This is a genomic window from Microseira sp. BLCC-F43 (assembly GCF_041929235.1).
Taxonomy (GTDB): Bacteria; Cyanobacteriota; Cyanobacteriia; order Cyanobacteriales; family Aerosakkonemataceae; genus Microseira.
Genome location: NZ_JBHFNP010000205.1, coordinates 1 through 57,671 on the forward strand (window position 1 = coordinate 1; position 57,671 = coordinate 57,671).

Genomic DNA, 57,671 nt, shown 5'->3' on the forward strand with positions numbered 1-57,671 from the left:
AAGAGGGATGGACTTGGATTTCTAGGTTACTTTCCTCACCATCATGTTTATCAAGTTGTCAAGGTTCTTGCCTTGCTAGCCATCCTCCGATATTCGGTTTCGGCTAAACGAATCGCACATTCATCTCCCACCAATCAAACCTATCTGCCAACATCCAGTTATAGGCGTGACGTAACATATTAAGCCACCGCTTCATACGTCCGGCTTGAATGTAAGTTGGTAGTAGTTTGAACTGGTAAGCTAGTTTCATGGAATAATTATAGCAAATATATAGATATAAGCTATATGCAGCAGATTAACTTTAGGATTGCAGATAGAGAAAAAGCTCACCTAGAGCGGTACTGTGAGCTTACGGAAAGAACGATTAGTGATGTGCTTCGCCAATACATTAGGAGTTTGTCTGTCGATGGGGTGTTGAACCCCATCGACAGACCCGCCATTCCTGAGGTAGGCGATGCTGGAACCACTTCCAGCATTTAAGCCTACCGTCTCAACACAGACCCTCCGGGTTCAGTGTGAGGCTCCTGGCGGAATTAGCTGAAAATATACAACATTGTGGGGACACGGCAGGGAAAAACTCTCAGCAATGGGATCAAACTTATTGATGCCGTGTCCCTACGCGGCGTTGATGGGTTGAACCAGAGCAATGGAATTAACCAGGGCGCGATGTGAGAAAATGAAATATTCCACCCCGCGATCGCTCTCAAAATAACAGCGCTTTCTGGTTCGGGGGTGCAGTCTCGGAGGCAGTTTTTCATCAATGCAACAGCAGCAATATCGCATTACCCTTTTACCTGGCGATGGCATTGGCCCGGAAATTATCACCGTCGCGGTAGATGTGTTAAAAGCGGTCGGTCAGCAACTTAATTTAAACTTTGATTTTCAGGAAGCCCCCATCGGCGGCGCAGCGATCGATAAAACCGGCAACCCCCTCCCCGACGAAACTCTGGCAATCTGCCGCGACAGCGATGCGGTATTGCTAGCAGCTATCGGCGGCTACAAGTGGGATACTTTACCTTCCAACCAACGCCCGGAACGAGGTTTGTTAGGACTGCGGGCGGGATTGGGACTATTTGCCAACCTGCGACCCGCTAAAATATTACCCCAATTAATCAACGCCTCCTCTTTAAAGCGAGAAGTGGTCGAAGGCGTGGATATTATGGTGGTGCGAGAACTCACGGGGGGGATTTATTTCGGACAACCCAAGGGCATATTTGCTACCGAAACTGGGGAAAAGCGGGGCGTCAATACAATGGCGTACACCGAATCGGAAATCGATCGCATTGGGCGGGTAGCGTTTGAAACGGCGCAGAAGCGCAAAGGTCAGCTATGTTCGGTGGATAAGGCGAACGTGCTGGAAGTGTCGCAGTTGTGGCGCGATCGCATCACCCAACTCGCACCAGAATACCCCAACGTCCAGCTATCCCACATGTACGTAGACAACTGCGCCATGCAATTGCTACGCTGGCCCAAACAATTCGATACCATCGTCACCGGCAACCTGTTCGGCGATATTCTCTCCGACGCCGCCGCCATGCTCACCGGCAGCATCGGCATGTTACCTTCAGCTAGTCTAGGCAGTTCCGGCCCAGGCGTCTTTGAACCCGTCCACGGTTCCGCCCCAGATATCGCTGGACTTGATAAAGCCAACCCCATCGCCCAAGTACTCAGCGCCGCCATGATGCTGCGTTACGGCTTAAATCAACCCCAAGCCGCCGATAAAATTGAAACCGCCGTCCTGCAAGTATTAGACCAAGGGTATCGCACCGGCGATATCATGTCCGAAGGGATGACCTTAGTAGGTTGCCGCGCTATGGGAGATGTTCTGCTCAAAGCGCTGGAAAATTCCCAATCGTGAGCTATCCTAACGGGAGGTCTGGCTGGCTCTATGACTCCCGCTGCAACGAACTAAGCCCTTGGTACATGGACTCACTTTGTAAATTTTGGCAGGTCAATCCCTGCACGCGAGATACTCCATTTGGGAAAACCCCAAGACCGCACTCGCTCAAAATTTACCAGCCTTCGCTTAATTCTACATTTAAATCTGCCATAATGTAGCGCAGGAGGTGATGCAGGTGTTGACATTAACTTACGAGTACAAAATTGAGCCAACAACGCAACAAGTAATAGCCATCGAACATGACTTAAATGTTTGTCGTAAAGTCTGGAATTATGCTAGGCGCGCTCGCAAAGACTGGCTCAATTCTCGCAAATCGGATGTCAACGCTTGCTCTCTAGTTTCTGAGTATATAATCCCTGGTGATGAACCATACCCAAATTATGTAAAACAAGCGAAATCTTTAACCGAGGCAAGGGAAAACAATACTGAACTCAAGTCGGTCAACGCTCAAGTTTTGCAACAGGTTTTGAGAAAACTTGAGACAGGGTTCCTTGATATGAGTCGCAAAAGGATGGGTTTCCCCAGATGCAAAAAATCTGGAAGAATGCGTTATGCGTGTGTTTCCTCAGTTTAAGACCAACCCCGTCAAGGGAGACTTAATCAAGCTGCCAGAACTGGGTTGGGTCAAGATGCGCTTGTCTCGTCCAATTCCTGACGGATTCAAGCTTAAGCAGGTTCATATACTCAAGAAAGCCTCTGGGTACTTTGCCATGCTGTCATTGCAGTGTGATGTGCAAGTACCTGATGCAACGCCTCATGGTCATCCTGTTGGAATTGACTTGGGGTTAGAAAAGTTTTTAGCAACATCTGATGGAGAGTTAATCGCTAGACCTCGATTCTTTAATGAGTTACACCGTAAGCTGAAATTGCTACAACGTAGACTGAAGCATAAGAAGAAAGGGTCTAAAAACTGGCGAAAACTAAACTTAAAGATTGCCAGGGGTAACCAACGGATTCATGACAATCAGAAGGATTTTAACGTTAAGTTAGCGCATCACATAGTCCAAAATGCTGGAAGGGTTTTTGTGGAAGACTTAAACCTAAAAACATGGGCAAAAGGGATGTTTTCAAAACACAGGTTAGATGCTAGATTTGGTCAGTTCATCAACATCTTGCAATCGGTGTGTTGGAAACAGCAAGTTTACTTGGCAAAAGTAAATGCTGATTACACATCTCAGCAGTCTCCTCAGTGTGGATATACGACTGATAGAGATGTTGCTGCTGCACAGATTGTCATGATTCGAGGTGTAGGCGCTGCAGGTCTTGCAGTGCCAGAAATTGCCTGGGGAGAAGTACTGCCGGGGGTCATTGACCTAGGTAAGTGTCCGAGAGCTAGGAAACCTAGGAAGCAATTCTTAGGAATCCCTACCCTCAACGAAGTAGGGTAGGGAGGATGTCAATTTGAAGAGCAGCCATTAAAGGAGGCTCGCGATGATTAAATTAGCTCAACAAGCAAAGGATGAATCAGTGGTGCAAGCTTCAGACACATCCGCAGAAAATTGGGAAGACAACAGCGAGTTCTCCTCCTTAAGACAACTCGCTTTACTCCAAGCAGCTCAACAAATTTACCGCTCCTACTACGAGAGCAATGCCAGAATGGTAAAGCGTCCCGTTGGAGTGGTAATTAATCAAGTTACCTACCGAGGAAAGCTGATTTTTTCTCAAAAGCCCATCCTATTATTCCAAGAAATTTTTATCCCATTGAACGAGATTGAATCAGAAATATATTAGGGAAATTTCAGATTGCAGATTTGAGATTTCAGATTGTAGTTGTAGGGAACAGGATTAATGTTGTTAAAATATCCGCTCTCTAGGTGGCCGTGTCCCTACAGCAAAAATATCCTTGGTTGTAGGGAACAGGATTAATGTGATTAAAATATCCGAGATATCTAGGTGGCGGTGCCCCTACAGCTTTTGCCATCTTGTGTATTGAATCAAATCTGCAATCTGCAATTGTTCAATCTGCAATCTTTAACTATGGATATCCTCACAGCGCTACCAGCAATCCTGTTTGTCTTTATACTGGGGGCATCGGTTGGCAGCTTCCTCAACGTTGTCGCCTACCGCGTACCAGCAGGGTTATCGCTACTATTTCCCCCGTCGCGCTGTCCCCAATGCCTTAACCAATTAAAAGCCTATGACAACGTGCCGATTTTCGGTTGGCTGCACTTAAAAGGACGCTGTCGCTATTGCAAGTCTTCCATCTCGGTGCGCTATCCCATCGTGGAAGCAGCCACCAGCATCCTATTTTTGCTCGTTTTCTGGCAATTTGGTTATGCCCCGCAAACTTTAGGTTATTGGGCATTTTTGAGTTGGTTGCTGGCATTATCCCTAATTGACCTCGATACCATGACGCTGCCAAATTCGCTTACCGAATCGGGATTGGTTTTGGGTTTGGTGTTTCAAGGGGTTGTCGGTTTTCTAGCAAATAACAGTACCGCCGGTGTAGCAAATCAACTCATGGCAGGGGTTGTGGGTGCGGTGTTGGGAATTTGGCTGTTTGACGCGATTATTTTGGCAGGTTCGATGGTTTATGGGCAAACCGCGATGGGTGGCGGCGATGCCAAATTAGCCGCGATGATGGGTGCTTGGTTGGGTTGGAAGTATTTGTTGCTGGCGGGGTTTCTTGCTTGTGCGGTGGGGGCGTTGGTGGGTTCTGTTGCGATCGCTCTCGGTTTGCTCAGTCGCCGTCAACCCATGCCCTTTGGTCCATTTCTGGCACTTGGTGCAGGTGTAACCGTCTTCTTAGGCGAGGCAATTCTATCCACCTACCTCAAATTATTCTTCCCCCTCGCGTAATCCCTTCCTAGTAGCGCTTGATCCCCAAACAGACCATCCTAGGTTGGGTACATCTAGCCTTGGGTGCTTGATTCCTGCTGGGAAATTTTCGGAGGACTTAGGCGCTTGCTTCCCGGTTTCTACGAAAAATCCTGGGTTTGGGAACCAGAGATCCACATCTCACCTTTGTTTCTTTTCTCGTCTTGCGTCAGTCCTGTTTCTTATGCGATCGCCTAGATCGTCTCAGGTTTTTCTGGCCTCCTAAAAAAATCTATCTTACGATAGATGACAATTATTTTACTACCTTTTTTATCCTTTAAAATGCGGAATTTACTGAAGGCTTGCTGTAGCGAGAGCAAAAACAAAGACCCGTAAATTTTACCAGAGTAACAAATTAATAATTACATCAATTTTTTGTGGTGACTGCGATCGCAAAATAGCTGATATTAGAATCACAGTCCACAACTATAGATTTAGAGAATAATTTGTATATATATAAATTTAAAAAATAACTATCATGGTGACTCTTCCTGGCTACAAAAATTTAAAATTGATACAAGAAGGTGCCACAACGGTTATTTATCGAGGGCAGAGGGAAGAAGATGAATTTCCAGCGATCGTGAAAATCCTCAAACACGAATATCCCACCCTGGAAGACATTACCCGCTTAAAGCACGAATACGAAATAACTAAAGACCTGGATTTAGCCGGGATAATTAAACCTTATAGTTTAGAAAATTATCAAAACGGTATAGCTTTAATTTTAGAAGATGTTGGCGGGAGATCGCTGCAACAATTTATCTGCGATCATCCAATAGGGATCGGAGATTTTCTCAACATAGCCATTCAGCTAGCATCAAGTCTAGGAGAACTGCATAAGAACAACATAATCCATAAAGATATTAAACCCTCCAATATCATTATCAATCCAAAAACTCTAGAAGTAAAAATTACCGACTTCAGCATCGCATCGCGCCTGGTTAAAGAAATCCCGAAAATTAGCAATCCCAACTTAATAGAAGGCACGCTTGCCTATATGTCGCCAGAGCAAACAGGGAGAATGAATCGCAGCCTAGATTATCGCACCGACTTTTATTCCCTGGGCGTCACCTTTTATGAAATGATCGCAGGAGAATTACCCTTTAAATCTACAGAACCCTTAGAATTAATTCACTGCCATATTGCCAAAACCCCCGCCGCACCTCATGAGATTGTTCCAGAAATTCCCCAGGCAATATCTAAAATAGTCATGAAACTATTAGCGAAAACCGCAGAAGAAAGATATCAAAGCGCCTGGGGATTAAAAGCCGATTTAGAAACTTGCCTAACTCAACTCCAAACCACCGGAAAAATTGAGAATTTCCCCATTGGTCAATTAGACTATGCCAGTCAATTGAATGTACCGCAAAAACTTTATGGCAGGGAACAAGAAGTCACCAGATTAATGGGAGCTTTTGAACGTGTAGCAGGTGGTGAAACTAAGCAATCCCAAACTGAACTATTGCTTGTTTCCGGATACTCCGGTATCGGGAAAACTTCTATTATTAAAGAAATTCATAAACCGATAGTACGTCAGCGCGGCTATTTTATTGCTGGAAAATTTGACCAGTTTAAGCGGAATATTCCCTATGCTTCTATAATTCAAGCATTCCAGTCATTAATGGGGCAATTGTTAACCGAACCAGCAGATAAATTGCAAATTTGGAAAAACAAACTTTTAGACGCTTTAGGACAAAACGGACAAGTCATTATCGATGTAATTCCCCAAGTGGAACTAATCATCGGTAAACAGCCAGAAATTCCCCAACTCCCACCTACCGAAACTCAGAATCGATTTAATCGGGTGTTTAAACAATTCATTCATGTTTTCACCCAAAAAGAACACCCACTGGTAATATTCCTAGATGACTTACAGTGGGCAGATTCAGCTACCTTAAAGTTAATGCAATTGCTGATGACCGACCCCGACAGTCAATATCTGTTATTAATTGGCGCGTATCGGGATAATGAAGTAAGTGCGGGCCATCCTTTAATTGAGACAATAGAAGAAATTCATAAAACTGGGATTGTTGTCAATCATATAGTGCTGCAACCGTTAAATTTAGGCGACGTGACCCAGTTAATTGCAGATACTTTGAAACAAACAAGAGAAAAAGTAAATGAACTGGCAAATTTAATCTTTAATCAAACAGGAGGTAATCCATTTTTCTTAACGCAATTGCTCCAGGAACTCAAGAGCGAAAACTTATTAAAATTTAACTTTACCTCCTTACCAACAGGGCAAAAAAAAGGGGAGTGGCAGTGGAATATAGAAGAAATTCAGGCAATTGGTATCGCAGAGAAAAGTGCAGTAGAACTGGTAGCTTCTCGAATTGCAAAACTCCCGCTAGCTACACAGAAAGTACTCAAACTAGCAGCTTGTGTGGGGAACATATTTACTCTAGATGTGCTTTCAATTGTCAATGAAAAATCCCCCAGAGAGACAGCGATTGAACTCTACTCAGCTTTACGAACGGGGTTAATTCTTCCCTTGAGCGAATCTTACAAAATTCCTTTAGTGTTGGATGTAGAGAAATCCCAAATTTATAGAGTTGCGTATAAGTTTTTACACGATCGCGTGCAGCAAGCAGCGTATTTTTTGATACCAGAGTCTCAGAAACAAGCTACCCATCTAAAAATCGGTCGATTGCTGCTGAAAAACACACCAGCAGAGGAAATAGAAGCCAATATTTTTGATATTGTCAATCAGTTGAATTTGGGAATTGACATTCTGACTCAACAATCGGAAAAAGATGAATTAGCGCGACTAAATTTAATCGCCGGACGCAAGGCAAAAGCAGCGATTGCTTATGAACTAGCTTTTAAATATTTGAATGCAGGTTTAGAACTTTTAAGTGCAAATGCGTGGGATACTAACTACGATTTGACATGGGCATTGTATGTCGAAGCAACAGAGGCAGCCTACCTCAGCGGTGAGTTTGAGCGGATGCAACAAAAAGCTGAAATTGTAGTGCAAAAAGCCAAGAACATACTCGAAAAAACCAAAGTTTATGAATGCAAATTCCTGGCTTGCGTAGCAGAGAAAAAACTGCTGGAAGGTATAGAAATAGCGCTACAAACGCTGAAATTACTGGGAGTGTACTTTCCAGAAGAACCTACAGAAGAAGACATTAATCGGGCATTGGCAGAAACCGCTTCCCTAATTCCTGAAAACGGCATTGAAGACTTAATGAACTTGCCGCAAATGACCGATGCGTACTCCCTGGCAGCTATGCAGATATTGACTAGCATAATTCCTGCGGCTTACCATGCTGCCCCGAAACTATATGTGCTGATTGCGTTGTCACAGGTGAATTTGTCCATCACCCACGGCAATGCCCCCGCTTCTGCTTTTGCTTATTCTAGTTATGGCATGCTCCTTTGCGCGATCGCGAATAACATTGAATTAGGCTATCAATTCGGACAACTAGCGCTAAATTTGTCGTTGCAGTTGGGCGATAAGTCAATCAATGCCAAGCTATTACTGGTTGTTGCAAATTTTATTTTACATTGGAAATCTCATCTCAAAGAAAGCCTATCACTTTTGCAGGCAGCATATCAAAGCGGACTAGAAAGTGGAAATTTAGAAGGTCCGGCTTGGACTCATTATTTTGAATGTCAAGCTTCCTACTTGATAGGTGAGGAACTCACAGGTTTAGAGCGCAAAATAGAGTCATATAGTCATGCCATTCGCCAACTCAAGCAACAAATCCCTTTAAACGATAACGAGAAATTACGGCAGGTAGTTCTGAACTTGATGGGGCGTTGTGTCGATCCCTGCCGTTTAATCGGTGAAGCGTATAACGAGGAGCGATCGCTACCCGAACATCTAGCAGCCAATAATATGCAGGCACTTTACTACTTGCACTTGCACAAACTGATCCTTTGCTATCTGTTTGGCAACTATCCTCAAGCCCTGGAAAATGCTACTTTGGCAGCACAGTATGTAACCAGCGTACCAGCGCAGCCAATTGTGCCTCACTTCTATTTCTACGATTCTTTGGTGCGACTGGCAATCTATACTTCCGTTTCAGAACTCGAGCAAAACCTTGTCCTGAGACAAGTGCAAGCTAATCAGAAAAAAATGAGGTTTTGGGCGAGACATTCTCCGTATAACTACAAGCACAAATACGAGCTAGTCGAGGCAGAAAAAGCGCGAGTATTAGGGCAAAATATGAAAGCAATGGAGTATTATGACAGAGCCATTCAGGGAGCGAACGAACAGGGGTATATCCAAGAAGAAGCACTCGCCAACGAACTAGCCGCCTTGTTTTACCTATCTGGCGGCAGAAACAAGATTGCTAAGACCTATATGACCGATGCCTACTATGGATATATTCGCTGGGGCAGTCAGGCAAAAGTCAGAAACTTAGATGAAAAATATCCCCAATTAATTTCCCGAAATTTAGTCAAAGAAAATGCCGGGTTTGAAAAGGCTATAAAGACAACTACAACCACCAATGGAACCAGTACCGGCTTGTTAGACTTAGCCACGGTGATGAAAGCAACACACGCTATTTATAGCGAAATTGTTCTGGAAAAATTGCTGGAAAAATTGATAAAAATATTGATAGAGAACGCCGCTGCAGAGAAAGGATTTTTGATTCTAGCCAAATCCGAGCAACTGCATATCGAAGCAGCAGCAGAAGCCGGAAAAGATGAGGTAGTTGTCTTGCAGTCTCTTCCCGTTGAAACCAGCCAAGAACTACCAATTTCGGTTATCAATTATGTTGCCAGAACTCAAGAAGATGTCGTTTTAGATCGTGCAACCAAAGAGGGCATATTTACCAGCGATCGCTACATCCTCAACTCCCAACCTCTGTCTCTATTATGCGCGCCAATTCTGTATCAAGGAAAATTGATTGCTATTCTTTATCTTGAAAACAATCTGGCAACAGGAGTATTTACTAAAGAGCGGTTAGAGGTATTAAAATTATTGACCTCCCAAGTCGCTATCTCGATTGAAAATTCTTTGCTCTATCACACATTGGAGGAAAAAGTATTAGATAGAACTAGGGAACTCCAAGAAAAAAACGAACAACTTTCCAAGACTCTGCAACAGGTCAAAACCATGCAAAATCAGATTATCGCCCAAGAAAAACTAGCTTCTCTGGGAGCATTAACGGCAGGAATTGCCCATGAAATTAAAAATCCTCTAAACTTTGTCAACAATTTTGCCGAGGTTTCCTCTGAACTTATTCAGGAACTAGCGGCAGAAATTAACAACGGAAAAGAGCGAGTTTTGTCAGGTGAAACTGTTGAATATATCGACAGTATTTTAAACGACTTGGAGCAAAATATCCAAACAATCAACAAGCACGGAAAAAGAGCTGATAGTATTGTCCGGGGAATGCTATCACACTCGCGGGAGAGTAGCGGTAAACGAGAATTATCCGACATCAACGCTTTATTGTCTGAGGCGGTTCAGCTATCTTATCACGCAATGCGCGGCAAGGACATTAACTTTAATATTACCCTAGAGACGGATTATGATGATTCGATTAGTTTGGTGGAAATCGTGGCGCAAGATATTAGCCGCGTTTTTATCAATATCATTAACAATGCTTGCTATGCAGTGAAAGAAAAGAAACTTAAACTAGGCCAAGATTTTGAACCGCGAATTGCAGTGAAAACTAAAAATATGGGGGATTTTGTAGAAATACGGCTCAAAGATAACGGTTTTGGCATACCGCTAGAGATCGGGGACAAAATCTTCCATCCCTTTTTTACAACCAAGCCAACTGGGGAAGGGACTGGTTTAGGCTTATCTATCAGTCACGATATCATCGTCGGGCAACACAGCGGGGAAATTAAAGTGGAAAGCGAACCCGGACTTTGTACGGAGTTTATTATTGTTTTGCCCAAGTTGAATGTTTAAATAAAAATAAGTGAATTTTAGTTCTAGTTTCAGCATCATTATTTGGGAGGTATAAAATGACAGCTAAAATACTTGTGGTGGATGATGAGAGAGATTTAGAAAGGTTGATTCGCCAAAAGTTCCGAAAAAATATTCGGGGCAAATTTTTTGATTTTGTGTATGCCAGGAATGGATTAGAAGCATTAAAAAAAATGCAAGAAGAAGCACCAATAGATATGGTGATAACCGATATTAATATGCCAGGTTTAGATGGGTTATCTCTGTTGAATAAAATAAACGAAATCGACCCGACGATTAAAACAGTCATTATGTCTGCCTATGGCGACATGGAAAAAATAAGAACGGCAATGAACCGGGGAGCATTTGATTTTCTGACGAAGCCGTTAGACTTTCAGGACTTAGAAATTACGATTAAAAGAACCTTAGAACATGTAAGAGAAATCAAAGAAAACCTGCGGTACAGGCAAGAAAAACAGGAATCGTTGGAGCGGTCGGAAAAGTACGCGAAAGAGCAAGCAGAGGAATTACAAAAAGCTTTGCAAGAACTCCAGAAAACCCAAGCCAAGTTGGTGCAAACCGAAAAAATGTCCAGCCTGGGTCAATTGGTTGCTGGTGTAGCTCATGAAATTAATAACCCGGTTAACTTTATCTATGGCAATCTTAGCCACGCTAATGACTATACCCAAAACTTGCTTAACCTGCTGAACCTCTATAACCAGCACTATCCCAATCCGAGTCCGGAAATTAAAGCTGAAATAGAGGCGATCGACCTAGAATTTTTAATTGAAGATTTGCCTAGATTGCTGGGGTCAATGAAGTTAGGATCCGATCGAATCAGGGACATTGTGCGTAGCTTGCGTAACTTCTCCCGCGTGGATGAATCAGAAATGAAGCCGGTAGACATTCATGAAGGCATTGATAGCACGCTCCTAATCTTGCATAACCGAATAAAAGCCAAGTCAGATTGGCCAGGTATTCAAGTTATTAAAGAGTATGGCAAGTTGCCCCTGGTAGAGTGTTATGCAGGGCAGTTGAACCAGGTGTTTATGAATCTGATTACCAATGGGATCGATGCCCTAGAAATCGCCAATGAGACAGAGGCAAAAAAGCCCCTTACAAGCATAGAAGATTCGAGTTGGCTGAAGACCCAATGCCCGCTTGCGCTTGCCCTATGCCCAGTTCCTACCATTCGCATAACCACTGAAGTAATAAACCGCGACTGGGTGGCGATCCGAATTGCCGACAACGGATCTGGCATGAGCGAGGAAGTCCGCTCCAAACTTTTCAACACATTTTTTACCACAAAACCTGTAGGTAAAGGGACTGGGTTAGGGTTGTCAATTAGCCATCAGATTGTCATAGAAAAACACGGAGGTAAATTAAGGTGTATTTCAGCACCTGGTGAGGGAACAGAGTTCATTATTGAAATACCAGTGCGGCAGTCAATTCACCAACAGGCTTTGTTGCAACAGGTTGGTTGAGAGCAACGTTAGGAAAGAAAAAAGCAGGACTTACGCAAGCGCGTTCCTATCACCAAAGTTTCAAGCTGCGATCTCTTTTTCAGAGAAACCCGGTTTCTTTGCCTAAGTCCTCAAAAGAATCCGTCGCAGGTCAAGGTCTGATAAAATCTACCTGTGTCTTGGATTACGCTGTTGACGACAAGTAAGCGCTCTTAAGCCGAATTAATGCAGCAAATCCTGGCTGCCCACGAGATTCCCAGTCGAATTCTTGACCTGGGTATGGCTTCTTACCTGGGATCAGGTGCTTTCGCAGCATTGCAGGTGCATCCAGAAGATCGATGGACAGCCCTGCTGCTACCCGGTCCTGTGGAGGAGGAGCAGCCATAAAACCCAGCTCTGGGCACCAATCCAATATATGTCAGGGGAATGGCTTAGGATTGAAAATTACTCAGTCAAATACTTTCGACTTATAAAAACTTAATGTCTCTGTTTGATTGGTTTGCAAATCGACGGAAATCCAGTCCCATTAGTTTAGATCGGCAAGAGCGGGAGATTGCCGATGGATTGTGGACGAAATGCGAAGCTTGCGGGGTGATGGCCTACACTAAAGACCTGAAAGCTAATCAGATGGTCTGCCGCGAGTGCGGTCATCACATGCGGGTGTATAGCGACGAACGCATCCACCAGCTGATCGATGCTAATACCTGGATGCCGATGGACGCTAACCTGCGTCCAACCGATCCGTTGCAGTTTCGCGATCGCAAATCATACCGCGATCGCTTGCGGGAAACTCAAGACAAAATCGCCCTCGCCGACGCCGTACAAACCGGAGTCGGTCAAATCGAAGCAAAACCCATCGCCCTCGGCGTCATGGACTTCCGGTTTATGGGCGGTAGCATGGGATCGGTAGTGGGAGAGAAACTCACCCGCCTGATAGAACGAGGAACCCGCGAACGTCTAGCCGTAGTCATCGTCTGCGCCTCTGGCGGTGCGAGAATGCAGGAAGGAATGCTCTCGTTGATGCAAATGGCAAAAATTTCAGCTGCCTTGGAGCGTCACCGGGAAGCAAGGCTGCTGTACGTACCCGTTCTGACTCATCCTACAACCGGCGGCGTCACCGCTTCTTTCGCCATGTTAGGAGATATTATCCTGGCAGAACCGAAAGCGACGATCGGGTTTGCAGGGCGGCGGGTAATCGAGCAAACGCTGCGAGAAAAGTTACCGGAAGGGTTTCAAACCTCAGAGTATCTCTTGCAGCACGGCTTTGTAGATGCGATCGTACCCCGTACCCAACTCAAAGCCACCCTGGCGCAGCTAATTAGCCTGCATCAGCCCCTGCCGACACCACACCATTTAGCCGAGTCTACCAAAATCTCAGGCCCGTCTCCGATCGGGGTGGTGTGAGGTTAAATGGCAGCGCTATGCCCCAGGCATCCACTCGCGTTCCCTATTTTCCCGAGCAAATCTCACAGCTTGAGTGGTTGAAATTGAATTGTTTGGCCTTTGTGGGGTGGGCAGAATTGCCCGCCCCACATATTTTTGCCACAGACGTATTACCTCTGGGGCTAAGTTTGATCCCGATTTTTACCGCTTCCCGCTTCCCTCTCGCTTAAACAGGACTTACGCAAGGGCGTTGCCAGAAACCCGGTTTCTTGGTTGATCTCTCGTTTCCAAACCAAGGATTTTTCGTATCACCCTTGTTTCTTTGCGTAAGTGCTGTTAAATCTGAAATCGGCTTGGGAAAGGAACCGCTCAGTGGCATCATAGTGATCGTGTCTGTGCTGAGTGCGGCAGCCTCCTCGGCGCTGAGCGTTGAATGAAAATAGTTGCTTTTTTGCCTGAATTGTGCATTTAAAGCAGCGTTTTTATTCGCGAACAAAACTCAGGACTGCTGAACTGGTGGCGGCTTGACTCAGTATGCTTGACGCTGAAACTGGCTCGATATTTTGGCTCTCAACCAGTATGGGTTTCGCAGATCTGTCGATTGCAGAAATCGCATCAGACCACGACACTTCCGTCGCAGAAGTGATGAGTCTTTGCGATCGCATGGGAATCGCCTACAAAAACCAAAACACCCGTTTGGCTTTGGAGGATGCGAAGGCGATTATTTCCGCAATTATGGCTCAAAAAAATCCCGGTTGCACCGACCTCTAGGAAGATTTACCTAGAGGAACCAAGCACATCGCCAACCCTGATGGTAAATATGTCAAAAATAGCACCCAGCTTGTCGGAAATTTCCGCTAGTCCGGCAGTCCTGGGGAAGCGCGAGCCAAAAAACAACACCCGCTATGCCTGTAGACGGTGAGCGCGTTCTGCACTAACAGCTTGTAGCCGCGCCCGTAGCAGGAAACACCCGCAAAGTTGGGAAGACCCGTTAAACCAAAGGCGATAACGGGAGAAAACCGCACTCAAGCCTCATTTTTTGGGAGAACCATGCTTAAAAGATCCATTTTGCTTGCTTTAGCTACCGTAGTTTTTACCTTTCAGATGCTGGTCGGTAGTGCTTTTGCTGTCGAACTCGACAAAGACACCCGCACCGTGAAAAAGAATGAGGCGGGTGACACTATGGTTCTAAGCATCAAACAAGTGCAGCAAGGCAAACGCCTGTTTGTCAATACCTGTTCTCAATGTCACCCTGGGGGGATTACGAAGACAGACCCCAACGTCGGTCTCGAGCCTGAAGCCCTTGCTTTAGCAACCCCACCCCGCGATAATGTTGAGGCATTGGTGGATTACCTGAAAGATCCCACCAGCTACGATGGGGAAGTGTCAATTGCCGAATTCCACCCCAGTCTCAAGAGTGCAGATATTTTCACCGAAATGAGAAATCTCACCGAAGATGACTTGGCAGCGATTGCCGGTTATATTCTGATCCAGCCTAAAGTGCAGGGCATCAAATGGGGAGGCGGTAAAATCTATTTCTAAAGCGTTTTTAAAACAGGACTTACCCAGGACGATCCTAGAAACCGGGTTTCTACCTAGATCTCTAGTTGCCAAACCAACGATTTTTCAGAGAAACCCGTTTTCTTTGCGTAATTCCCGTAAAAGTGTAGGGGTGGGATGCTGCCCCACACCCCACGACGCTTTTACCAACATCTTCCCGTTCTAACTGTGGCAAGGTTGTTAAGAAAACTCTTAGCGCCAGAACCGATGCAGAGTCCTGACTGCGGACAAATCCAAGACCGAGATGGGAACGCTGCACCAAACATACTTGAACTAGGACTACTTACTGTGGGGCACACAGGAACTAACGCCTCCTCCAGAGAACGACCTCTGCTTAGATGAGGAAACTCCTCTAAGTCAGCCAACTCAAAGAAAGAGGCACCCCTTGAAGTGATTCTGGGAATCCCCTCGCCTTCAGGCATGGGGAAGATGTCAACCAATCTCACAAGGTTAAGCATCCCATGCTGCATCGATGGTTTTCAGTTCCCCGCCTATGGGCGATTTTGGCAATTTGTCTGGGTTCAATGCTGTTCGGTTCCCCCGCACTAGCTGACAAGATCGACCCCTACGTGATCCAGTATTTGCGAGTCACGCAACCAATTGCTCTCGAATACGACTCTGGGGGACAAAAGCGGGATTTTTCGCCCCAAGACTTGTCCTCTGGTAAACAATTGTTCAAGACAAACTGCCTCACCTGTCACGTAGGCGGATCTACCTTACCCAATCCGCCCATATCCCTATCGCTAAAGGCGCTCAAAGGTGCTACCCCGCCCCGCGATAACATCACCAATTTGGTGGCCTACATGCGACACCCCGTCAACTACGACAGCAGTGCTGAAACCTACTGGTGTCGAGAAGTACCCGAAACTTGGCTGTCGCAACAGCAGGTAGAGAACATCGCTGCTTTCATCCTGACGGCGGCGCAAAAGGCTCCCGGATGGGGAACGGAAGAGTTTTGAAACCTTCGCTTCGATCTGGTTTTGGGTTAGAGGCTGGGGGATAAAATAATCTAGTGCAGCCTATTTCTGGTTGAATGTAAGTGTTGAGAAGAGGAGAACAATCTTGAAAAAGCTCTTATCCTTTGTAATGGTCGCGATCGCGCTGTTAACTGTTTCCTTTGCCCGCCCCGCTATGGCAGGCGATGCAGCCAAGGGTGCTAAAATCTTCACTGCTAACTGTACCGCTTGTCACGCAGGTGGCAACAACGTCATCATGCGAGATAAAAGCCTGAAGAAAGAGGCGCTGGAAAAATACAACATGTATTCTTTGGAAGCGATTAAGAACCAGGTAACGAAAGGCAAAAGTGCGATGCCAGCCTTTGGCGGTCGTTTAAGCGCACAGCAAATCGAAGATGTTGCCACCTACGTGCTATCTAAAGCTGAAAGCGGCTGGAAATAAAATTGAAGATGTAGCCACCTACGTGCTTTCTCCAGCTGAAAGCGGCTGGTAGGTAACTCAAAATACTTAAAACCTCCGGTTAACCAACCGGGGGTTTTTTCCTTGTAAGTCATAGTTAGGAATGACGCGGTGACGCGGTGACACGGTGACGGGTCGAGATTTTTATTCAGGGTTATTAGGCGGGCATCATATAAGTCATACATTAGTTAGAAGACACCTGCCACAGCAATCGGCTATCTTTCAGCTTGACGATCGTGAGGAAAAAAGCCTGTGGTTCCCCTTCGAGATGAAAACCCAACCAGAATTACTCCCTATGTCACCTACGGTCTAATTGCCGTTAATGTCCTCGTTTTTTTGTATGAACTGAGTTTACCGCCGCAACAACTGCTAGGGTTTTTCCAACAGGCAGCTGTCGTACCCTGCCAGCTATCGGGCAGCTGTGCCAATGCGGTCGTAAATTCGCTGGTGCCGGAATGGCTGACGCTGGTTACATCCCAATTCCTCCACGGCGGCTTTTTGCACTTGGCGGGCAATATGTTGTTTTTGTGGATTTTTGGTAACAACGTCGAAGACCAGTTGGGACACGTTAAATATTTAGTTTTCTATCTAGCTTGCGGCGTATTAGCGGGATTAACCCAATGGTTTTTTTCCCAAGGATCTGCGATTCCTTCCCTGGGTGCATCGGGTGCGATCGCTGGCGTTTTAGGTGCATACATTCTCAGGTTCCCCAATGCCAGAATCCTGACTTTGTTGGGCTATTTCCTGGTATATGTCCCCGCATACTTTTTCCTGGGTTGGTGGTTTGTCCAGCAAGCATTATACGGTGTTGCCAGCCTTGGTGCCCGCTCTAACATCGGCATGGAAAGCGGTGGGATTGCCTACTGGGCGCACGCAGGTGGATTTGTCTTCGGCGCCATTCTCGGCCCCCTCTTGGGATTATTTTCTCATACCGAATCCGAGCAATTTTAACAATGGCATTGACAAAAAGCGATTGGTGTGGTATATGTATGCCAATCGCTTTTCGCGCATCTGTTTCATTTTTTCCTGGCACCGTTGGTTGATACAGAGGCTGGCTTTGGTGGCACAGTCTCTGTTTCTTCCGACAGCAGAGTCTGGGATTCTGCCGCAGTAGGCGCTGGGAGGGAAATATCGGCTCCGTTGATAATTGCACCCAACAGGGTGATATCTTCCGATTCGCTAAGCTCATCGGCGATTTCACCCAACAAATTCCCGCCGGTGTAACCGGGGCGAGTGACCAGGATCATGCCATCCGTAAACGGTTCGAGCATCTTGGCATCGTTGCACAGGCTAATCGCCGGGGCGTCCAGGATGACCATATCAAAGCGAACTTTAGCATCTTCCAGCAGGCGTTGGAATTCGCTCGATTCCAGAATTGCGGCGGGTTGGCGCATGGGGCCGGGGGAAGGTACTATGTAAAGGTTTTCCACTTCTGGGACTAAGCGGATGCACTCGCTCAAGCTGCCGTAGTAGCGTAGGGGTTCCACATTGGCATCGGGATCGGGTGCGACTTTGAGCGCCTTGCACAGGGAGGGCGAGCGCAAATCCGCTTCGATCAACAGCGTGCGCTTACCGGCACGCGCCGAAGCAATCGCCAGATTATAAGCACTGACGCTCTTGCCTTCTTTATCGATCGTGCTGGTAAACAATACAACCTTGGGCGCGGTTTCCCCAGCGAGGCGCAGTTTGCTGCGGAATCGTTCGTACAATTCCAAATAAGGCGAATTCGGCTCCACCACAATCGGTGTATCACCGGCTTGGGGATCGACAACCAAAATATAAGGCAAAATCCCCAGCACTTCCACCTCGCGCTGTAGGAGTGCTGCCCGGATTTCCTCCATAGTTTGCAAGATGCCGCCCAGAGATCCCAACAGGAAGATTAAACCGTTGCCGACGATAAACCCGATCCCTGCTCCCGCAGCAATTATCAGCACAGGATTTTGGGGAGCTGGTTTAATCTCGTCGGTGGATACCGGAACGGCAATCGTCAAGCTAGTAGCGGTTTCGGCTTCCGCTGCTTGAGCATCCACCAAAGCTGCCTGTATTTTGCTGTAAAGGTCTTGTTTCAGCTTCACCGTCTGTTGCAGGCGCGCTTGCTCGAGTTGCTTGTTGGGAATCGTTAGATATTCCCGCCGCAGTTGCTGTTCTTGGCGAGCGAGAGCCACCAGTTGTTGCTTCAGCGTATCCTGCTGAGTTTGTAACCCCACCAGCTGTTGTGCCAACTGCTGCCGCGACGGATCTAAACTGCTATCCTGGCGAATTTTACTGCTGCTGACCAGGGGTTGCCCTATACCTTTGTTGCCAATTACCTCGCGCCATCGCTCTGCGAGCAATTGATTGTAAGCTTTTAGCTGGGTGTCTAACTCAACAACTCGCGGGTGTGCGGCGCGGTAGCCTTGTTCCCCCAGAAGCTGCTTCTGAGTCTCCGCTTGATGGATTTGTGCCCGCAGGCTGGCAATAATTGGGTCTGCACTCAGCGCCGAGGAGGTATAAGCTTGATCTGCCGTCAATCCCAGCCGATCCTGCAAGCTACGCATTTGTGCGTCAATCCCTTGCAATTGAAATTGAATTTGCCGTTGCTGTGCTTGGCTGCCGGTAATCCCGGAGAGTATACTGCCATCGCGGGCTGCCAACAACAAGACTCCCTCGCGCTTGGTATACTGTTCCAGTCTCCTTTCTGCGTTGCGTAGGTCTTTTTCTGCAGCCGGCAGGCGTTTGTTGATTTCATCGATGCGTAAGCGCAAGCGCTTTACGTTCAGGGAACGACTCTGCTCGACCAATGCTTTCATCAAAGTATCTACCACAGCTTCAGCCCGCTCTTTGCTGGAATCGGTGTATATAATTGCAAATCGCGGTGCGGGCGGGGCTTCTCCCTTACCAGGCGGCTTGGGTAGCTGGAGACCTATCTTTTTGGCCAGTTCTTCGGGTTTCACACCGACTCGCTTTGCCACCAGTTTGAGTACGTCTTCGGTGAGCAAAGCATCTTTATTGAGAATCTGTGCCTGCTGTTGAATATCTGTGCCCGTCCTGGAAAAAATTATCGGCGGCTGAATAAACAACATCGCGCCTGAAGCTGTGTACTGGGTGGGTTCTGGCTCTTGCTTGGCGGCAACGAGGAAAGATGCTCCCGCAATCAAAATCCATGCAGCTAATCCGATCAATTTGTATTGATCGAAGGCGATGAAGTAGCGCTTGACAATGGGTGGTGTCATGGCAACAAAGTTATGAGTATCGAGTAGTTTAATGTTGTAGCTATTGCCAGGGAAATTAAAGCTATTGGTAGTTATTATTATGGGTTCCCAGTCCCCGACCCCGGCCCCAAGAAAATATTCTGAGTACCCTGAGTAAACGAGCGGAAGAAGAAGAGGAATTGCAGAATATCTTGGAAAGGTTGGGTAATGGTGGTAAGAGCAAACCTAATCCGAGTCAGCAAGTTGCGACCGATGACGATCGTATCATTTTCACGCAAAGGAACGTTTTGAGATGCATCGCCCAATATTGCCCTTCTAGCATTCAATTCTCGCATAATTACCCGACCTCGTTCTGGGTCGAAGCGGAGCAAGCCAATGTTCCCAATATCCGCCGTTTGGAGACTGGGGGCAATCGCTGTCACAGCATCGAGAAAGGTACTACCATTGCGAAGACTAAGATTCGCGATTGTACTGCGATCGTAGCTGAGGACTCGAATCGTAATACTAGGTTGCGCCAGGGTAGATCGCGCCACCAGTTGGCGGTCATAAGTTGCTAGGTTGCCAACTTCCAGCTTAGGGACGATTACAGCATCGCCGTCCTGAATTACTAAATCTGGCAGCGGATCTCCCGCCAGCAGGGGGGTAAAAAAATCTACCCGTTGTTCGATATAAGAGCCATCGTTGAGAAACCGACGCACCAAAACCGCTCTCAGGTCAGCTTCAGTTGTAGTGCCGCCTGCTGCCACAAGCACAGTTAAGAGGCGCGTCAAACCACCAAGGGCGTAGAATCCCGGTCTAACGACTTCGCCGGTAAGGGTGATTTGGCCTGGACGCGGCGCCCCAAGAGCTACCGTGACCTGCGGATTGACCACAAACCGATTATAAGCGGCGCGAATCCTTTCTTGGGCCTCTTCGAGGGTAAAACCGGCGATGCGCAATTTGCCTACCAGGGGCAGCAGGGCGTTGCCTTCACCGTCAATCGCAAAAGTACCCCCCAGTTCTGGAAAGCGCGGTACGACAACACCAATGCTATCTCCTGGCCCCAGACGGTAGATTCTAAATTGGGGATTTGGCTGAAACCGCTGGGGGGGTGTATTTTGCAGTTCAAACGGAACGATGGGGATTTGCGACTGAGCAATTGAATTTTGCAGCGAGGATTTTGCATTTTCCCGGTTAGGGATAGCTGCCCAGGTATTTTCGGGATGCATCCACAGCAACAGCGCCCCTGGTAAAATTGTGGTGCCAGCGTGAAGCGAGAACAGGCAGCCAGCTGTTAGACGCCGCCATATTTTAAGCTTTGGACTTTCCCCCTTTCCGAGAAAAGGTTGTATTTGGGATTTTATTCCACCTGCTGCTTTGTGCATTTCTTCTGTGCGGGCAATGCCTAACCCTAAAAGCCTGTATATCTTAGCACCATCAGCCGCGCTGACCCTCAGTAGTTCTAACTGCCCTTCAGCGCATCGGCAATTAAGGCAGCTTGAACGGTTTGTCCCAGGGACTCGGCAACGCGCCAAGCGGGTTCGATGTCGCCTAATGGTTCAATGGGAATCATGATGCTAACTGCGACCCAAGGAAGGCGACGACCTTGCCACTGAGCAATTTGATCGGCAAAGAACCAGCGGTTGGGTTCTGGGTTGCCCCCAGTAGGCCAAGCATACCACTGCAATACGGCAAAAGTGCCGCTAAAGTTTCGCTCCTGTATCCAGTTGCGAAAGTATTGGGCTTCGACTTGCAGCGGTTGTCCACCTGCATTGGTTGAGGTTACTGTAAACTGCGATCGCCTAAATCCATCGGTTTGCCACTGGCGCGGTTGAAGAGTCTGCCACCACCGGAATCCCCTCAGATCCACCCACTCTACCTGGGGCATATCTTTATCATCGCGCATTGGACGCAGCAGCAAAATCGCCTGGGTTTCGGCATCTCGCCCAATCACCTGAAACGACCATTTGTGTCCGCCTATTTCAATTGGCTGTTGGTTCAACGTTTGCCAATTGGGCAAACTGATGCCAGTTTTTTGTAAATTTCTAATTTGTTTGAGATTAGCAACAGATAGGGGCTTCTCCCAACGCCAGCTTCCCTTTAGGTAACCGGGAACCGCTCCCAAACCCATTAGTAGCACCAGGCATACCAACAAGATAATTTTCGATAGTTTTGAGTTGAGAGGGGCGAGTTTAACTGGCATTGCTTGCGTCTCACCGAGATTTTTATTCACCCTGCCCTTACCAAATTTTGAATTAAAGAAGTTATTCATTATGTTTTAAGAATAATTTGCTTTGCATAGCACAAAGCGCGACCATAGTCAATACTCTTGTGGTGAATCGCTTTGCTCAAACGCTTCTTGAGGGTTGCTTTGATCGGACTGGGCGGGAAAAAATCTGTCAATCGCGTTAATTACCAAAACCAACATTCCCAGCATACAGGCTGAATAAACATCACCGCCCCAGCCTTCGTGCAGCACTTCAAAGGCATGGTCATTCCCACTACCATGAAAGAAGGTCAACATGGTATTGCGGATGATATTAGCGCTGACGCTGATCAAAACTGCACTGACTAAAAAGAAAATTGATTTGTTGCGCGATCGCCATGTATCGGTCCAGTACAGCAGCATTATCCCCACATACAAACTGGTAAACAGCATTTTCAAGCCAGCACAGTGGGGCGCTACCTCTACAATCCTGCCATTTACATAAAGATTAATCTCTTCCACGGTCACTGGAAAGCCTAACTGAATCAAGATAAACCCAGCCGTATGGGCGATAAAACTCTGGAGGGGTAAGGCTAGTGGTTCGATCAAATAGGGCGCTTGATTGGGCGTTGCCAAAAACGCCAACAGCAGCGGGAATGCTTGCAGTTTCAATCCGGGGAAACCTTTGAGCCACAAGCAAAGCCCTGCCAGTACTATCGGGAAGGATAAATTAGCAAAGTCGGGTAACCCACTCAGATAAAAAATTCCCCCCAGCACCAGCAACGCAGCACCAAGGGGATTAAACGTATCGGGTAACCGCCGCCACTGTTTGCGCTGTATCCAAGCAATATAGGCGGCAAAGGGTAACCCGATCAGTCCGTGGCTGAAATATTCGTGGATGATGCCGATATTTTTATGCAGCCAACCGTCATACCAATGCCAAATTAGGGGCGCGTATATAATCGCCAACAGTGCCAAGATAGCGGCATCTAACAGGTGGCGATCGATGACATTGGGGTATTTCTGTCTAATTTGCATGGTCTTAGGCGGAAACAGCAGCCTTTGGTGCAGATTTTAGAACTTGACAAATTGCTTCCACTACCCGCTCAACTTGAATTTCGCTTAAACCCGGAAACATCGGCAAGGATAAAATTTGCTGAGACAGAGTTTCTGCTTGGGGGAAATCGCCGATTTTGTAGCCTAAATGCTCAAACGCGGGCTGGAGATGGCAGGGAAGCGGGTAGTGGATGCCGGTTTGGATACCGATACCATCTAGTTCTGCTTGGATTGTATCGCGGTCAAGCGGGCATGATGGGAGAATACGCATAACGTATAAATGATACACGTGACCGCTACCGCTATTGTTTTGGATGGGGACGATGCCCTGTTTTTTGAGGGGTTTTAATAAGGCGTCGTACTGTTGGGCAACTTGGTTGCGCTGGTTGTTCCACTGTTCTAAATGGGGCAATTTTACATTCAGGACGGCGGCTTGTATGGTATCGAGGCGGCTGTTTGTCCCGTATTCAGTGTGGAGATATTTTTTCGGGGCGCCGTAGTTGCGTAGGGTTCTGACTTTTTTGGCTACGGTTTCATCAGCGGTAACGACCATGCCGCCATCGCCAAATGCACCTAAATTCTTACTGGGATAAAAGCTAAATGCTGCCGCCGTACCAACCGATCCGGGGCGATAGCCTTCTCGGTGGGCGAGGTGGGCTTGGGCGGCGTCTTCAAAGATAATGAGGTTGTATTTTTGGGCTAATTTTAGCAGATGGGAGGGCGATACCATTTGCCCGTAGAGGTGTACCGGAACGATCGCTTTCGTCTTGGGTGTAATCGCTTTTTCTGCCGCATCCAAATCGATTAAAGCGGTTTCTTGGTCGCAATCGACTAAAATCGGCGTGGCGCCGGTGCGGAGAATGCCGATCAGGGTGGCAACGAACGTGTTCGCGGGTAAAATAACTTCATCCCCAGGACGGATGCCGCAGGCTTGTAAGCCTAGAGCGATCGCATCGGTTCCGCAAGCCACCCCGATGCCGCTGGATACGCCACAAGCAGCAGCAAAGGCTGACTCAAATTCAACTAAAGCACGTCCAGATATAAAATCTCCCCGCCGGACTACGTTCATTATCGCTTCGTCTAGCAGGGATTGAATCGGTTCGTGTTGAAATGTTAGGTCTACAAACGGAACTTTTACTGAGGTGTTAGTCATTGGGGAAGGGGATAAAGGTTAGGTTCAGTGCTTGGGAGCGAGCTTACGCGCAAGCTACCTAATCTATTTATGGTGTATCTGGTTAATTTTGCCTAGGGTAGGCTTACGGGATCGCGATAAAGATTCAATAAAGTCTCTGTAAAATTTCTGTATAACCGAGTTGACCAAAGAAGCTAGAATTTTTGGTTGGAGTGCTTGGAGAAACCCGCCGTGAAAGAGTTAAGTCGCCGCAAATTTATTGTTGTCTCAACGCTGGCGGCAGGGTTTGCCTTAGCTGTGCCCCCTATTTCCGCCCAAGTTATTACCACAGATACTCTGGGATTGGTAGCAGGGGAAGTCAAGATTCCTGTGGAAGATGGGGAAATTCCAGCTTATCGGGCAATGCCTGGGACGGGAGAGAATTTCCCCCTAGTGCTGGTGGTGCAAGAAATCTTTGGCGTTCACGAACACATCCAGGATATTTGCCGCCGCTTTGCCAAGTTGGGATATTGCGCCGTTGCCCCTGAACTATTTTCCCGCTTTGGCGATGTTTCTCAAATGAGCGATATTCAAGAAATTATCTCCAAAGTTGTTTCTCTAGTACCGGACAATCAAGTTATGTCCGACTTAGATGCAACGGTTGGTTGGGCAGAAAAATCCAGCAAAGCAAATATCAATCAATTGGGAATTACTGGCTTTTGTTGGGGTGGGCGAATTGTTTGGTTGTATGCAGCTTACAACCCCAAAGTTAAAGCTGGCGTTGCCTGGTACGGACGTTTGGTGGGCGAATCTTCTTCTTTAACTCCCAAACACCCAATCGACATTGCACCTTTTTTGAAAGCACCCGTCCTTGGACTCTACGGCGGAAGTGACGAGTATATTCCTAACAATACAGTAGAGCAAATGCGGCAGGCACTCAAGCGCGGGCGCAGCGGTTCCGAAATCATCCTTTATCCAGATACGCCCCACGGTTTTTTTGCCGACTATCGCCCGACCTATCGCAAACAGCAAGCTGAAGATGCCTGGAAGCGGCTACAAGCCTGGTTTAAGCAGCATGGCGTCGGTTAAATACCCTTCGTAATATCACCGCACTACAAAAGTCACCCACTGCCTTATAGAAAAATCCCCTGAAAATCCAGTGGTTTTGAGCGTTGCAACCAAAGGATTTTGGCAAATCCTCCAAAGTTAACCTTTCAACAGGACTTACGCAAAGAAACCGGGTTTCTATGAAAAATCGTCGCGCCAGGAACCAGAGATCTATGCAGAAACAAAGGTGATAGGAACGCCCAAGCGTAAGTCCTGTTCAAAATCGGAAGCTTCAAATCTAAAATAGTAGAAGCCTGAAAATGGACTTTGCGCTTGCCCGGTTGAGAACACTAGGTAGTAGTTTCAGGGGAGAGAGGCCATCATGCAAATAATTGCCATAATAACAGCCTTCGGCGTCACAGCGGTAGTCACGGTGACATCAGCAGTTTACGCGCTTCCTATAGCACAGTCTCAAGCAGATACCGGGGTTACCCTATCGGGTGACTCGCTACGCGGACTGGAAAACCGCAATGCAGACAAAGATTTCTCTTCGTTTTTTACTGGATCTTCTCCTATTTTCCAAAGCGGAAATAACAATAATGTCTTGACTGCACCGAATCAACAAGGCTCACCTTTGGGCAATTTAGAATTTAGCGGTGGCAGTTTAGATCGAAACAGTAACGATCCCGTGCGCTTTCCCAGTAACGAATCGGATCAACAATTCAGGGTGCGCTATCGGGTGGATGAACAATAATCCCAATCTAGAACCAGCAATTTCACCCGGTTGTGTGAACCGCACAAGGTGTATCCAAGTTAATTTTAAATCTAGATGCGCCTTGTGTTGCCCCTTCTTGCGAAGGGGTTTTTATTTTGCAGGTTACCTATCCGTGAAGGGATGGGTAGGCGATCGCCCTTGCTTAACGAGATAATCTAACTCAAGGTCAACGGGGTAAGTTAGATTATCAAATGATATTACCAGCCGGTGTGAGCGAGTTACGGCAAGCTTTTCATACTCATCTTGGCGCTTCTGAGCAAACAAAAGGTATTTCTTCTCATTTGCTACTCTTCTATGCTGCCGAATGCGGAATCAAGAGTATCTGGCTAAGACGAAACAAATTAAAAACAATAAATGATATTCCCGAGCCAACACTTATATCACAAGATGGTCATAATTTAGATAGATGGATCAAAGAACTCAAAATTTCTGCGATTGCTGGTACTCCACCCCATTTTCGTCTCGCCAGAGGGGGGTCAACTTTAGATATAGAAAAGGCTCATCAGGCATGGCGCTATAATATTCGCATGAATCCGCAGGATGAAGCAGCGCTGGTGCAGTGGCTAGAAAATCTCTGCAATTGGATTAAGGGGGAGATCTAAAAATGATTCCGTCAGATATTCGTCTTTACACTTGGGTTGACGTAGAAGAAGTCTTACTGCGGATTCAAGAGCGAGGTAACTGGCCCCAATGGCTAGTTTGGGCGCGAGCTTATTGGGATGGGTTAACAATCGGAATTCTTCCAGGCAATCAAGAATTAGCAAAAAATTGGCTGCGTGAAATTTACGAACCTCGATTCCGAATTAGTTCGTCAGAAGAAATAGCAGAAGGTTTGATTATTTTAGAAAGTATTCCTGAAAATGAACGTACTCTGCCAATTTTTTTTGAAGAAACAGAAAAAGAACCCCCTATTCCTAAACTGAAGCCTAGTTTGTCTAGACCAGGAGTCCTGTGGTCGCCCGGAGGGGACATCCAAACACCAGAGAGCTTAGCATCAGATTTCCCTCCAGTAGTAGCTTTTCATTCCTTCAAAGGAGGTGTTGGAAGGACAACCCATGCGCTTGCATTGGCACAGGCTTTAACGGAAGACAAACAGCAGGTCCTCCTTGTAGATGGGGACATGGAAGCACCAGGAATAAGTTGGGTTTTTGAGCTACGATTGCCGAATCCTCCCGTCTCCTTTGCTGACTTTCTCGCTCTGGCTCACGGCGATTCATCTCCCGATGCAAAGAACGCGGTTCAATTAGTAGCAGATCGCCTTCAGAGTGCCTTAATTGACGATATTTATATCTTACCTTCCTTCCGTTCCACCGCTGGATTTACCTCTTTGGAAATCCGACCTGAACATCTCATTCAGGGTGCTAAAAACCCTTTTATCCTGACTGACATTCTGGCAAGTATTGGGAAAACTTTAGGAGTTGATGTTGTTTTAGTGGACTTGCGTGCTGGACTTTCTGAACTTGCCGCAGGTTTGATATTAGATCCGCGAGTTTACCGCATCTTTGTTACCACATTGAGCGGACAAGCTATTTCAGGAACAAGTGCTATTCTAGAACTTCTTGGAAAAAGAGCGCCCTCAACAAGAGATACCGAACCATTACCTGCCTTGATTATTAGCCAGGTTCCTGAAGATAACCAACATAGCGATTTGGTATTAGAAGCAGAAAAGATACTGCTTGAGGCTGCTAGATCGTTTATATCAGAAGACGCTGAACCTCTAACTGTTATTACCCCATTTGCTGAGAATTTGTTGGCTTTGCCTTCGTCTTGGGAAGATGTTCTGACTCGAATCCAGCGATCTGGCATTGTCGATAAGATTCGTACCCTAATAGATTGGTTGCCAGTTCAGCGGGGTGAAACTGTTCAGGAAGAAATTCCAAGTTTACAGTCGCAAAGAGAAAGTCTCGCCAGAATAGCCGAACAATTAGTGTATGCAGAGAATGCTGAAGTAGCTGATTTTTTGCCTACTATTCCCTTGCGAAACTTGGCATCAGATAACCGTCGTCGCCTCCCCATAGCCGTAATAGTTGGAGCAAAAGGTTCGGGAAAAACTTATACTTTCCTCCAGATTGTGCGCCGCGAAAACTGGCAAAATTTTGCCCAAGAGGCTGGTGTAACTGAAGTGAGTGCTAGTGCTTTCATAGCCCCTATTCTGAAATCGAAAAACCTTAGTCCTGCGGCTGAGGAGTTAGTTCGACAAGTGCGAAAGAAAACAGCACAGGCTTTGGAGTTTGGCGAACCCCAAGATGCTAGCACGATTCGGGACTATATTCGAGACGGTTGTCAGCGAAACTTACACGAAGGACAGTGGCGCGATCGCTGGCTGGATGCGATCGCTTGGGGTGTTGGATTTCAACCCCAAAAAGAAGGTGCAGGCAGAGGATTAACAGAACATTTAGTAGCAGCAAAACAACAACTGGTTGTCATCATTGATGGTTTAGAAGACCTTTTCCAAAACTTTGCCAGCGATGAATCTCAACAGACAGCTTTACGTGCTTTACTCCAGGAAGTTCCCGAATGGCTGAGTCAGCAACCGAGTCGTTCTTTAGGCATTCTAATTTTTATTCGTCGCGATCTAGTACTTGCTGCTATCCGCCAAAATGCTGCTCAAATGATGGCTCGCTACGAGCCTTATGCGTTGAAGTGGAATCGAGAAGAAGCACTAAGATTGGTCGCTTGGGTAACTAGATTGGCGAACATACCACTCGATAATAATACTAAAATACTTCAGGATATGAGTGAAGAGGAACTGACCGAGCTTTTGATACCTCTGTGGGGTAAAAAACTCGGTAGCGATTCCTCTAAAGAAGCTGGTTCTGCCAGATTCGTTATTGCAGTCCTCTCCGACTTTAAAGGCCAAATTCAATCGCGGGACTTGGTGCGTCTTCTTCACCTCGCAGCCAAAGAATCAGTAAATGACACTCGCTGGCAAGAGCGTATCCTTATACCCTCAGCAATTAAAAGCGCTTTACCAGAGTGCAGCCGTAAGAAAATTGAGGAAATAGAGTTAGAAAATACAGCTTTAAAAGATGTGTTCGCGAAGTTACGAAACCTAAACGAAGACAGTCGCAAAATCCCTTTCACGCGGGACGACTTGCAACTATCTTCAGAAGAAATAAAAACTTTGGAAGATAACGGCGTAGTCATTCGCGAAAAAAATGACTATTATATGCCGGAAATCTTCCGTTTCGGACTTGGTTTTACTCGCACGGCTGCTGGTCGTCCGAAAACTATAGCTTTGGCACGCCGTGCTGGACAGGGACGTTGAAAAAAGTAGGGGCGGGCTTTCCTGCCCACCCCACAAGATGGGAAATATTCTTGTGGGGTAGGCGTCCCGCCTGCCCTTGAATTTAATCAAGAAGAATTGGTGCAATCTTGTCTAATGTCCTAGTAATTTATCCCGCAGGTGCTTGATGCGATCGCGCAATTTCGCCGCTTCCTCAAATTCCAGTTTCTTCGCCGCTTCTTTCATCTGCGTTTCCAGTTGCCCAATTAACTCTGGAATCTCTTCCAACGACAATTCATCTGACTTTTCGTAAGCGATTTCTAGCTGTTGGGAATTCAATCGCCGCGATAAATCCAAAAACGCCAAAATCGAATTACTCGATTTTTTAACAATCGGTTGCGGTGTAATTCCATGCATTCGATTGTATGCCATTTGAATGCCCCTGCGCCGGTCGGTTTCGTCAATGGCTTTAATCATGCTATCTGTCAAATTATCGGCGTATAAGATAGCTTGACCCCGCACGTGACGCGCCGCCCGCCCGATGGTTTGAATCAGCGATCGCTCTGCCCTCAAAAACCCTTCTTTATCTGCATCCAAAATTGCAACTAACGAAACTTCGGGCAAGTCTAATCCTTCCCGCAGCAAGTTTACTCCAATCAAAACGTCGAAATTCCCTTCGCGTAATTCTTGCAAAATTTCGATCCGCTCGATTGAATTAATCTCCGAATGCAGATAGCGGACTCTGATTCCTCTATCTTGCAAATACTCGGTTAAATCCTCCGCCATCCGCTTGGTTAACGTCGTCACTAACACCCGTTCTTGCAGGGCTACTCTCTCTTTAATTTCTCCCAACAAATCGTCAACTTGTCCTGCTGTGGGACGCACAAAAATTTCTGGGTCAATCACCCCTGTCGGTCGAATTACTTGTTCTATCACTCGACCTTCTGATACTTCTATTTCCCAGTTTCCCGGCGTCGCAGACACAAAAATACACTGGTTGACTTTTTCCCAGAATTCCTCTGCTTTTAAAGGTCGGTTATCTGCGGCGCTGGGGAGGCGAAATCCATGTTCGATTAAGACTTGTTTGCGCGAGCGATCGCCGTTATACATCCCCCGAATTTGCGGCACTGTCACGTGGGATTCATCGATCACCAGCAACCAATCTTTGGGAAAATAATCGATTAAACATTCTGGCGGTTCCCCCGGCATACGCCCTGCGAGGTGGCGAGAATAATTTTCGACGCCGTTGCAATATCCGACTTCCCGCAACATTTCTAAATCGTAGCGAGTGCGCTGATCGAGTCGTTGAGCTTCTAATAATTTACCAGCTTTTTCTAATTCTTGCAATCGGTCTTTTAATTCTTGCCCAATCGCTTCGATTGCAGCTTCTAATTGGTCTTCTGGGGTGACAAAGTGACGGGCGGGATAGATATTTAACGCCTCGACACTTTGGAGAATTTCTCCGGTTACGGGGTCAACATAACGAATCGCGTCGATTTCATCGCCAAAGAATTCTACGCGGATAATTCGGTCTTCGTAAGCGGGACCAATTTCTAATACATCGCCGCGAACTCGGAAGCGTCCCCGACTTAATTCTGTATCGTTGCGACTGTACTGAACTGATGCTAAATCTCGCAATATTTGCCGTTGGTTGACTTCTTTTCCGACTTGCAGGGGAATCGCAGCGTTGAGATATTCGGAGGCAATTCCTAAACCGTAGATACAGCTAATCGAAGCAACTACGATAACGTCCTTGCGTTCAAACAGCGATCGCGTCGCCGAATGCCTCAACATATCGATTTCGTCGTTAATTGCAGCGGTTTTCTCGATATAAGTATCGGTGACGGGTATATACGCTTCCGGTTGATAGTAATCGTAGTAGCTGATGAAGTATTCAACTGCATTTTCTGGGAAGAATTGCCGCAACTCGTTACACAATTGGGCGGCTAAGGTTTTATTGTGGGCGAGGACGAGGGTAGGTTTCCCTACTTGCTCGATTACTTTGGCGACGGTATATGTTTTTCCCGTCCCCGTCGCACCCAGCAGAGTTTGAAAGCGATTGTCTGCTTGGATGCTACTGGTGAGGGATGCGATCGCTTGCGGTTGATCGCCGGTTGGTTGAAAAGGCGCTTGCAGGTCAAATTGCATCATCATGCTTTGATAATCTCGCTTGAGTGCAAAAACTCTTGTGTCTGTCAATCCCGCGTTGCCTGCACTCTTTACCATCCTACCTAACCCGCTCTCACCTTGCCTGTGCGGGTTTCATCCCCGCTCTGGACGGTGATGCGCGCGCTCAATCATTTTTAATTATTGTAACAATATATCTTTTTTATGTTGAGTTGGTTAAGATATTTATACCTATATCAGGTTATTTGAAGGTAAACTGAGTCTATACGTTTAAGCGTCTGGGTTTTCCAGCATAAAGGTTACTTAAGAGTCTACAGGAGTCAAAATCATGGCAGCTAGCACGAGCAAAACTCAGAAAAATAGCACCACAAGCGCCGAAAATAGCGAAAACAACGCTGAAAGCCAAGAAAACGCCCAAGCTCAAGCAGATAGCGTGGAAACGCAAGAGACTGGCGAGCAAGTCAAGGAAGAAGCGCCCGCAGATTCCACCAAGGTAGCGCGCTACGATAAGTCGAGTCTGGTCTTTGCTAACCGCCCTGTTGAATCAAGCAACCTGGTAGTGCGGGAAACCCTCAATGCATCGGGGATTCGTCCAATTATGTCTTCCGAGTTAGCGATCGCCAGTACAGTCAATGCAGCCGGAATGCGTCCCATTAGCGCTAGCACTCTGCGCGTTACCGAAACGGTGAACATTGCCGGACTCCGTCCCATCGCCGCCAGCGAGATCAAAATGTCCGATAGCATTGCCTTGATGGGGATGCGTCCGGTAGGGTTAAGTACCCTGCAATTTTCCCAAATGATTATGTCGGCTGGACTGCGCCCGATTGCATCCAACGAAATCGACGACAGCAACACGTTGATGGGTTTTCTAGATTAAGACAAGGGAATTTTAGATTTTAGATTGGAGATTGCAGATTGAAATAAATCTACAATCTGAAATCTTAAATATATTAAGATAATCCCCCGCTAAAATAAGCAAAAGCGGGGGATTTTTAGCTTTGTACGGGGTAATAATATGGAAATAGAAGTTTCGATGTTACTGGGAGCGAATTCTAGAGAAGAAGCCGAAAATCTAGGTTTAGAAATTGCCAAGAAAGCTTATGCTGAATTTCTCAGTGAAGCATTAGACAAGGTTTTTGACGATTTAGCTATAACGTCTCGTTACTGTTTAGTTCATTTCGACCCAGACTTCGCTACCTGCGATGAATACGAGGTTGAAGAAGAGATTTTAGAAGCGCTTGGGCAGGTTACTGCTAATACAATTTCATGCCATAAAAACTATTATGAAGTATTTGTCAACCTGCCAGTAGAGTTAGCAAATATTGCCGATGATGACGGGGACAGCGTTTCTGTGTATACCTTATGGCACAAGGTATACAAAAGATGTATTCCCTGCTGCGTAGAAGACCCGATAAGCGACTTAAACTACGATGATTTGTCAGAACAAATTATCGAGCAACTGGATGAATTAAAAATTAGACTTAATTTTAGATGGGATATTTTACAAGTGTCTCATCACTATTACAAAGAAGGCTATCCTTATTTTCAGAATTTCTCTCACGGTCAATCTATCGGTAATACGGATTTATATGAGTTTGTTTAAAAGCAATTTTAAAGATAGCGTCAGTGCTTCTAGAAAATTGTAGACTTATTAATAAATGATAAAAAAAATAAAATTTTGACACAAAAGATGATTTGGGGTTGATTCGCTTATTCCAATATAAAGTCAAAATAATTTTAACAATTTATTTATAAATAAGCTCTCAGTTAGACAGTGCAACCTACCCACAAAGTTAAGCGAAAATTATGGTATCAATTTATACGTTTTTTTCGATTGAAGTATAGTTTGATGTCACAATAACGATTTTTCAGCTGAATAAGTGGAAACCCTCTAAAGGTTTCAGGGAGATAGAATATGACAGCAACGCGGCAAGAGCTTTACATGAACCTGATCGATGAATTGTTCAAGTGTCCCAGCGGTCAGGAACCAGAAGTTTTAGATGCTCACTTAGATTTGATCGATGCTGGTTTAGTAGAAACAATGGTACAGCTGGCAACGTATATGGCACACCAAGATAACCAGGATGGAGCTAAATTTTTACTCCACGTCGCTCGGGAATTAGCTAAGCAATTGGGATTATATCCCGAATTGTCAACGACCTCGGCATAAAAATTATGGACGGCATTGAGGCACAAGAACTAGCCTTGGATTTCCTCATGGCAGAATGGGAAATTGCGGAAGCAGACCGAGAGTGGTTCTCAGTTCTTAACTGTCGTTGGGTTAAAGATAGTTGGTACGTTGTAGAAATTGGCGTAGAAGGATTGCCCGATAAATGGGTAATTCAAGTTTACGACACGGGAGAATGCGACCCCAACTATACTTTTAATTCCCCTATTAGTGCGGCATCGGGAACGGCTGAATTGGAAGAATTTCCACCCGAAGTCGCCCAGATGATCTCCAAAGAACGCCAAGGTTAGTTTTTCAAGATAATAACGCAAGTTGCTAGTTGAGGAATTACGCACGACGAGTCTAGAAACCTGGTTTCTGTGTAGCTTTCTAGTTCCCATAAATGATTTTTCACAGAAACCAGGTTTCTTTGGGCCAGACCTGTAGTTATAACCTTGGGCGTTGCTAATAGCTAATAGCTAATTGCGAGATGTGAAGCTCACAACAATAATATCCTGACATTAGCCATTAGCCATTAGCCATTAGCCGCTATGCATGAGATAACTAGCAACTTGAGTTATTTAGTTTAACAAGCAGGACTTACGCAAGGGCGTGCCTATCACCAAAGTTTCTGGCTGCTTCCGCGATTGCGGAAGGGAGGCATATCTCGAGTTGCCAAACAAACGATTTTTCAGAGAAACTTTGGTGTTTGCGTAAGTCCTGACAAGAGTCTTGTCAAGTGCTTTTTATGTTTTTCTTGACTCGCGACCTTAGTCACCTTTTGCCATTCATCCCGACACTCACCCGCGCCTGGTAGAGTGCAAAGCTTCTGGCTAGGGTGACATCCTCCCGGCGCTAACCTTGCGGTATAGCGCCGGCGTATCGATTGCTGGCGATTTGGCATTGCTAGTTTTTCCCTTGCGGGGTTTTGCCTCTGACCTAAATGGAATTGCTTCCACCCCCTGTAAGCTCTCACCCTCTCGTACAATGTAAAAAAGCTGTTGCTTTAGCAGCCCGCGGGAGCTGCAAGACAAATGTTTGATGGATTTTGGGACAACGTTTCGCGCTATCCCCGGTTCTTAGTAACCATTATCTTGGGGATATTCGTCAATACCTTCGGTTGGCTGACACCGCTATTTAAGCGCCCAGTTACGGCAATCGCTCTAATCGGCTTCCTGGTGGGTCTTTTAATTTTCGTTAGTTTAACCTTACGAGCGATGCTGGGATTGAGCGCGATTTAGTTAGGATGGGTGAGAAACACTGGCTTTGAAATATTATGGCTACGAATCGTCGCGTTTCTCGCGTTGCTGCCCAAATTCAACGCGAGGTCAGCCAACTGCTGCAAAACGGGATCAAAGATGACCGGGTGGGTTCCAGTATGGTCAGCGTCACCGATGTGGATGTGTCCAACGACCTGCAACATGCCAAAATCTTTGTCAGTCTCTATGGCACTAACGAAGCGAAAGCCGAGACGATGGCTGCATTGAAAGAGGCTACGAGCTTCGTTCGCAAAGAACTAGGGGCGAGGGTGCGCCTGCGCCGCACCCCGGAAGTGGTGTTTGTGGAAGACCACTCCCTCGAACGGGGCGATCGCATCCTATCGCTGATCAACCAGCTTTCCTCTAACCGCCGCGATGACGAGGAAACAGAGGCAGATGACAGCGACTATGATACAGTATCGGCAGAGGAAGAGGACAAACCTTGAATGCTTCTAAACTGCCCGATTTAAACACTCTGTCCCTGGAACAACAGGTGGCTCAGATGGTCGTCGTGCGAGCATCGGGCTACCTGTTCGACCATCAAATTCAGTATCCCGCCTGGGAACCAAAAGCGGCTAAGTTACAGCATTGGTTGCAAAATTTAGGCGTCGGCGGCGTTATTTTACTCGGCGGCAGTGCCCCAGAATTGGCACTGCGATCGCAACAACTGCAAAACTGGTCTAAAATCCCCCTACTGATCGCCGCCGATATTGAAGAAGGCGTCGGACAGCGCTTTTCTGGCGCGACTTGGTTTCCTCCCCCAATGGTTTTGTCCCCAATTGGGGATAAAAATCCCGCCCTCGCTCAGGAATACGCCGAGCAAATGGGAGCCATCACCGCAGCAGAAGCTCTGGCTATTGGTATAAACTGGGTACTCGCACCCGTAGTCGATGTTAATAACAATCCCGATAATCCAGTTATCAACGTCCGCGCCTTTGGCGAAACTCCAACCGATGTCAGCTGTTTGGCAACGGCTTTTATAAAAGGTGCTAAAAAATACCCCGTATTAACGACAGCTAAGCATTTTCCAGGACACGGAGATACGGCAACCGATTCTCACCTAGAATTACCTGTATTGCCCCACACCCCAGAAAGACTGGGTGAAATTGAACTACCCCCGTTTATCGCGGCTATAGAAGCTGGAGTGGACGCGGTGATGAGCGCTCACTTACTGATACCAGCTTGGGATGCAGAAAAACCGGCTACCCTGTCGGAAAAGATTTTGACACAACAACTACGGAAAAATTTGAGTTTTGACGGGTTAATTGTTACCGATGCGCTGGTAATGGGCGCGATCGCTTCTCGCTACGGTGCAAGGGAAGCACCCGTCTTGGCAGTGGAAGCCGCGGCAGATATTCTATTGATGCCGGTAGATCCAGAAGCCGCAATTGCAGCAGTATGCGATGCGGTTAAAACGGGGCGGATCTCCCCAGACAGAATTCGCGCCTCTTGTGAACGAATTTGGCAAGCTAAGCAGAAAGTGGCATATGGGGAAGAAAATTACCAAGAAGACAAGGGGACACGGGGACACCCAGACGCGGGGAATTGTGTAGAAACACTCTCCGCTCTCCCTTGTCTCCCATTCTCCACCTCCTCTTCCGTCTCCCCGCTATTGGCTCAGCTCGCTCAACCAAAAGCGATCGCTACCGCTGCCAATATCCTCCGGGAAAGCACGCAAGTTTTCGGGTCGGTTCCCTTGGAATTGGCAAAAGAATCCGGGAATTTACGAAACTTAATAGTGGTAGACAATATTTTGGATTGTGAATTTTTGTGTCGGACTGCCCCGGCGCTGGCAATTCCAGAGCAACTGGGGTACAAATCCCAACTCGTAGACTGCCATACTCCCAGCATGTCAGTCTGTGGGGGAGAAGAAACTTTCTCTGCCACGGTGCTGCAACTGTTTATCCGAGGCAATCCTTTCCGAGGCAGTGCGGGACTGACTCAAATGGCGCGGGATTGGTTTAAGAAATTATTAAAAACCGGCGAACTGCAAGCGCTGGTGCTGTATGGTAGCCCTTATGTTAAAAAACTGTTCTTAGCCGCTTTACCGCCCGGAATCCCTTGTATATCGTCCTACGGTCAGATGCAGCAGGCACAAGCGATCGCCCTAGAAATTTTGTTCGGTAGAGCTTACCAAAACTCGCGATAATATCCGCTATTTGTTGGGGAATACTAAATTTAGAAAAGCTTTCTGGAGCGGAAGCTGCCGATTGAACTCTCAGATCGTCTTATCCGCTCTAGGCAAGTCTAGTCTGGCTTGCCGGGGCATTTGAGTTTCAGTAACTCCTCCCGTGGGTAATACTTAACCTTTGGATTACCTGCTGCTTACTTTACCCTAAAGGCCAAGCCATAGGATGAGAGGGGAAAGCCGCTTAGATCTGTGTATAACGATTTGGAGGTAATGTCAATATTTGCTGACTTTGGAAACATTTATTAATATAAAGGAGCGGTGGATAGCGTAAAAATGAAAATCGTTCAGTATATTGAACTACAAACTATCCGCTTCTTTTGCCCATAACCTTAAGCCCTCTTAGTTTGAGAGATATTACAATGAGCGTTAAAACGGTATCATCTGTGGTTACATCTACGTCAGTTCAATACACACTAGAGGTGATTCAAGAGGAAGCACGTCGGCTGGTGCATAAAGGAGTTGTTAGCCGCCAGCAACCCATATACACGCTTTGCCAATTCATCCCGGCGCGGGAATGGGGGTGGGTTGAGTGCGAATTGGAAAAGAACAATTATTTACTCAGGGATAGGATTGGCGATTTAATGGGCCATGAAGAATGGCAGAATGACTGAAGTCGTTGGTAGGTGCTTGCGTCAGCCGTCAGAGGTAACAAGCAAATCCTTCTGACAACTGACTCACGATAGATGACAAAAAACAGATGGGAAAAAAGTCAATGAGTCCTAATCAGGCGATCGCAACAGAGCGATCGCCGCTACGATTTTTATCACCGATCGTCTTGAGAACGCAAATTTTCTAACTCCGCACGCATAGCAGCAATTTGGGCAATCAGTTCCTGGATTTCTAGCTGCACATCCGTTGCAGCAGCGGGGTTAGGCGTCGCGGGACTTGTACCGGCAGTTGGTGGTGTGGCGCTCGTGGTTTGATTGGTTTGTTGGCGCAAGAGCGAATCAACGTAACTGCGAGCTTCCTGCTCTGTTATTTCGCCTTTTTCAGACCATTCTTGAGTCAACTGGATCAACTGTGACCCCAGCTTGGACAAAGTTTCGGATCGCTTTTGATCGTCTTGCAGGGTTTCGACTAGGGAAGCCGTAGCGCCTAGAGAAATGCGAAACCCTTGTTGCAGTAGCAGAATCAGGTTATCGGAGTTCATTGCCAATTTTAGCTAGAGTCAGTTAATACTAGGAAGCTAATTTCCCAGTATATTCCGGAAACTTGTGGTAACGGTCATTTAAATCTGTAAGCATATCCATCCCTTCTGAAAACCGGGTCCAAGTCTTTGTGTTTAACCGATTTCTGCGTTTTATCTTTCAAGGTAAGAACAAAGCTACCTTTTGACCTTGGCGTTACCCTACCTATCCCATAAAGCGGGTGACGTGCATAGTCGCCTGTAAGCCAACCAAAAATGGGTTTAAGTGGGTTGTGTCGAATCGGATATCCGTACTTGTTAAGAGCAGCTTTCTGTCTACCACCACGTCCTACAGCTTTGATCGGTAGAGGTTGACAGGTTTTGAGGATTGGTTGAGATGGCATTACTCCAACACATGCCGCATCAATCCAGTGGTCTTTAGGGAGTCCCGCTATCAGACGATTCATTTTGGTCATCCCTCCTGTCCCTGTCTGTACGCTCAGTATTTGGTTAAGAGTTTGGAACAGTTTCCATCGGGTAGCATTAACCGCTGCGGCACCTTTTAAAGGTGTATTAGCTTGTTTGATAATACTTGCTAGCAATTCAGGCTTTTTCTTCAAAAACTCCTCAATTGGTTTATCCCCTTTTTTCTGATTGCAGCCATGACAAGCAATGGTTAAGTTACTGACTCGGTTGCTACCACCAGATGACTTTGGTTGAATGTGTTCTACCTCTAATCGCAAATCTTTCTTGCCGCAATAAGCACACTGTCGTCCCCACTTGGATAATAAGTATTCCCTGACTTCATAACCCCAAAGTTCGCCTTGTTGATACTCAATCCCGCTAATTTCTGGATCTACTAATTTCTGAGTATCAAACCTCACCAACTCCATTGAAAGCCCGGTAATAGGAGCATATCTACACAAGCGTTTAACCCAAGTCTCAATAGTTTGAACTCGGTGCATCAATGATGGAGTCAGCCAACCATCTGGACGTTTCCGATTATCAAACCGAGCTTGTCGATACCGAGTTTTACGCTGTCTACGGTGAAGTCGCACTGCACGCCGAGATGCAAGGGAATCTTTGATTTGCTGTCCTCTATGCTCTAGGTTGGCTGCCCAAATCACTTTTTCACCGTCTAATAAGGCCAATCCCGTTACTTTGGAACCAGGGTCAATTTTCAGGTTCAGGTTAGGGTTTTGAGGACTAGGAACTGCATGAAGAAGAATGATGGTAAACGGGTACATTCTCCACACTGCCGCTTTTCTCTTGGTTAGCAACTCCCTTGCTCGTTTGGGTGGAATAGGCGCCAGAGGTTGATTGTTAGTATCGACTAGAAAAACGTAATTTTCCATTTCTGGTAACTCAGTGGTAATGTCTGCCTCGACAATGTTGATTAGGCTTGTGAGGATACCGACACTAGGGCTATAAACCTCATTTACCCGTTACTTAATCGGTATCGATAGGGCTACAAACTGGCGTTCATTCGTAGGTATCATCACCCAATCAACGTAGGTTATATTTCAAACCTGAGTCTGCATCTATGGTAGGTAATTCCGGTAATTACCGTAATTTACCAAGGTTTAACCTAAGAGGTAGTCGCTTTGGTGGCGGCATTAACGTCGAAGCAATAACAGGTTGCTTGTGCTGCTGTTAGAGCAACTGCCAAACCTAGTTTACAAGAATTTACGGAAAATAATAGAGCGGATTGCAGCCATAAAAGGTACACCGCAAGTTTGTGTAGCGGCAGCATTAATGCTGCCGCTACACAAACTTGCCATAAGGCTTTCCCTGACTCGAAAAGCAATCCGCTGTATTTACCATACATCTACCCACTTTGGCTAGCCGACCTGCTCGATATACTGGCTAACATCATCAACGAGCCTGGTGAGTTCGGCTTCGCTGGTTAAGCGAATGCGATCGTCGCGGACGGTGAGCAGCACTTTGGCAGCAAAGGGACTAGGCCAAATATTAGGATTGCAGAAAATTTCCAGAAAAATATCCCCCGTGTATTGATATTCCATTGGTTTTTGGGGATTGGCTTTACCTGGTGCGCCGGAAGTTTGGACAGCAACGGCTTTTAACCGTTCCATCAACTGATTGAGCGCAGCTTGTAACTCCCGTGCGGCTTGGGGTGTGAAGTTAAAAGAGACGGAACCTTCTACCAAGTTGAGCCTGAGTGGGGAAGCAGACATAAGTAATAGATCTGAACGTTCATCGATCTATCTTACCGGGAGCCAGACTGGCAAGCGATCGCCGATAACTCTCTATTGTCAGGAACTACCTACCGTCGTCAGCCCCACCTGAAATTACCTGAAATTACCTGAATTATCACAGTCCCGAATTTAACTGAATTATTGAATTGAATTATTCAACATACTAGCAATTGTAGAGTTAAAAACAACTCATGCAATTGCCACTCACTCTTTGGTTCAAACGTTTGAAAGAATGCCGAGAATCTTACAGAAAAGCGCAGATTTTTGGCTCAAGATAGCACAGAAGCCTCTAGGAACTGTCCAAGTTTTTTATTTCAACACATTCTTTCTGTAATTTTTGAGTATTTATCGGAGAAATAACAATGGAATTCCTCACCCCAGAAATCAACCCCTTCCGCTCCAACATTGGTTTAGAATCAGCTAGCAACAGCACAGCAGCAATCGGTTTAGAAGCCAATCCCTTGCAAGGTTTGACTGCAAAGTTACCTGGGATGGGAGGAAGTGAAAGTGGGATAATTGACTCGCTGTCGAGGGCGTTAACGGTGGATAAAGGTGCAGTCAGCAGCTTTATTCTGGGGAACGATCCTGTTGCTGGTGCCATCGCTCCTAACAACGCCCCCATCACCCGCGCTGATATCGATCCGCTCACGGGTGCAGCCAACAAAACTGCTACAGCAGCAGCATTAGTCGCCGGAGTCGATTTAGCAAGTCAATTCTTTAACGTTGTGCCAACTTCTCTCCAAGCTGGGAATAGCGTTAATTTCCAGTACCAAATTCAAAACCTCGGAACGAATGTCGCCGGTGCATCTACGGTGAAATTCTACCTGTCCACCGATCGTTCCATAGGCGCCGGTGACTACGAATTGGGTAGTGCTTCTGTTGTTAGTTTAGGTGGCGGCGGTAACACGGGAATTTTAAACAAAACCTTGACCCTGCCAGGAGCCGGAAATGCCTTCTGGAAGTCGGTTGGTGATGGGAACTACTACATCGGCATGAAGGTAGATGCTAACAATCAAGTCGCCGAATCGAACGAAAATAACAATGCTAGCACGGGTTTTTTCAAAGACTACGATAGCCTCAGCGTTGGGGGAACTAAAGTCGCTGACTTGTCGGGGAAATATTTCGATGTGATACAAGAACCCCTGAAAGCGGGAGACGGTTTCAGCGTCAACTATCAAATTCAAAACACGGGAGTTGGTACGGCTGCTGCCTCGACGGCGAAGTTCTATCTTTCCAAAGATAATGTTATCAACGCCAGCGATTACTTCTTAGGCAGCGCCTTTATAGGCAGCTTAGCTAGCAACACCAGTACCGCAACTTTGACGCAGAATCTAACCTTACCTGGGGCTGGAAATGCTTTCTGGAGTGGCGGTGATGGAACCTACCGCATCGGCATGATTGTAGATGCCAACAACAATGTCAGCGAGACAAATGAAGCCAACAACGCCAGTACGGGCGAATTTAAAGACTTCGATAGTCTATTGATTAACTACACCAAACTCAACCAAATTAAGGTCAACATTAACCGCGTTGCCCAGATCGATAATTTAGATCCCGATCCTATTTTTACAAATCGGGCTGACTTCTATTCCAAAGTAACCATCGCTGGGGTACAGCAGAGCAGTCCAACGATTGATGGCAAAGATGATGTGAGTCCCAACTGGCAGTTTATTCAAACGGCAGGAGGTCGAGTTCCGATCAAAATTGAACTGTGGGAAAGCGATACTGGCTCTGGTGACGAACACGTTGACATCAACTCAAGAACGGGTTACAAAGATCTAAATCTCACCTACGATCCGCTAACTGGAGCGATCTATGGAGATGTGGCTGGCAGCAAAGGACAGCAAATATACTCCTACGGTGCGGGTGACAGCGATCGCGGCAAGATTTGGTTCACGATCGATCACTTCTAGTGTTTCGCTGCAGCCAGTTTTAGGATAATATTCAGATACCCGACTTCTCTAAGAAGTCGGGTATCTAGCTTTTGGCAGAGCAGGAGAAGAATCAGATAAAAAATCTAACAGATTGCGGAAAAAATGTTTTCTTGTTGTATTTACCTAGGGAAATTTAAATTAAAATTTATCGATTTTTTTATGCAAAAAACCCCGGTGCAATTGAAATCAGTTTTAGCCGCAAGTTGGGCAATTGTTTGTTTGAGCAATTTGCTTTCGCCTTCACTGGTGCAAGCGCAGCCGTCAAATAATAATAGCGGTGAGTCAATTAAAATCCGCTTTGTGCTAGCAAATCCAGAACCACCCGATCGGGGAACTCCTCATAGTAACCGGGGAACTGGTAGCCGTGGCAACTGTTTATATAAACAGAACAAACCGCCTTTGACTAGCTTGGTGGGTAGCAATAATTTGGAGTTAACTGTCAGCGAACGCCCAACTTTTTGGGTGTACGTACCTTATACACAACAGGAAGCACCGAGTGGTGAATTTTCCTTGCAGGATGGCGAGAATGATGTTTACCGAACTAGGTTTCAACTGCCAGCTACCCCCGGAATTGTTAGCATTAGCCTGCCAGCAAACCAAAAACCTTTGGAGGTGGGGAAAACCTATCGTTGGTACTTTGAAATGAATTGTCCGCGCACAGAAGCAGGAGATCAAGTGACTGCCGCTTCTGTTACAGGATTAGTGCGACGAGTTTCACCTTCTGCCGCTCTGAACAATGCGTTAAATTCTGCAAAAAATCCCCTGCAACGCATTGCGGCTTACGCGCAGCATAGCATTTGGTACGACACGCTCACCGAATTGGCTCGACTGCGTTCAAATCCGGCGCAGAATCCTGGGATTGAGGGCATTTGGGCGGAGGTGTTGAGCGATCGCAATATCGGATTAGAAAATATTGCCAAAGAATCTCTTGCAGGCAATATTACAACCAGTTCCCGATCAGAGTAAAAGCAGCCCAGTGATAAGGGCGATTGTAATCGGTTTGGGAGTAATCAGTTAAAAAGGCAATTTGAGTATTTCGCAGTGCTTCGGCTTTAGGGATATGAGGATTTTTTAGTTGTTGATAAAACCGGGTCATAAATTCAGCCGTGGACGCATCGTTTATGTGCCATAATGTTGCTAATGTGCTGCTTGCTCCCGCTCGAATCGCAACTCCTGCCAATCCCAAAGCCGCTCGTTTATCCCCCAAAGCTGTTTGGCAAGCACTCAATATCAGCAATTGAATAGAGTTTTGCGTTGGGTTTTTGCTCCGCAATAAATTATCTAAATCTCTAACATTGATGCGTTGGTTCCAATCTAAAAGGAAGGTGTTTTGTAGATTGGAGCTAAATTTGCCATGAGTGGCAATGTGAACGACGTTATAAGGATTATCGTTAATTTGTTTTTGAATTTTTTCTTGCTGAAAATCTTGATTTTCTAGTTTTTCACTTTGGTCGAGTTGTTTTTGGATTGCCTCCAATTCCACAGTTACGTTATCGATGGGGGAAAAACCTTCTGGCTCAAAACTAGGAGCATTGGCGGCTCCCGCAAGGATGGCTCTGATATTTTTTCTTAACAGCGGCTGGGGATTAATTAATTGTAAACCAGGGGTAACAACAACCGCATACTGTTCTATCAGATATTGTTTCCCATTATAGAGAGCCGCAGGCGGAATATTTCGCAAGGAACCATCTAGGACAAACACCAAAGTTTTGAGCGGTTTTTGGTTGGGCTGGGCGAAATTTTCTACATCGGCTGACAAGGGTTTAATTAACCATTCATAAAGCTGTTTTGCAGCTGCTTTAATTTCGCTCAAGCTGGTACTGCGTTGTGTCAAAGCAATTCGCAATTCTCGTACAGCTTCGTCTACTTGAGCTTCAGTTACACCCTGATTTGTGTAGTGGTGTAAGTTATCTTTTCCGGGAAGTTTGACGATAATTTCTAAGGGATTTTTGAGAATAATTGGATAGATAATTGCCGCTTGTTTGTCTAATGCGTCAATATTAACTGGCTCTGATTTTGCACAGGCATCCCGGAAAAAGTTGTCCAATTCGGCTAATTGCAGCGATTCGATTGTATTTCTAGCTTGGAGCAAGTTTTCTTGAGTGGGAGAGCGCAACAATAAATCAACTAATTCTCGGTATACAGGTTCTACAGTTTCTCGAAAAGAAAACTGGATTTCGGGATTGAGAGAAACTAAATCGCTGCGGAGATTATTTAGGGTATTAACGGCTGCTTTGTAATAGGCGATCGCTTCCGAATTAGTTGGTAAATTACTCTGCAAAATCTGCCCTAATTGCCACTGCCATTGATAGGCAATATCTGACGCATTCAATTGTTGAGCAATCAAGAGTGCTGCTTGGGTTAAATTTTTGGCTTTTGACCAATCTTGGGTTTTTTCATAAAATTTACCCAGGGTTCCCAAAGCATAGGATTGTGCCCTTTTATCTTCTAAGCTTTCTGCTTGTTGAATTGCCGCATTCAAAAAATTAGGAATAGCGGTTTGTCTGTTTTCTAATTTTATCAAACTTTCAGCGAAATTGACAGCAGCATAGACAGATTCGCGACTCGCAGGCAAGGTGTAAATTTGGGATAAAATTGGAGGTAATAATGGTTGGGCATCTGAGATTTGGTTAATTTCAATTAACAAACTTAACTGATTGAGTTGGGCTTGCAGGCGCGTGAGGGGTGAGGATGCGATCGCCACTGCTTTTTGATAGCGCTCAAGGGCTTTTTGGGTATAGTTATTGCCAGCTTGTTCATCGTTAAAGATTGCTGATCTTTTAGCTAAAGTTCGCTCCGTATTGCCTAAACTCAGCAAGGTTTCGCTTTCTAGTTGCGGCGATTTTGGCAAGCGTTGAACGACTGCCAAACTAAGGGTTAAAATTCTGTAAGATTCATCGATATCTCCGGCGAGACGCAGCATTTTACCGAGATTACGCAAACCAGTTGCTTTGAGGGAAGAATCCGGTTGTGCTTGCAATTTTTGTTCGATTTGTGCAAAGAGTTTTTCGGCACGTCGGTAAAGTCCTAAAGCTTGCATTGCCTCAGCTTGATTAATTTGGCTACCGAGTACTCCCACTTCATCCCTCGCTTGTGCATAGAATATTTCGGCTTGTCGCCAAGTTTCTAGGGCAGTTTCGGCTTTTCCCGTCGCTAATTGCAGACGCCCTTGTGCGTTTAAAACTTGGGCGCGGACTTGTTCGTTTTTACCGTTTTGTGAGTTGAGTAATGACAGACTTGTATTAATGGCTGTTTCTGCTGCTTGCCACTGTCCGAGTTTTTGATAAGCTAACGAGAGCCAGCTTAATGTTTGTGCTTGCTTAATTTTATCCCCAGCGGCTTCATAAGTTTGGGCGGCTTGTTGTAAAGTGCGAATTGCTGCTGAAAACTGTCCGGCATCGTAATGGTTTTTGCCTGCTTCTACAAAAGCTAAAGCTGTGTTTTGGGTGGAAGCAGGGAGTTGTGCTTTGATTGGTTGTATTGCATGGATACTCAAGCTTAATATTAAGCCTAAAATGGCAAGAAATAGCGAGCGCAAAACCTGTTTCATCACTTCATGTCGTGTCCATATAATGACCGGCTGTAGGGGCACGGCAAGCTAAATATTTCGGCAGAGAGTCGTGCCCCTACACATACGGAACTTACGGCTGGCAATTAGGAAAATTTAACCAATTGCTGTGGGGTGTTACGGTTGTTGTTTCTGCGGTGAGAATTATATTGCCATTGCTATCTTTATACCATCCTTGGGCTTCTACAATTGTTGTGGGTATATTGCTGTTTGTTTGTGCGCGAATGCTTCTTGTTTCTGAGTTGATTTCTCCACTTTGGTTTGCTTCTCTAATGCGCCAATCTTCCCATACAACATCACCATTCAGGACTTCATTGGGTGGAGTTGGTAACCCACCCCTTCCAATGATGGTAAATTCACTTCCTTGGGCGGCTGTACAAAGATTTTGTTTGATTAATTGCGCTACATCCACTAATTCTGTTGGCAATTCTACCAGTCCTTTAGAGGGGTCAATTCCCTGCAATTGTATTGCCACTTCGCCACTCAATTGAGGCGAGGTTTGGGAAATGGCGGTCAGGTCACTACTAGACAGTGTAGCTGGGTCAAATTGGCTCAAATCGGTAGTACCAATTAGGGTTTGTAATTGTTCGCGTGACCGGAATTCTAGACCTAATAAAGCTTGGGTGGTGATGTTAATTCTACCCCCTCGTCCGGAAAAAGCATTGGCGGTGATATCGCTATTTTCATTGGGAATACTAACTACTAAGTTGCCATTAATTGTAATATTGCCGCCGTCTCCACCTTGACGATTTGTGCCTGCGGTTGTAGAGATGCGACTATTTCGACGCAGGAGTAGTAAATTAAATCGTTCTAGTGTAATATCGCCACCATTTCCTGATGTTGTGGTGGCGGCGATCGCTGCCAAATTATCTAACTCAATTGCGGATGCTTGGACTCTCAATTCACCCGCATCTCCTGTTCTCAAACCGCTAACGCTGATTTGCGATCCATCCCGCACAATTAAGCGTCCAGTTGTAATTGTTAGGTCTCCTCCTTTACCAGTACCAATGATAGTTCCTGCATCTTGTGTTTCCAAAGTCCGACCTGTTTCGGCAACAATTCTGCTGGTTTGTACGCCATTTCTAGAAGTACCAATTACTTCTACTAATTCGGGAGCATTTACAATGACGTCGCCTGCCGCACCCGTCCCAAAAGTAGAGGCTGATAATTCCGCTCCATCTCGGACAATTAATTGTTGGGTGTTAATCCTCAAATTTCCTCCCCGTCCAATTCCCCGCGTCTGAACGGATACGCCACTAGATCGTTCTTCGCTGTTGGAAGTGCCAATCAGTTCCACAGATTCCGAAGCATTTATGGTGATGTTTCCTCCTGCATCTCTATCGATTGTTGAGGCAGAAATTTTAGCTCCATCTTGCACGATTAATTGCCTGGTATTAATCGTTAAATTCCCAGCTTCTCCCGCTCCTTGGGCGTCGCTGGCGAGTTTACTTGGCTTTTCATTTGCTCGCGAACCCCCTCCTGGACGGTTGTCCGAATTGCCGCCACTTCCGGTTCCTGTTAGTTCTACTAGATCGGCATTTATTGTAATTCCGCCGCTGTTTCCTCGACTATTTTCTCTAGCAGTTGTTGATATTTGCGCTCCATCTCGAATTATTAGATGCGATGCTCGAATTGAGATTCCTTGTCCGTTTTGTTCTGCCAGTGTATCAGCGGTTATTTCTGAGGTGTTGGTGAGGGAAACGCGCGCGCCTTGGATCTGAATAAATCCGCCGCCTTTACCGCTGACATTGACTCTGGCATTGTTGGCGATCGCAATATCAGATCGTGCCACAGAATCGGGCATACTAAGACTTAAGATATTGCGATTAACAGTGAGTCCTACAGTCCCTTGTCCTGGGACTCCTGCTAATTCGATTCGCCCATTGGCAGCATTTAATCCCCCGCCATCAATCAGGATTTCTCCACCTAATAAAAGTAAGCTCCTACCTTCAGGAACTTGTAACCCAAATAAGCGTTCTGGTCTTCTTGAAATTTCTACTGTGGAGCGATTCTCAATCCTTCCGGCTGTTTGTTGATTGAATAAAAAAGCAGAAGGATTGACCGTCAGTAACGGCGGAGATGTCGGATTTATAGCGCTGAAAAAACCGCGATCGCCAAATTGAATTGCACTCGCTGTACTCGCAACAAACGAACCTCTGAGATCGAGTCTGGCATTTTTCCCAAAAATAATACCATTGGGATTGAGAACAAATAAATTGGCTACACCGTTGACACCCAACGTTCCTAAAATATTCGATAAATTCGTACCAGTAACGCGACTAAAAATGTTTTCAATTCCAGTTGGATTGGCAAAATAAACTCGCTGTCCTTCCCCTACATTAAATTGCTCAAAACTGTGGAACAAATTACCACCGCGAATTGCACCACCATCAATGCGATCGCCTGTACTTCCATTAATAGAAACATTCGGTGTAACCGTAGAACTTTCCGCACCTAAACTTCCATCAGGAGCAATCTGTGCCAGAGATTCAGTCTGATAGGATGCGATTGTAGCCGCAATCTGGACCAGCATCCAAATTGGTTTTGACTGGTGCGATCGCCAACAGCGCTTCATCCTACACCCCCCTCTTCCTGCAATATAAATTTTACTCCTTTCCCGCTCTAAAATTACCGACCTCTTCTTTTCTCTTCTCTCTGCGTTCTCTGCGCCTCTGTGGTTCGTTAAATCGACATGATTCGGGTATTTATCTTATAATCTTTTCCATTTCAAAACTATAATTCCTCCACTAATCGCCAAAGCTAAAGCTGGGGGTAATAGAGGTATCCAACCGCCTTGTAAACTCAAAATAATCCAACAACTTCCATATAAAATGCCAATCGCCATTCCGCCTCGAACGACAAAACCTCGCCATGAATGAGCGCCTTTGGCGAGGATTGCTCCTATTAACGACCAACCCAAAATCCAGCAGACTTCCAGAGGTTTTGATAACCACCAAATTAAAGCTCTTTTATCCAAAACTGCACTGAGAATTTGGCTCACCATATGCGCTTGAATTTCTACCCCTGTCATAGGTTGAATTGAACCTTGAATATTACTGTAAGGCGTGCGCCAATGAATATCGTTAAAACTCGGTGCTGTAGTTCCAATTAGAACAATACGATTTTTTACCATGTCTGGATTAAACCGATTGCTGAGAATTTCTGCAAGTGTAATGGTTGGGGCAATTTGGCGGTTAGCGCGGTAATTTAACATAATTTGGTGACCCCTCGCATCTAAATTGTGATAGCCACCAGTGTCGTTTTCTAAAGGTTTAAATACCGTCGTTCCAAGTTGAAGGTAATTGTCGTGATTTATTTTAGCTCTAATTCCCTCATTAGCGAGGTAACGAGTTGCTAGTTGCCAACTAAAAGAGTATTTACTTTGACAAGGAAATGCCGAACTTACTGCGAGTGGATGACGGCGCAGAACTTCATCTGAATCTGACAAAACATTATTAAAACCTTGGCGAACAGGGGGAATTTCAGGGGGTGGGTTAACTCCGGGGTTGCCGTAATGACAGATGATAAAAAAGCGATCGCTCTTTCTCATCCAAGCTGCTAAAGGTTTGTAACCTTCTCCCACTGGGCGATCGCGATAAATATCCAAACCGATAACCCTTGGTTTATAGGGTTCTAATTTAGCGATTAATTGAGCTAGGGAACGATCTGATAGTGAAGTTCCTCCTCTTTCTTGAGCGGGTTGGGATTGCACATCTTTTTCGGTAATTGTTACTAATAAAATTCGTTTATCGGCTGCTTCATTTGGTCTTAATTGCATTAATAAATCGAAGGTTTGCAATTCCCATGATTGCAACCATCCCAGGGAGCGCACTCCAATTATCAAGCTGGATGCGATCGCACTCGCAAAAACCACTTTTAACCAAACTCGTCCCCACCTTTTTAACGGATTTACTTGCAATTCTACCCCGCGATCTGTCACGGAGTAGAAAGGAGGAATTTGATACACAGTTACGGGTTTATCGATGCCTTTTAACTGCCGCATTCCCCCATAAATTGCATTTTTTTGCAATTCATTGTTTACCGCTTTGTAAGCATTTTGGGAAATACAAATCCCGCCTGGTGCTGCTTCTGATTGCAGGCGTGCTGCCATATTCACCCCATTCCCCATCACATCATTGCCACTGAAAAACACTTCTCCCAGATGGATGCCTATTCGATGCAGGAGAATATCGCGTTTTGGCAAGTTAGCGGCGGCTAAGGCTAAGGTTTTTTGAATTTCTATCGAGCAAAATATTGCTTTTTCTGCACTTGCAAAGTACATTAAAAGCCCATCTCCTAAAGATTTAACAATCTGTCCTTCAAACTGCTGACAGATTTGTCTCATTATCTGAAAGTCTCGCTCGATTAAATTGAGTGTATGTCTTTCGTCTGCTGCCATCTTTTTAGTAAAAGATTCCACATCTGTAAACGCTATGGCAGCTAAAACTTTATTCTCTCCCAGATTGAGCAGTAAAGTTAGGGTTTTTGTTCCTTCATTGCTAGGGATAAATAGGTCTGCTTCTTGTGCATAACTACAGGGAAGCGCATCGAGTTGTGCCGTCACCCAAGCGGAATTAAATATAGTTTTGTAGATTTGATTATAAGCAACTAAATCACCTTTATTTTTAATCACTAAACCCGATAATCGCAATTCTAAATGCTCGTTGCAGTTCGTTGCGGCAATTTTTTCTTGCTGCAAAATCTGTTGGTATAACAGCAACAAATTTTTGGTACAACGCGCATTTCTGAGAATGCGATCGCGTATGGTTCTTAAATGCTCTGGTTCATCTTGCGATTCCCAATTTTCCACGATTCGCTTTCGCACTAACTGCTCAACCCATGTTTTTTCATCATCGTTCCCATCTTCGCAAGAATGAACCGCTAACCAACAAAGTTTTTGGGTCAAAAACGGTTGACCACCCGTCCAATTTAATATCTCTCTTAACACTGCTTCAGGATTGCTAATTTTCCCTTCAAACCCCTTGACTAAAGCAGCACTTTCGTGTAATTGAAATCCTTTTAATTCAATTGCTCGACCAATATTAAAGGGTGTAGAGTTTTTGTCTTGAATTAAATCTGATGGGGTTGCAACTCCTAACAAAACAAAGGTTAACCGTCTATAATCGGGTTTGATTGCACGTTTATCGTAGCAGTTACGAATTAGAGCAAAAAACTCATCGGTGGGAAAGCTTAAACTTAAAACACTATCAATTTCATCGATAAAAATCACCAGGTTTTGCTCCACCTGCGCTAACAGTACGGTTTCGATAAATTGTCCCAAGCGTTGCACGGGGGAAAGATCCTCGTGTTCGCGCAACCAATTGCGCCGATTCACTTGTAAATCGAAACCGCTGATTAACTCTTGAATTATCCCTCCATACCATTGCTGCGCTGTAATTTGTTGACTACCAATCCCGCTCAATTCAATTTCAGCACAAGCGATTCCTTGTGCTTTTAACTTGCTCATTGTCTGGATTCGGAGAGAAGATTTCCCCATTTGTCGGGAATTTAGAACATAGCAATATTCTCCAGCTAATAATGCGTCATAGAGGTCTAAATCTGCTTGTCGCACGACATAAGTAGGAGCATCAGCGGGTAAGCTTCCCCCGATTTGATATTGATAGGTAATATCCCGTTCGACCTTCATTAAATATCCCCTAAGTGCTTGCTGAAATACTGATAGTATAAATCGCATCTAGGCTGTATGCGATCGCCACAAAGTTTCACCAGTCCCATACTCTGCAACTGATAAGCTTGGATGGGTTCTAATTTTACAGTTTCCGGTGCAGTCAGGACTTTTTTAAATGCTGCTGCCAAATCTAAATTTGATTGCAGATTTAACCAGCATTTCCGCAAGTGACTGGCATAAATTCCCCGCTCTGTCGGAGCTTCTAATAAAAGTTTTTCCCAGGAAATTTCTGGATGATTTTTGAGGTGAGAAAACGCTTGCTCTAATAGATAAGGATGCCCGCCCACTAATCCCATAAGTAACTCTATGAAACTTGTTTCTCCCCCTAATCCATACTGTTTAGCAAGTTCTTGCACCTGTTCGCGATTAAATTCTGAAAGTTCAATCGGCAATCCCACATTAAATGGCGATTGATTAATGTTCAAACGAATGTAAACATCTGTGGAATGCACGATAATTAACCGTAGCTTTTTCCAGCGCGGGCGACTTCTAGCTTTTTCATACCAAGAGCGCAACAAACCAAAAAAGTCTTCGTAAATTTCTGGATGGGGAAAGAGTAAATCTACGTTATCCAAACCGAGTGCAATCGGATTCTCGTCTTGCTGCAAAAGATACTCTTCAAAATAGGTAGTGCAACTCACTTTAGAACCCATATTTTCTTCATCCCAGTAATCTGCCAAATTCCCGGAAATTCCTAACTCTCGACTAACATTAATACAAAACCAGCGCAAGAATTTATCCAGATGGGTGAAATGGGTTTTTCTATCTGCAAGTTCAAAGCTTAAATTAGCAGTTCGGTAACCTTGGGTTGCCACTTGTGCCAGAATTCTAGTCACGAGCAATGTTTTTCCCATCAGACTGGGTGCTTTGATGCGGATGAGAGAACCAGGTTGCAAGAGGGTTTCATAACAGATCGTTTCGATCGGATCTCGCTCTACGTAGCGATCAACAGCAGGAATTTCTTCCGGTTCGTACTTGGTAAAAGTGTGACCGATTTCAGCAACTTTTTCCGCTTCTATTTGCTTTGACCAATATCGTTCTAAGGCTTGCTTAAAGTTACTTTTTTTCACCTTTTCCCCTAAAGCTTCTGACAAAAGCTTCCAAAGTTTGGGAGCAACATCTTGACTAATGTAACTGGTAGCGTATTGATGCTGGGCGGCAATTTCATCGTATTCTTGCCTCTGCCAAGCACCTTTTAAGACGATAACCTCAATATCGGTTAAGCTTCTGTTTAGCTTGAGAAATATGGCTTGGTTAGCTACATGAACTGCCTTATCCCAGTCAAGTTTCATACTAGCCTCTCCTCAAAATACAGCGATCGTAAAGACCCAATGCATAATCTTCTATATTGAACATCATCCTAGCGACTGTTTCACCCCAAGGATATTTCGCGTAATTTGTTAAAATAGAAATAGTGCATCAAAGAGCGATCCCATCTTTCCCCCAATGGTTACAGATCGTCGCGCCAAAATCCGTCAAGTTTTGTACATCACCCTGGTGCTGAATCTGTTGGTGATGGCAATTAAAGCAGGAGTAGGATGGTGGACGGGTTCTCTCAGCTTACTCGCCGATGCGTTACACAGCTTCACAGATAGCGCCAATAATATCTTAGGACTGGTTGCCAATCACTTCGCTTCACCCCACCCAGACCGCAATCACCCCTACGGACACCAAAAGTTCGATGCCTTGGGTGCTTTGGGTATTGCGGCTTTCTTAGGTGTTGCCTGCTTTGAAATTATACAAGGTGCGATCGAACGCGCGATCGCCGGTTTACAACAGGGTTTGAAACCCATCACTATATCACCACCAGAACTGTGGATACTGCTAATTGTCCTGGGTATCAATATATTTGTGGCATTTTACGAGCGCCGCGTCGGTTTACAAGTGGGTAGCCCGATTCTGATTGCGGATGCTCAGCATACCATGAGCGATGTCTGGGTAACAATTACCGTGCTGCTGGGGTTGATTGGTATATGGCAGGCGCGGGTGTTAAACTTGCCAGCACTCCAGTGGTTGGATGTAATTTTATCTTTTCCAGTGGCGTTGTTGGTATTTCGCAGTGGCTGGGAGGTTTTAAAAGAAAATATACCCTGGCTGGTGGATCGAATGGCGATCGCACCGGAAGCGATTCACGCGATCGCCCTGCAAGTTCCAGGCGTCCTCAACTGTCACGATATAGCTTCTAGGGGCGTTGTAGGGCGTCAGGTATTTATTGAAATGCACCTAGTTGTAGATGCCTTGGATGTGGAAACTGCCCACAAGATTACCGAAGAGGTAGAAGCGCGCTTGGAAGCTAGATACAGCCCAGTCAGAATTTTAATTCACGTCGAACCGCCCACTTACAAGTCTGACCGCATTACCTTCGATCCGCAGTCAAAGTAAGGGGATTCATTCGCATTTTTTCCACAGACAAGCCTACTTTTCCACAGATTTTTGCCAGTTTTCCACAAATATTTAAGGGAAGATTAGCAGATTGTAGCCTCAATTACTACCACAGGACTTAGGCAAATCACCAAAGTTTCTATGAAAAATCGTCGGTTTGGTAACTCGAGATCCCAGCTGGAAACAAAGGTGATAGGAGCAAGGTGGGCGATACGCCTTTAGGCACGCTGCGCGAACTCCCACCCTTTTTTTATTCCCACTCGATAGTTCCAGGTGGTTTGGAAGTGATATCGTAAACCACGCGGTTCACTCCAGACACTTCGTTAACGATGCGGGTAGAAATCGTTTCCAACAAATCGTAAGGCACTCGCGCCCAATCAGCGGTCATGCCATCTTCGCTCTTAACAAAGCGCAAAACAATCGGGTATGCGTAGGTACGCCGATCGCCCATGACGCCAACGCTGCGAATCGGTAATAAAACCGCAAACGCTTGCCATAACTCGCTATACATCCCTTGACGGTTAATTTCTTGCCGCACGATCAAGTCAGCATCCCGCAGAATTTCTAACCGTTCTGCGGTGATTTCGCCGATAATGCGAATCGCGAGTCCTGGTCCTGGGAACGGATGGCGCTGTACAATTTCTTCTGGTAGACCAACCGCTCGACCAAGTTTGCGGACTTCATCTTTAAATAGTTTCCGCAACGGTTCCACTAGCTTAAAGCGCAAGTCTTTGGGTAACCCGCCGACGTTGTGGTGACTTTTAATTTTGACCGCGACTCGTTCTCCGGTTTGCGGATCGACGTTGGTATCTGCCGATTCAATTACATCGGGGTAGAGAGTGCCTTGGGCGAGATAATCAAAAGGACCGAGGCGTCTTGATTCTTCTTCAAACACCTGAATGAATTCGTGACCGATGCGGCGGCGTTTTTCTTCCGGATCGGTGATGCCACTGAGTTGATTGAGGAAGCGATCGCGTGCATTTACATACTCTACCGGAATGTGAAATTGCTCGGAGAACAGCTTCAATAACCGTTCTGGTTCGTATTTCCGCATGAACCCCTGATCGATAAACATGCAAGTCAGCTGATCTCCGATCGCCTTGTGGAGCAAGAACGCTAGGGTAGAAGAATCCACCCCGCCGGAAAGCGCTAGCAGCACCCGTTTATCGCCAACTTTGCCGCGTATTTCGCGTATTGATTCTTCCACAAACGCCGCCGTCGTCCAAGTGGGTTCGCAGTCGCAGATATGGTAGACAAAATTGCGGATTAGTGCTTGTCCGCCGATCGAGTGGACGACTTCTGGGTGGAATTGGACGCCGTAGAGCTTTTTGCTATGGTGAGCGATCGTGGCACAAGGGGTATTTTCCGTATGTGCCAGTATCTCAAACCCTTCCGGCAGTTTGTGACAAGAATCTCCATGACTCATCCACATCGTGGTGCCATGTTCCACGTTGGTCAGCAAGTCCGTCGGATCGTCTATAAATAAAGATGCCTTGCCATATTCTGCTCGTTCGGCACGCGCCACTTCGCCGCCCAACTGTTGCACCATCAGCTGCATTCCGTAGCATACCCCCAGGATGGGAATGCCCAATTGCCATATTTCTGGGTCGCATTTGGGCGCTCCCTTGTCGTACACAGAGTTGGGGCCGCCAGAGAGTATAATTCCCTTTGGATTTAGCTGCCTCAACTGTTCGGCACTGGTGCGATAGGAAATCACTTCGGAATAAACTTGCGTCTCGCGAATTCGGCGAGCGATTAATTCCGAATATTGGGACCCGAAGTCCAGAATTACAATCATCTGGCGGTTCAAGACGCCCAAAGAATCAGAGGTTAGGGGTTGAGAGGTTTGGAGTGTCACGGATCGATCCCTGAATGCGATTTGACTAGATGGACAGATAAGTGACTGCCCTTGTGGCAGTGGCGGAAAAAACTATCTTAATCGCCTTTATTAAAAAAGTTAATCAACTACATTGATAAAATTTTAGGTAAATTCTTTTAAATTTAGCACAATTGCTCGATTAGCGCAGCACACTTCGTGGGTTTTGAGCATAATTGGAGTGGTAGCGATTGTAGTCACTAGGGAGGAAGTGTCCCCTGCCTGCTTGTCTACCTTGTGACAGAAAACACAGCACCCTTGTGACCGTTCGCAAACCTGTTTTGGTGATGTTATTCCACCATAATTTAAAGCGTTACCTATTAGGCGAGGCTCAAAGCTCTAGCCTTGCTTTCTTTTTTGGCAGCACGTCTTGGAGATGGCAATGAAAAACCTCGCACACTCAATTTTCACTTCTTCTTTGAACACCAGCACAATGGAAGATCGACGACCCCGCACCGTTGTCCTCAGACCGAATGGTCGTCTTGATGCTGTGAGCAGCCCAGCCTTCACAAAGGCGCTGCAACAAGCCCTATAATTAACAGCCGAGACAGTGGTGGTGGATCTACTCTGGGTTGAATCGGTGGAACCAGAAGGAATTGCCTGTCTGATTGCTGGGCTTAAACGCGCTTCCGGGTTGGGCAAAACCCTGTCGCTGCGATTTATGGATGTGACAACCCAAGCAGCGGTGCAGGCAGCCAGCGATCGCCAGTATATTTAGTTATTGCCCGACAAAACTTACTCAAATCAAGCATTTCGCTCCCTTTGACGTTTGCTTCCTGCAACTGCGGCTCTGAGGCGGAGCCTAACCTTTCCACAGGGGTAAATTCCGCGCTTGCCGCACGTACTTGGTCTAAATATTATCCCCTGCATTTTTACTTAAGTAAATGCCGCTAATTATTTCTTAACAATTCCTTTTTGCTTGGGGTGGGGCGGCGCTCACCTAAGTACGCCCAGGCAAAAGCGAATAGCACAAAGCGCTGGTGAGAGTATAGGTGCGTAGGTGCGATCGCTATCAGTACAATCGAGTGTCGGGGCACGGTGTTGTCTTTGCCCTTAATATTTCTTGCCGTGCCCCTACAGATCCCGGTATACCGTGGGATGAATCGCGGCTTTAGCTAATCGGAATTTGCCGACTCAAAATACCGATCATTTTGCCTGGTTTGCCAGTCGGTAGCAAACGACTCCACGCGCTAACCTCGGCGAAACCTCGTTTATACAGGTTGAGAATCGTAATCTTGATCGCTTGAGGAGAACCAACCAGCAGCATTTCGATCGGTTCTCGTCCAGGGGAAGGTTCGCCTTCGGTGTTGCAGGCGTCTTTTGGCGTAGGAATTTGGTCATTGTCTGGGATAAAGTCAAAGGACATGGGGGTTTACCTCGTTTTTGATAACAATGTTGGCTAACTAATCAGCGTTTTGATCGTATTAATCAACGCTGAGAAGCAGTCTTAAAACAATTTTGCCCTAACTTGCTGATGTGGGATTATCAATCAACATTTTTCAGCAAATATATCAACATTTACAGCGGATTGCTTTTCGAGTGAGGTACAGCCAGTAGGCTTAGGCAAGTGTAGCGGCACCCGCGCATGGTGCCGCTACACAAACTCATAGGGCTGCAATCTGCTATAATCCTGGGAATTTCTTTGAGATAATGACAGAACACGTTGATTAGTAAGTGAACATTTACTTAGTTAGTTTGTTCTGTCAAAATGAGGGGCATGGGAAGAGCAGGATTTACCCTCAAACAGGCATTAAAAACCTATCGGATTCGCCAAAACAAGTTGGCAGCGAGTTTAGGCGTCGATCGTTCTATTGTTTTTCGTTGGTTTCACGAGCAAACAGAACCGAATGGCGAGACGATTGTAGAAATAGTCGAAGCTTTGAAGGAAATTGAACCTGTGGTTGCTAAGAAGTTTGTGGAACTGTACTTATGGGAATTAGTGAAGGATGTGGAGGAGGATTGAACAGATGCGATCGCATTACCTTTATAGCGGATTGCTTTTCGAGTCAGGCACAGCCGGCGCAAGGCAAGTGTAGCGGCAGCAAAAATGGCAGCCGCTACACAAACAAAGGCGTACCATCAACGGCTGCTTTCCCGCTATAAACGGCGGGTTGACCATTTCCCCTGTAAG

51 protein-coding genes are annotated in these 57,671 nt (G+C 46.0%); 33 read left to right on the forward strand and 18 right to left on the reverse strand.

Annotated features, from left to right (window positions below; translation table 11 throughout):
• Positions 1-103: 103 nt before the first annotated feature.
• Positions 104-250: a helix-turn-helix domain-containing protein gene (locus ACE1CM_RS27830; RefSeq protein ID WP_374882104.1), complete on the reverse strand. Its 147-nt coding sequence runs from the start codon at positions 248-250 to the stop codon at positions 104-106.
• 35 nt (positions 251-285) lie between these two features.
• Here ACE1CM_RS27830 and ACE1CM_RS27835 point away from each other — a divergent pair, with 35 nt between their 5' ends.
• The 12 genes from ACE1CM_RS27835 (at position 286) to psbV (ending at position 14,980) form a co-directional block, all read left to right on the forward strand.
• On the forward strand, positions 286-480 hold the full coding sequence (locus ACE1CM_RS27835) for a hypothetical protein (RefSeq protein ID WP_374882105.1): 195 nt from the start codon (positions 286-288) through the stop codon (positions 478-480).
• 280 nt (positions 481-760) lie between these two features.
• Positions 761-1,858, forward strand: coding sequence for a 3-isopropylmalate dehydrogenase (gene leuB / locus ACE1CM_RS27840; protein ID WP_374882106.1), 1,098 nt, complete (start codon positions 761-763; stop codon positions 1,856-1,858).
• A 217-nt stretch (positions 1,859-2,075) separates the two neighbouring features.
• Complete coding sequence (locus tag ACE1CM_RS27845) at positions 2,076-2,474, forward strand: helix-turn-helix domain-containing protein (RefSeq protein WP_374882107.1); 399 nt, start codon at positions 2,076-2,078, stop codon at positions 2,472-2,474.
• On the forward strand, positions 2,452-3,288 hold the full coding sequence (locus tag ACE1CM_RS27850; protein ID WP_374882108.1) for an RNA-guided endonuclease InsQ/TnpB family protein: 837 nt from the start codon (positions 2,452-2,454) through the stop codon (positions 3,286-3,288). Before ACE1CM_RS27845 ends, ACE1CM_RS27850 begins: the two co-directional genes overlap by 23 nt.
• A gap of 43 nt (positions 3,289-3,331) precedes the next feature.
• The gene (locus ACE1CM_RS27855; RefSeq protein WP_374882109.1) at positions 3,332-3,631 is read left to right on the forward strand and encodes a hypothetical protein; all 300 of its coding nucleotides are present in this window, start codon (positions 3,332-3,334) and stop codon (positions 3,629-3,631) included.
• Positions 3,632-3,877: 246 nt separating this feature from the next.
• Entirely contained in the window at positions 3,878-4,699 is an 822-nt protein-coding gene (locus ACE1CM_RS27860) for a prepilin peptidase (protein WP_374882110.1), read from the forward strand.
• Positions 4,700-5,195: 496 nt separating this feature from the next.
• A complete protein-coding gene (locus tag ACE1CM_RS27865) occupies positions 5,196-10,595 on the forward strand; it encodes an AAA family ATPase (protein ID WP_374882111.1) in 5,400 nt (1,799 codons plus the stop codon).
• A 56-nt stretch (positions 10,596-10,651) separates the two neighbouring features.
• Positions 10,652-12,076, forward strand: coding sequence for a response regulator (locus ACE1CM_RS27870; RefSeq protein WP_374882112.1), 1,425 nt, complete (start codon positions 10,652-10,654; stop codon positions 12,074-12,076).
• A 204-nt stretch (positions 12,077-12,280) separates the two neighbouring features.
• Positions 12,281-12,442 carry a hypothetical protein gene (locus ACE1CM_RS27875; protein WP_374882113.1) on the forward strand — a complete coding sequence of 54 codons (162 nt, stop codon included), beginning with the start codon at positions 12,281-12,283 and terminating at the stop codon, positions 12,440-12,442.
• Positions 12,443-12,535: 93 nt separating this feature from the next.
• Complete coding sequence (gene accD, locus ACE1CM_RS27880) at positions 12,536-13,459, forward strand: acetyl-CoA carboxylase, carboxyltransferase subunit beta (RefSeq protein ID WP_374882114.1); 924 nt, start codon at positions 12,536-12,538, stop codon at positions 13,457-13,459.
• A 513-nt stretch (positions 13,460-13,972) separates the two neighbouring features.
• Positions 13,973-14,209, forward strand: a complete 237-nt coding sequence (locus ACE1CM_RS27885; protein WP_374882115.1) for a translation initiation factor IF-2 — start codon at positions 13,973-13,975, stop codon at positions 14,207-14,209.
• Positions 14,210-14,488: 279 nt separating this feature from the next.
• Positions 14,489-14,980: a photosystem II cytochrome c-550 gene (psbV, locus tag ACE1CM_RS27890; protein WP_374882116.1), complete on the forward strand. Its 492-nt coding sequence runs from the start codon at positions 14,489-14,491 to the stop codon at positions 14,978-14,980.
• A 61-nt stretch (positions 14,981-15,041) separates the two neighbouring features.
• Here the strand turns inward: psbV and ACE1CM_RS27895 are convergent, their stop codons facing one another.
• A complete protein-coding gene (locus tag ACE1CM_RS27895) occupies positions 15,042-15,257 on the reverse strand; it encodes a hypothetical protein (RefSeq protein WP_374882117.1) in 216 nt (71 codons plus the stop codon).
• 202 nt (positions 15,258-15,459) lie between these two features.
• Here ACE1CM_RS27895 and psbV2 point away from each other — a divergent pair, with 202 nt between their 5' ends.
• From psbV2 to ACE1CM_RS27910, 3 genes are all read left to right on the forward strand, one after another.
• Positions 15,460-15,957 (forward strand): photosystem II cytochrome PsbV2, encoded by a 498-nt coding sequence (gene psbV2 / locus ACE1CM_RS27900; protein ID WP_374882118.1) that lies wholly within the window; start codon positions 15,460-15,462, stop codon positions 15,955-15,957.
• A 103-nt stretch (positions 15,958-16,060) separates the two neighbouring features.
• Complete coding sequence (gene petJ, locus ACE1CM_RS27905; RefSeq protein ID WP_374882119.1) at positions 16,061-16,396, forward strand: cytochrome c6 PetJ; 336 nt, start codon at positions 16,061-16,063, stop codon at positions 16,394-16,396.
• Positions 16,397-16,666: 270 nt separating this feature from the next.
• Complete coding sequence (locus ACE1CM_RS27910) at positions 16,667-17,365, forward strand: rhomboid family intramembrane serine protease (protein ID WP_374882120.1); 699 nt, start codon at positions 16,667-16,669, stop codon at positions 17,363-17,365.
• A 65-nt stretch (positions 17,366-17,430) separates the two neighbouring features.
• On the opposite strand, the gene ACE1CM_RS27915 is transcribed toward ACE1CM_RS27910, so the two are convergent.
• The 5 genes from ACE1CM_RS27915 to ACE1CM_RS27935 all read right to left on the reverse strand — a co-directional run bounded on the left by ACE1CM_RS27915 (position 17,431) and on the right by ACE1CM_RS27935 (position 23,999).
• Positions 17,431-19,626 (reverse strand): GumC family protein, encoded by a 2,196-nt coding sequence (locus tag ACE1CM_RS27915; protein ID WP_374882121.1) that lies wholly within the window; start codon positions 19,624-19,626, stop codon positions 17,431-17,433.
• Positions 19,627-19,703: 77 nt separating this feature from the next.
• Positions 19,704-20,969, reverse strand: coding sequence for a polysaccharide biosynthesis/export family protein (locus tag ACE1CM_RS27920; protein WP_374882122.1), 1,266 nt, complete (start codon positions 20,967-20,969; stop codon positions 19,704-19,706).
• Between the two features lie 77 nt (positions 20,970-21,046).
• Positions 21,047-21,856, reverse strand: coding sequence for a cyanoexosortase B system-associated protein (locus ACE1CM_RS27925; RefSeq protein ID WP_374882123.1), 810 nt, complete (start codon positions 21,854-21,856; stop codon positions 21,047-21,049).
• Between the two features lie 48 nt (positions 21,857-21,904).
• Entirely contained in the window at positions 21,905-22,828 is a 924-nt protein-coding gene (crtB, locus tag ACE1CM_RS27930; protein WP_374882124.1) for a cyanoexosortase B, read from the reverse strand.
• Between the two features lie 4 nt (positions 22,829-22,832).
• On the reverse strand, positions 22,833-23,999 hold the full coding sequence (locus tag ACE1CM_RS27935) for a DegT/DnrJ/EryC1/StrS family aminotransferase (RefSeq protein ID WP_374882125.1): 1,167 nt from the start codon (positions 23,997-23,999) through the stop codon (positions 22,833-22,835).
• Between the two features lie 210 nt (positions 24,000-24,209).
• On the opposite strand from ACE1CM_RS27935, the gene ACE1CM_RS27940 reads away from it, so the two are divergent.
• The 4 genes from ACE1CM_RS27940 to ACE1CM_RS27955 all read left to right on the forward strand — a co-directional run bounded on the left by ACE1CM_RS27940 (position 24,210) and on the right by ACE1CM_RS27955 (position 29,047).
• Positions 24,210-25,046 carry a dienelactone hydrolase family protein gene (locus ACE1CM_RS27940; protein WP_374882126.1) on the forward strand — a complete coding sequence of 279 codons (837 nt, stop codon included), beginning with the start codon at positions 24,210-24,212 and terminating at the stop codon, positions 25,044-25,046.
• A gap of 340 nt (positions 25,047-25,386) precedes the next feature.
• Entirely contained in the window at positions 25,387-25,758 is a 372-nt protein-coding gene (locus ACE1CM_RS27945) for a hypothetical protein (RefSeq protein WP_374882127.1), read from the forward strand.
• Between the two features lie 212 nt (positions 25,759-25,970).
• Entirely contained in the window at positions 25,971-26,381 is a 411-nt protein-coding gene (locus ACE1CM_RS27950) for a hypothetical protein (RefSeq protein WP_374882128.1), read from the forward strand.
• A 2-nt stretch (positions 26,382-26,383) separates the two neighbouring features.
• Positions 26,384-29,047, forward strand: a complete 2,664-nt coding sequence (locus tag ACE1CM_RS27955) for a KGGVGR-motif variant AAA ATPase (RefSeq protein WP_374882129.1) — start codon at positions 26,384-26,386, stop codon at positions 29,045-29,047.
• Between the two features lie 111 nt (positions 29,048-29,158).
• On the opposite strand, the gene uvrB is transcribed toward ACE1CM_RS27955, so the two are convergent.
• The gene (gene uvrB, locus ACE1CM_RS27960; protein WP_374882157.1) at positions 29,159-31,156 is read right to left on the reverse strand and encodes an excinuclease ABC subunit UvrB; all 1,998 of its coding nucleotides are present in this window, start codon (positions 31,154-31,156) and stop codon (positions 29,159-29,161) included.
• 304 nt (positions 31,157-31,460) lie between these two features.
• Between uvrB and ACE1CM_RS27965 the strand changes: the two genes are divergently transcribed.
• The 8 genes from ACE1CM_RS27965 to ACE1CM_RS28000 all read left to right on the forward strand — a co-directional run bounded on the left by ACE1CM_RS27965 (position 31,461) and on the right by ACE1CM_RS28000 (position 37,360).
• Positions 31,461-32,009 (forward strand): hypothetical protein, encoded by a 549-nt coding sequence (locus tag ACE1CM_RS27965; RefSeq protein WP_374882130.1) that lies wholly within the window; start codon positions 31,461-31,463, stop codon positions 32,007-32,009.
• Between the two features lie 138 nt (positions 32,010-32,147).
• Positions 32,148-32,735, forward strand: a complete 588-nt coding sequence (locus ACE1CM_RS27970) for a hypothetical protein (protein WP_374882131.1) — start codon at positions 32,148-32,150, stop codon at positions 32,733-32,735.
• 312 nt (positions 32,736-33,047) lie between these two features.
• On the forward strand, positions 33,048-33,302 hold the full coding sequence (locus ACE1CM_RS27975; protein WP_226586535.1) for a hypothetical protein: 255 nt from the start codon (positions 33,048-33,050) through the stop codon (positions 33,300-33,302).
• Positions 33,303-33,307: 5 nt separating this feature from the next.
• Positions 33,308-33,610, forward strand: a complete 303-nt coding sequence (locus tag ACE1CM_RS27980) for a hypothetical protein (RefSeq protein WP_374882132.1) — start codon at positions 33,308-33,310, stop codon at positions 33,608-33,610.
• Positions 33,611-34,333: 723 nt separating this feature from the next.
• Positions 34,334-34,540: a DUF751 family protein gene (locus ACE1CM_RS27985; protein WP_374882133.1), complete on the forward strand. Its 207-nt coding sequence runs from the start codon at positions 34,334-34,336 to the stop codon at positions 34,538-34,540.
• Between the two features lie 35 nt (positions 34,541-34,575).
• Positions 34,576-35,004: a 30S ribosome-binding factor RbfA gene (gene rbfA / locus ACE1CM_RS27990; RefSeq protein WP_374882134.1), complete on the forward strand. Its 429-nt coding sequence runs from the start codon at positions 34,576-34,578 to the stop codon at positions 35,002-35,004.
• A 56-nt stretch (positions 35,005-35,060) separates the two neighbouring features.
• Positions 35,061-36,707: a glycoside hydrolase family 3 N-terminal domain-containing protein gene (locus tag ACE1CM_RS27995; RefSeq protein ID WP_374882158.1), complete on the forward strand. Its 1,647-nt coding sequence runs from the start codon at positions 35,061-35,063 to the stop codon at positions 36,705-36,707.
• 401 nt (positions 36,708-37,108) lie between these two features.
• Positions 37,109-37,360, forward strand: coding sequence for a DUF4327 family protein (locus ACE1CM_RS28000; RefSeq protein WP_374882135.1), 252 nt, complete (start codon positions 37,109-37,111; stop codon positions 37,358-37,360).
• Positions 37,361-37,512: 152 nt separating this feature from the next.
• Here the strand turns inward: ACE1CM_RS28000 and ACE1CM_RS28005 are convergent, their stop codons facing one another.
• The 4 genes from ACE1CM_RS28005 to ACE1CM_RS28020 form a co-directional block, all read right to left on the reverse strand.
• The gene (locus ACE1CM_RS28005; RefSeq protein ID WP_374882136.1) at positions 37,513-37,899 is read right to left on the reverse strand and encodes a hypothetical protein; all 387 of its coding nucleotides are present in this window, start codon (positions 37,897-37,899) and stop codon (positions 37,513-37,515) included.
• 74 nt (positions 37,900-37,973) lie between these two features.
• A complete protein-coding gene (gene iscB, locus ACE1CM_RS28010) occupies positions 37,974-39,230 on the reverse strand; it encodes an RNA-guided endonuclease IscB (RefSeq protein WP_374882137.1) in 1,257 nt (418 codons plus the stop codon).
• A 233-nt stretch (positions 39,231-39,463) separates the two neighbouring features.
• Positions 39,464-39,703, reverse strand: coding sequence for a hypothetical protein (locus tag ACE1CM_RS28015; protein ID WP_374882138.1), 240 nt, complete (start codon positions 39,701-39,703; stop codon positions 39,464-39,466).
• 13 nt (positions 39,704-39,716) lie between these two features.
• Positions 39,717-40,070, reverse strand: coding sequence for a hypothetical protein (locus ACE1CM_RS28020; protein WP_374882139.1), 354 nt, complete (start codon positions 40,068-40,070; stop codon positions 39,717-39,719).
• 383 nt (positions 40,071-40,453) lie between these two features.
• Here ACE1CM_RS28020 and ACE1CM_RS28025 point away from each other — a divergent pair, with 383 nt between their 5' ends.
• Together ACE1CM_RS28025 and ACE1CM_RS28030 are read left to right on the forward strand one after the other, a co-directional pair.
• Positions 40,454-42,004 (forward strand): CARDB domain-containing protein, encoded by a 1,551-nt coding sequence (locus ACE1CM_RS28025; RefSeq protein WP_374882140.1) that lies wholly within the window; start codon positions 40,454-40,456, stop codon positions 42,002-42,004.
• A gap of 180 nt (positions 42,005-42,184) precedes the next feature.
• Complete coding sequence (locus ACE1CM_RS28030; RefSeq protein WP_374882141.1) at positions 42,185-42,991, forward strand: DUF928 domain-containing protein; 807 nt, start codon at positions 42,185-42,187, stop codon at positions 42,989-42,991.
• On the opposite strand, the gene ACE1CM_RS28035 is transcribed toward ACE1CM_RS28030, so the two are convergent.
• From ACE1CM_RS28035 to ACE1CM_RS28050, 4 genes are all read right to left on the reverse strand, one after another.
• Entirely contained in the window at positions 42,966-45,575 is a 2,610-nt protein-coding gene (locus tag ACE1CM_RS28035; RefSeq protein ID WP_374882142.1) for a CHAT domain-containing protein, read from the reverse strand. The genes ACE1CM_RS28030 and ACE1CM_RS28035 overlap by 26 nt on opposite strands.
• A 91-nt stretch (positions 45,576-45,666) precedes the next feature.
• Complete coding sequence (locus ACE1CM_RS28040; RefSeq protein WP_374882143.1) at positions 45,667-48,126, reverse strand: filamentous hemagglutinin N-terminal domain-containing protein; 2,460 nt, start codon at positions 48,124-48,126, stop codon at positions 45,667-45,669.
• A 177-nt stretch (positions 48,127-48,303) separates the two neighbouring features.
• Positions 48,304-51,240, reverse strand: coding sequence for a CHASE2 domain-containing protein (locus ACE1CM_RS28045; RefSeq protein WP_374882144.1), 2,937 nt, complete (start codon positions 51,238-51,240; stop codon positions 48,304-48,306).
• Complete coding sequence (locus tag ACE1CM_RS28050) at positions 51,240-52,574, reverse strand: AAA-like domain-containing protein (RefSeq protein WP_374882145.1); 1,335 nt, start codon at positions 52,572-52,574, stop codon at positions 51,240-51,242. Before ACE1CM_RS28050 ends, ACE1CM_RS28045 begins: the two co-directional genes overlap by 1 nt.
• A 154-nt stretch (positions 52,575-52,728) precedes the next feature.
• On the opposite strand from ACE1CM_RS28050, the gene ACE1CM_RS28055 reads away from it, so the two are divergent.
• Positions 52,729-53,664 (forward strand): cation diffusion facilitator family transporter, encoded by a 936-nt coding sequence (locus ACE1CM_RS28055; protein ID WP_374882146.1) that lies wholly within the window; start codon positions 52,729-52,731, stop codon positions 53,662-53,664.
• A 250-nt stretch (positions 53,665-53,914) separates the two neighbouring features.
• On the opposite strand, the gene guaA is transcribed toward ACE1CM_RS28055, so the two are convergent.
• On the reverse strand, positions 53,915-55,462 hold the full coding sequence (gene guaA / locus ACE1CM_RS28060) for a glutamine-hydrolyzing GMP synthase (protein WP_374882159.1): 1,548 nt from the start codon (positions 55,460-55,462) through the stop codon (positions 53,915-53,917).
• 460 nt (positions 55,463-55,922) lie between these two features.
• Here guaA and ACE1CM_RS28065 point away from each other — a divergent pair, with 460 nt between their 5' ends.
• Positions 55,923-56,075, forward strand: a complete 153-nt coding sequence (locus tag ACE1CM_RS28065; protein ID WP_374882147.1) for a hypothetical protein — start codon at positions 55,923-55,925, stop codon at positions 56,073-56,075.
• A 21-nt stretch (positions 56,076-56,096) separates the two neighbouring features.
• Positions 56,097-56,258, forward strand: coding sequence for a hypothetical protein (locus tag ACE1CM_RS28070; RefSeq protein WP_374882148.1), 162 nt, complete (start codon positions 56,097-56,099; stop codon positions 56,256-56,258).
• A gap of 393 nt (positions 56,259-56,651) precedes the next feature.
• On the opposite strand, the gene ACE1CM_RS28075 is transcribed toward ACE1CM_RS28070, so the two are convergent.
• Positions 56,652-56,906, reverse strand: coding sequence for a hypothetical protein (locus tag ACE1CM_RS28075; protein ID WP_374882149.1), 255 nt, complete (start codon positions 56,904-56,906; stop codon positions 56,652-56,654).
• A gap of 351 nt (positions 56,907-57,257) precedes the next feature.
• On the opposite strand from ACE1CM_RS28075, the gene ACE1CM_RS28080 reads away from it, so the two are divergent.
• Entirely contained in the window at positions 57,258-57,503 is a 246-nt protein-coding gene (locus tag ACE1CM_RS28080) for a helix-turn-helix domain-containing protein (RefSeq protein ID WP_374882150.1), read from the forward strand.
• Positions 57,504-57,671: the final 168 nt, after the last annotated feature.

What these genes read in the sequence shown, in the direction of transcription:
- leuB (WP_374882106.1), top strand. Translation starts at nt 761, where the DNA reads ATGCAACAGCAGCAATATCGCATTACCCTTTTACCTGGCGATGGCATT.
- ACE1CM_RS28080 (WP_374882150.1), top strand. Translation starts at nt 57,258, where the DNA reads ATGGGAAGAGCAGGATTTACCCTCAAACAGGCATTAAAAACCTATCGG.
- ACE1CM_RS27865 (WP_374882111.1), top strand. Translation starts at nt 5,196, where the DNA reads ATGGTGACTCTTCCTGGCTACAAAAATTTAAAATTGATACAAGAAGGT.
- ACE1CM_RS28015 (WP_374882138.1), bottom strand. Translation starts at nt 39,703, where the DNA reads ATGTATGGTAAATACAGCGGATTGCTTTTCGAGTCAGGGAAAGCCTTA.
- ACE1CM_RS27835 (WP_374882105.1), top strand. Translation starts at nt 286, where the DNA reads ATGCAGCAGATTAACTTTAGGATTGCAGATAGAGAAAAAGCTCACCTA.
- ACE1CM_RS27945 (WP_374882127.1), top strand. Translation starts at nt 25,387, where the DNA reads ATGCAAATAATTGCCATAATAACAGCCTTCGGCGTCACAGCGGTAGTC.
- crtB (WP_374882124.1), bottom strand. Translation starts at nt 22,828, where the DNA reads ATGCAAATTAGACAGAAATACCCCAATGTCATCGATCGCCACCTGTTA.
- iscB (WP_374882137.1), bottom strand. Translation starts at nt 39,230, where the DNA reads ATGGAAAATTACGTTTTTCTAGTCGATACTAACAATCAACCTCTGGCG.
- ACE1CM_RS27870 (WP_374882112.1), top strand. Translation starts at nt 10,652, where the DNA reads ATGACAGCTAAAATACTTGTGGTGGATGATGAGAGAGATTTAGAAAGG.
- ACE1CM_RS28040 (WP_374882143.1), bottom strand. Translation starts at nt 48,126, where the DNA reads ATGCTGGTCCAGATTGCGGCTACAATCGCATCCTATCAGACTGAATCT.
- ACE1CM_RS27830 (WP_374882104.1), bottom strand. Translation starts at nt 250, where the DNA reads ATGAAACTAGCTTACCAGTTCAAACTACTACCAACTTACATTCAAGCC.
- accD (WP_374882114.1), top strand. Translation starts at nt 12,536, where the DNA reads ATGTCTCTGTTTGATTGGTTTGCAAATCGACGGAAATCCAGTCCCATT.
- ACE1CM_RS27955 (WP_374882129.1), top strand. Translation starts at nt 26,384, where the DNA reads ATGATTCCGTCAGATATTCGTCTTTACACTTGGGTTGACGTAGAAGAA.
- ACE1CM_RS28030 (WP_374882141.1), top strand. Translation starts at nt 42,185, where the DNA reads ATGCAAAAAACCCCGGTGCAATTGAAATCAGTTTTAGCCGCAAGTTGG.
- ACE1CM_RS28055 (WP_374882146.1), top strand. Translation starts at nt 52,729, where the DNA reads ATGGTTACAGATCGTCGCGCCAAAATCCGTCAAGTTTTGTACATCACC.
- ACE1CM_RS27980 (WP_374882132.1), top strand. Translation starts at nt 33,308, where the DNA reads ATGGACGGCATTGAGGCACAAGAACTAGCCTTGGATTTCCTCATGGCA.
- ACE1CM_RS28050 (WP_374882145.1), bottom strand. Translation starts at nt 52,574, where the DNA reads ATGAAACTTGACTGGGATAAGGCAGTTCATGTAGCTAACCAAGCCATA.
- ACE1CM_RS28000 (WP_374882135.1), top strand. Translation starts at nt 37,109, where the DNA reads ATGAGCGTTAAAACGGTATCATCTGTGGTTACATCTACGTCAGTTCAA.
- ACE1CM_RS27970 (WP_374882131.1), top strand. Translation starts at nt 32,148, where the DNA reads ATGGAAATAGAAGTTTCGATGTTACTGGGAGCGAATTCTAGAGAAGAA.
- ACE1CM_RS28020 (WP_374882139.1), bottom strand. Translation starts at nt 40,070, where the DNA reads ATGTCTGCTTCCCCACTCAGGCTCAACTTGGTAGAAGGTTCCGTCTCT.
- ACE1CM_RS27860 (WP_374882110.1), top strand. Translation starts at nt 3,878, where the DNA reads ATGGATATCCTCACAGCGCTACCAGCAATCCTGTTTGTCTTTATACTG.
- ACE1CM_RS27850 (WP_374882108.1), top strand. Translation starts at nt 2,452, where the DNA reads ATGCGTGTGTTTCCTCAGTTTAAGACCAACCCCGTCAAGGGAGACTTA.
- ACE1CM_RS28075 (WP_374882149.1), bottom strand. Translation starts at nt 56,906, where the DNA reads ATGTCCTTTGACTTTATCCCAGACAATGACCAAATTCCTACGCCAAAA.
- ACE1CM_RS27950 (WP_374882128.1), top strand. Translation starts at nt 25,971, where the DNA reads ATGATATTACCAGCCGGTGTGAGCGAGTTACGGCAAGCTTTTCATACT.
- ACE1CM_RS27985 (WP_374882133.1), top strand. Translation starts at nt 34,334, where the DNA reads ATGTTTGATGGATTTTGGGACAACGTTTCGCGCTATCCCCGGTTCTTA.
- ACE1CM_RS27935 (WP_374882125.1), bottom strand. Translation starts at nt 23,999, where the DNA reads ATGACTAACACCTCAGTAAAAGTTCCGTTTGTAGACCTAACATTTCAA.
- rbfA (WP_374882134.1), top strand. Translation starts at nt 34,576, where the DNA reads ATGGCTACGAATCGTCGCGTTTCTCGCGTTGCTGCCCAAATTCAACGC.
- ACE1CM_RS27915 (WP_374882121.1), bottom strand. Translation starts at nt 19,626, where the DNA reads ATGACACCACCCATTGTCAAGCGCTACTTCATCGCCTTCGATCAATAC.
- ACE1CM_RS28005 (WP_374882136.1), bottom strand. Translation starts at nt 37,899, where the DNA reads ATGAACTCCGATAACCTGATTCTGCTACTGCAACAAGGGTTTCGCATT.
- ACE1CM_RS27855 (WP_374882109.1), top strand. Translation starts at nt 3,332, where the DNA reads ATGATTAAATTAGCTCAACAAGCAAAGGATGAATCAGTGGTGCAAGCT.
- ACE1CM_RS27965 (WP_374882130.1), top strand. Translation starts at nt 31,461, where the DNA reads ATGGCAGCTAGCACGAGCAAAACTCAGAAAAATAGCACCACAAGCGCC.
- ACE1CM_RS28035 (WP_374882142.1), bottom strand. Translation starts at nt 45,575, where the DNA reads ATGAAACAGGTTTTGCGCTCGCTATTTCTTGCCATTTTAGGCTTAATA.
- guaA (WP_374882159.1), bottom strand. Translation starts at nt 55,462, where the DNA reads ATGATTGTAATTCTGGACTTCGGGTCCCAATATTCGGAATTAATCGCT.
- ACE1CM_RS28045 (WP_374882144.1), bottom strand. Translation starts at nt 51,240, where the DNA reads ATGAAGGTCGAACGGGATATTACCTATCAATATCAAATCGGGGGAAGC.
- ACE1CM_RS27925 (WP_374882123.1), bottom strand. Translation starts at nt 21,856, where the DNA reads ATGAATAACTTCTTTAATTCAAAATTTGGTAAGGGCAGGGTGAATAAA.
- ACE1CM_RS27975 (WP_226586535.1), top strand. Translation starts at nt 33,048, where the DNA reads ATGACAGCAACGCGGCAAGAGCTTTACATGAACCTGATCGATGAATTG.
- uvrB (WP_374882157.1), bottom strand. Translation starts at nt 31,156, where the DNA reads ATGATGCAATTTGACCTGCAAGCGCCTTTTCAACCAACCGGCGATCAA.
- ACE1CM_RS27885 (WP_374882115.1), top strand. Translation starts at nt 13,973, where the DNA reads ATGCTTGACGCTGAAACTGGCTCGATATTTTGGCTCTCAACCAGTATG.
- ACE1CM_RS28025 (WP_374882140.1), top strand. Translation starts at nt 40,454, where the DNA reads ATGGAATTCCTCACCCCAGAAATCAACCCCTTCCGCTCCAACATTGGT.
- psbV2 (WP_374882118.1), top strand. Translation starts at nt 15,460, where the DNA reads ATGCTGCATCGATGGTTTTCAGTTCCCCGCCTATGGGCGATTTTGGCA.
- psbV (WP_374882116.1), top strand. Translation starts at nt 14,489, where the DNA reads ATGCTTAAAAGATCCATTTTGCTTGCTTTAGCTACCGTAGTTTTTACC.
- ACE1CM_RS27875 (WP_374882113.1), top strand. Translation starts at nt 12,281, where the DNA reads ATGCAGCAAATCCTGGCTGCCCACGAGATTCCCAGTCGAATTCTTGAC.
- ACE1CM_RS27920 (WP_374882122.1), bottom strand. Translation starts at nt 20,969, where the DNA reads ATGCACAAAGCAGCAGGTGGAATAAAATCCCAAATACAACCTTTTCTC.
- ACE1CM_RS28065 (WP_374882147.1), top strand. Translation starts at nt 55,923, where the DNA reads ATGAAAAACCTCGCACACTCAATTTTCACTTCTTCTTTGAACACCAGC.
- ACE1CM_RS27995 (WP_374882158.1), top strand. Translation starts at nt 35,061, where the DNA reads ATGGTCGTCGTGCGAGCATCGGGCTACCTGTTCGACCATCAAATTCAG.